The organism is Pectobacterium parmentieri (assembly GCF_001742145.1).
Taxonomy (GTDB): domain Bacteria; phylum Pseudomonadota; class Gammaproteobacteria; order Enterobacterales; family Enterobacteriaceae; genus Pectobacterium; species Pectobacterium parmentieri.
This window is the reverse complement of sequence record NZ_CP015749.1, coordinates 3,168,902-3,226,572: the sequence shown is the minus strand read 5'-3', so window position 1 is coordinate 3,226,572 and position 57,671 is coordinate 3,168,902. Positions and strand designations below refer to the sequence as shown.

The 57,671-nt window shown below is 51.1% G+C and carries 49 protein-coding genes, 1 tRNA gene and 1 pseudogene (2 of these 51 running past the window's edge); 44 read left to right on the top strand and 7 right to left on the bottom strand.

Going from position 1 to position 57,671, the window contains the following annotated elements; all coding sequences use genetic code 11:
- The 8 genes from prfB to A8F97_RS14595 all read left to right on the top strand — a co-directional run.
- Positions 1 to 77, top strand: a protein-coding gene (prfB, locus tag A8F97_RS14630; RefSeq protein WP_099092841.1) for a peptide chain release factor 2; it begins 1,022 nt to the left of the window's first position. Within the gene, positions 1 to 77 belong to an annotated coding region that runs on past the window's edge; the region does not span the whole gene.
- An 8-nt stretch (positions 78 to 85) separates the two neighbouring features.
- Positions 86 to 1,603, top strand: a complete 1,518-nt coding sequence (gene lysS / locus A8F97_RS14625) for a lysine--tRNA ligase (protein ID WP_012822593.1) — start codon at positions 86 to 88, stop codon at positions 1,601 to 1,603.
- A gap of 280 nt (positions 1,604 to 1,883) precedes the next feature.
- Positions 1,884 to 2,639, top strand: coding sequence for an AraC family transcriptional regulator (locus A8F97_RS14620; protein ID WP_033070906.1), 756 nt, complete (start codon positions 1,884 to 1,886; stop codon positions 2,637 to 2,639).
- 62 nt (positions 2,640 to 2,701) lie between these two features.
- Entirely contained in the window at positions 2,702 to 3,385 is a 684-nt protein-coding gene (locus A8F97_RS14615) for a LysE family translocator (RefSeq protein ID WP_012822595.1), read from the top strand.
- A gap of 81 nt (positions 3,386 to 3,466) precedes the next feature.
- A tRNA-Gly gene (locus A8F97_RS14610) sits at positions 3,467 to 3,540 on the top strand.
- 198 nt (positions 3,541 to 3,738) lie between these two features.
- Positions 3,739 to 4,953: a tyrosine-type recombinase/integrase gene (locus A8F97_RS14605; RefSeq protein WP_033070907.1), complete on the top strand. Its 1,215-nt coding sequence runs from the start codon at positions 3,739 to 3,741 to the stop codon at positions 4,951 to 4,953.
- A gap of 17 nt (positions 4,954 to 4,970) precedes the next feature.
- Entirely contained in the window at positions 4,971 to 5,618 is a 648-nt protein-coding gene (locus tag A8F97_RS14600; protein ID WP_033070908.1) for a hypothetical protein, read from the top strand.
- Between the two features lie 324 nt (positions 5,619 to 5,942).
- Positions 5,943 to 6,164: a helix-turn-helix transcriptional regulator gene (locus A8F97_RS14595; protein ID WP_033070909.1), complete on the top strand. Its 222-nt coding sequence runs from the start codon at positions 5,943 to 5,945 to the stop codon at positions 6,162 to 6,164.
- A gap of 79 nt (positions 6,165 to 6,243) precedes the next feature.
- Here the strand turns inward: A8F97_RS14595 and A8F97_RS24370 are convergent, their stop codons facing one another.
- Positions 6,244 to 6,432 (bottom strand): YlcI/YnfO family protein, encoded by a 189-nt coding sequence (locus tag A8F97_RS24370; RefSeq protein ID WP_033070910.1) that lies wholly within the window; start codon positions 6,430 to 6,432, stop codon positions 6,244 to 6,246.
- A gap of 192 nt (positions 6,433 to 6,624) precedes the next feature.
- On the opposite strand from A8F97_RS24370, the gene A8F97_RS23345 reads away from it, so the two are divergent.
- The 8 genes from A8F97_RS23345 to A8F97_RS14545 all read left to right on the top strand — a co-directional run bounded on the left by A8F97_RS23345 (position 6,625) and on the right by A8F97_RS14545 (position 13,026).
- Positions 6,625 to 6,825: a host cell division inhibitor Icd-like protein gene (locus A8F97_RS23345; protein WP_072012445.1), complete on the top strand. Its 201-nt coding sequence runs from the start codon at positions 6,625 to 6,627 to the stop codon at positions 6,823 to 6,825.
- Positions 6,818 to 7,006 (top strand): hypothetical protein, encoded by a 189-nt coding sequence (locus A8F97_RS14580; protein ID WP_033070912.1) that lies wholly within the window; start codon positions 6,818 to 6,820, stop codon positions 7,004 to 7,006. Before A8F97_RS23345 ends, A8F97_RS14580 begins: the two co-directional genes overlap by 8 nt.
- The gene (locus A8F97_RS14575; RefSeq protein ID WP_033070913.1) at positions 6,999 to 7,187 is read left to right on the top strand and encodes a hypothetical protein; all 189 of its coding nucleotides are present in this window, start codon (positions 6,999 to 7,001) and stop codon (positions 7,185 to 7,187) included. Before A8F97_RS14580 ends, A8F97_RS14575 begins: the two co-directional genes overlap by 8 nt.
- Positions 7,177 to 7,524, top strand: coding sequence for a hypothetical protein (locus A8F97_RS14570; RefSeq protein WP_050512609.1), 348 nt, complete (start codon positions 7,177 to 7,179; stop codon positions 7,522 to 7,524). The genes A8F97_RS14575 and A8F97_RS14570 overlap by 11 nt, the downstream gene beginning before the upstream one ends.
- Positions 7,517 to 7,810, top strand: a complete 294-nt coding sequence (locus A8F97_RS14565; RefSeq protein ID WP_033070914.1) for a hypothetical protein — start codon at positions 7,517 to 7,519, stop codon at positions 7,808 to 7,810. The genes A8F97_RS14570 and A8F97_RS14565 overlap by 8 nt, the downstream gene beginning before the upstream one ends.
- Positions 7,811 to 7,826: 16 nt before the next feature.
- Positions 7,827 to 8,138, top strand: coding sequence for a hypothetical protein (locus A8F97_RS14560; RefSeq protein WP_033070915.1), 312 nt, complete (start codon positions 7,827 to 7,829; stop codon positions 8,136 to 8,138).
- A 240-nt stretch (positions 8,139 to 8,378) separates the two neighbouring features.
- Entirely contained in the window at positions 8,379 to 11,057 is a 2,679-nt protein-coding gene (locus A8F97_RS14555; protein ID WP_033070916.1) for a toprim domain-containing protein, read from the top strand.
- Between the two features lie 868 nt (positions 11,058 to 11,925).
- Positions 11,926 to 13,026, top strand: a complete 1,101-nt coding sequence (locus tag A8F97_RS14545; protein WP_033070918.1) for a beta family protein — start codon at positions 11,926 to 11,928, stop codon at positions 13,024 to 13,026.
- On the opposite strand, the gene A8F97_RS14540 is transcribed toward A8F97_RS14545, so the two are convergent.
- Positions 12,986 to 13,564, bottom strand: coding sequence for a sce7726 family protein (locus A8F97_RS14540; RefSeq protein WP_033070919.1), 579 nt, complete (start codon positions 13,562 to 13,564; stop codon positions 12,986 to 12,988). The two genes, A8F97_RS14545 and A8F97_RS14540, sit on opposite strands and share 41 nt — an antisense overlap.
- Positions 13,565 to 14,101: 537 nt before the next feature.
- Positions 14,102 to 14,335 (bottom strand): hypothetical protein, encoded by a 234-nt coding sequence (locus A8F97_RS14535; RefSeq protein WP_033070920.1) that lies wholly within the window; start codon positions 14,333 to 14,335, stop codon positions 14,102 to 14,104.
- Between the two features lie 162 nt (positions 14,336 to 14,497).
- Between A8F97_RS14535 and A8F97_RS14530 the strand changes: the two genes are divergently transcribed.
- Both A8F97_RS14530 and A8F97_RS24460 read left to right on the top strand, forming a co-directional pair.
- Positions 14,498 to 15,310: a hypothetical protein gene (locus A8F97_RS14530; RefSeq protein ID WP_033070921.1), complete on the top strand. Its 813-nt coding sequence runs from the start codon at positions 14,498 to 14,500 to the stop codon at positions 15,308 to 15,310.
- Between the two features lie 7 nt (positions 15,311 to 15,317).
- Positions 15,318 to 15,524: a hypothetical protein gene (locus A8F97_RS24460; RefSeq protein ID WP_033070922.1), complete on the top strand. Its 207-nt coding sequence runs from the start codon at positions 15,318 to 15,320 to the stop codon at positions 15,522 to 15,524.
- On the opposite strand, the gene A8F97_RS25170 is transcribed toward A8F97_RS24460, so the two are convergent.
- Positions 15,472 to 15,723 carry an ogr/Delta-like zinc finger family protein gene (locus A8F97_RS25170; RefSeq protein ID WP_072012446.1) on the bottom strand — a complete coding sequence of 84 codons (252 nt, stop codon included), beginning with the start codon at positions 15,721 to 15,723 and terminating at the stop codon, positions 15,472 to 15,474. The two genes, A8F97_RS24460 and A8F97_RS25170, sit on opposite strands and share 53 nt — an antisense overlap.
- Positions 15,710 to 15,913, bottom strand: a complete 204-nt coding sequence (locus A8F97_RS25165; RefSeq protein ID WP_072012974.1) for an ogr/Delta-like zinc finger family protein — start codon at positions 15,911 to 15,913, stop codon at positions 15,710 to 15,712. The genes A8F97_RS25170 and A8F97_RS25165 overlap by 14 nt, the downstream gene beginning before the upstream one ends.
- A 523-nt stretch (positions 15,914 to 16,436) precedes the next feature.
- Here A8F97_RS25165 and A8F97_RS23330 point away from each other — a divergent pair.
- Together A8F97_RS23330 and A8F97_RS14520 are read left to right on the top strand one after the other, a co-directional pair.
- Positions 16,437 to 16,565: pseudogene (locus tag A8F97_RS23330) on the top strand (helix-turn-helix domain-containing protein); the annotation flags it as partial.
- Positions 16,566 to 16,740: 175 nt separating this feature from the next.
- Positions 16,741 to 17,613 (top strand): DUF6998 domain-containing protein, encoded by an 873-nt coding sequence (locus A8F97_RS14520; RefSeq protein ID WP_033070923.1) that lies wholly within the window; start codon positions 16,741 to 16,743, stop codon positions 17,611 to 17,613.
- A gap of 380 nt (positions 17,614 to 17,993) precedes the next feature.
- Here the strand turns inward: A8F97_RS14520 and A8F97_RS14515 are convergent, their stop codons facing one another.
- On the bottom strand, positions 17,994 to 18,191 hold the full coding sequence (locus tag A8F97_RS14515) for a hypothetical protein (protein WP_012822612.1): 198 nt from the start codon (positions 18,189 to 18,191) through the stop codon (positions 17,994 to 17,996).
- Positions 18,192 to 18,260: 69 nt separating this feature from the next.
- A complete protein-coding gene (locus tag A8F97_RS14510) occupies positions 18,261 to 19,331 on the bottom strand; it encodes a DUF1176 domain-containing protein (RefSeq protein WP_033070924.1) in 1,071 nt (356 codons plus the stop codon).
- 376 nt (positions 19,332 to 19,707) lie between these two features.
- On the opposite strand from A8F97_RS14510, the gene lpxP reads away from it, so the two are divergent.
- From lpxP to A8F97_RS14385, 24 genes are all read left to right on the top strand, one after another.
- Positions 19,708 to 20,631: a kdo(2)-lipid IV(A) palmitoleoyltransferase gene (gene lpxP / locus A8F97_RS14505; protein WP_025919827.1), complete on the top strand. Its 924-nt coding sequence runs from the start codon at positions 19,708 to 19,710 to the stop codon at positions 20,629 to 20,631.
- 906 nt (positions 20,632 to 21,537) lie between these two features.
- The gene (locus A8F97_RS14495; RefSeq protein ID WP_012822615.1) at positions 21,538 to 22,905 is read left to right on the top strand and encodes an NCS2 family permease; all 1,368 of its coding nucleotides are present in this window, start codon (positions 21,538 to 21,540) and stop codon (positions 22,903 to 22,905) included.
- Positions 22,906 to 23,186: 281 nt separating this feature from the next.
- Positions 23,187 to 24,833: a Na+/H+ antiporter gene (locus A8F97_RS14490; RefSeq protein ID WP_012822616.1), complete on the top strand. Its 1,647-nt coding sequence runs from the start codon at positions 23,187 to 23,189 to the stop codon at positions 24,831 to 24,833.
- Positions 24,834 to 25,221: 388 nt separating this feature from the next.
- Complete coding sequence (locus A8F97_RS14485) at positions 25,222 to 25,932, top strand: response regulator transcription factor (protein ID WP_005971674.1); 711 nt, start codon at positions 25,222 to 25,224, stop codon at positions 25,930 to 25,932.
- Positions 25,910 to 27,409, top strand: a complete 1,500-nt coding sequence (locus A8F97_RS14480) for a sensor histidine kinase (RefSeq protein ID WP_014698767.1) — start codon at positions 25,910 to 25,912, stop codon at positions 27,407 to 27,409. Before A8F97_RS14485 ends, A8F97_RS14480 begins: the two co-directional genes overlap by 23 nt.
- Positions 27,410 to 27,733: 324 nt before the next feature.
- The gene (locus A8F97_RS14475; RefSeq protein WP_012822619.1) at positions 27,734 to 27,958 is read left to right on the top strand and encodes a Flp family type IVb pilin; all 225 of its coding nucleotides are present in this window, start codon (positions 27,734 to 27,736) and stop codon (positions 27,956 to 27,958) included.
- Positions 27,959 to 27,968: 10 nt separating this feature from the next.
- Positions 27,969 to 28,520 (top strand): A24 family peptidase, encoded by a 552-nt coding sequence (locus tag A8F97_RS14470; protein WP_012822620.1) that lies wholly within the window; start codon positions 27,969 to 27,971, stop codon positions 28,518 to 28,520.
- A gap of 46 nt (positions 28,521 to 28,566) precedes the next feature.
- Positions 28,567 to 29,505 carry a Flp pilus assembly protein CpaB gene (gene cpaB / locus A8F97_RS14465; protein ID WP_025919830.1) on the top strand — a complete coding sequence of 313 codons (939 nt, stop codon included), beginning with the start codon at positions 28,567 to 28,569 and terminating at the stop codon, positions 29,503 to 29,505.
- A gap of 80 nt (positions 29,506 to 29,585) precedes the next feature.
- The gene (locus tag A8F97_RS14460; RefSeq protein ID WP_012822622.1) at positions 29,586 to 31,013 is read left to right on the top strand and encodes a type II and III secretion system protein family protein; all 1,428 of its coding nucleotides are present in this window, start codon (positions 29,586 to 29,588) and stop codon (positions 31,011 to 31,013) included.
- A gap of 21 nt (positions 31,014 to 31,034) precedes the next feature.
- Positions 31,035 to 31,721, top strand: coding sequence for a CpaD family pilus assembly protein (locus A8F97_RS14455; protein WP_033070926.1), 687 nt, complete (start codon positions 31,035 to 31,037; stop codon positions 31,719 to 31,721).
- A gap of 14 nt (positions 31,722 to 31,735) precedes the next feature.
- On the top strand, positions 31,736 to 32,935 hold the full coding sequence (locus A8F97_RS14450; protein ID WP_012822624.1) for a CpaE/TadZ family protein: 1,200 nt from the start codon (positions 31,736 to 31,738) through the stop codon (positions 32,933 to 32,935).
- A 78-nt stretch (positions 32,936 to 33,013) separates the two neighbouring features.
- On the top strand, positions 33,014 to 34,420 hold the full coding sequence (locus A8F97_RS14445) for a CpaF family protein (protein WP_033070927.1): 1,407 nt from the start codon (positions 33,014 to 33,016) through the stop codon (positions 34,418 to 34,420).
- Between the two features lie 18 nt (positions 34,421 to 34,438).
- Positions 34,439 to 35,419 carry a type II secretion system F family protein gene (locus A8F97_RS14440; RefSeq protein WP_012822626.1) on the top strand — a complete coding sequence of 327 codons (981 nt, stop codon included), beginning with the start codon at positions 34,439 to 34,441 and terminating at the stop codon, positions 35,417 to 35,419.
- A gap of 14 nt (positions 35,420 to 35,433) precedes the next feature.
- Positions 35,434 to 36,393, top strand: a complete 960-nt coding sequence (locus tag A8F97_RS14435; protein ID WP_033070928.1) for a type II secretion system F family protein — start codon at positions 35,434 to 35,436, stop codon at positions 36,391 to 36,393.
- Between the two features lie 105 nt (positions 36,394 to 36,498).
- Positions 36,499 to 37,350 (top strand): tetratricopeptide repeat protein, encoded by an 852-nt coding sequence (locus A8F97_RS14430; protein ID WP_012822628.1) that lies wholly within the window; start codon positions 36,499 to 36,501, stop codon positions 37,348 to 37,350.
- Positions 37,350 to 37,922 carry a hypothetical protein gene (locus tag A8F97_RS14425; protein ID WP_033070929.1) on the top strand — a complete coding sequence of 191 codons (573 nt, stop codon included), beginning with the start codon at positions 37,350 to 37,352 and terminating at the stop codon, positions 37,920 to 37,922. The genes A8F97_RS14430 and A8F97_RS14425 overlap by 1 nt, the downstream gene beginning before the upstream one ends.
- On the top strand, positions 37,915 to 38,553 hold the full coding sequence (locus A8F97_RS14420) for a TadE/TadG family type IV pilus assembly protein (protein ID WP_012822630.1): 639 nt from the start codon (positions 37,915 to 37,917) through the stop codon (positions 38,551 to 38,553). The genes A8F97_RS14425 and A8F97_RS14420 overlap by 8 nt, the downstream gene beginning before the upstream one ends.
- Positions 38,554 to 38,662: 109 nt before the next feature.
- Positions 38,663 to 40,282: a Tad domain-containing protein gene (locus tag A8F97_RS14415; protein ID WP_012822631.1), complete on the top strand. Its 1,620-nt coding sequence runs from the start codon at positions 38,663 to 38,665 to the stop codon at positions 40,280 to 40,282.
- Between the two features lie 58 nt (positions 40,283 to 40,340).
- On the top strand, positions 40,341 to 49,871 hold the full coding sequence (locus A8F97_RS14410; RefSeq protein ID WP_033070930.1) for a beta-propeller fold lactonase family protein: 9,531 nt from the start codon (positions 40,341 to 40,343) through the stop codon (positions 49,869 to 49,871).
- A 130-nt stretch (positions 49,872 to 50,001) separates the two neighbouring features.
- A complete protein-coding gene (locus A8F97_RS14405) occupies positions 50,002 to 51,783 on the top strand; it encodes a TolC family protein (protein WP_033070931.1) in 1,782 nt (593 codons plus the stop codon).
- Entirely contained in the window at positions 51,783 to 52,541 is a 759-nt protein-coding gene (locus A8F97_RS14400; RefSeq protein WP_012822634.1) for an efflux RND transporter periplasmic adaptor subunit, read from the top strand. The genes A8F97_RS14405 and A8F97_RS14400 overlap by 1 nt, the downstream gene beginning before the upstream one ends.
- Positions 52,538 to 53,893 carry an efflux RND transporter periplasmic adaptor subunit gene (locus A8F97_RS14395; RefSeq protein ID WP_033070932.1) on the top strand — a complete coding sequence of 452 codons (1,356 nt, stop codon included), beginning with the start codon at positions 52,538 to 52,540 and terminating at the stop codon, positions 53,891 to 53,893. Before A8F97_RS14400 ends, A8F97_RS14395 begins: the two co-directional genes overlap by 4 nt.
- A gap of 2 nt (positions 53,894 to 53,895) precedes the next feature.
- Positions 53,896 to 56,025: a site-2 protease family protein gene (locus A8F97_RS14390; RefSeq protein WP_033070933.1), complete on the top strand. Its 2,130-nt coding sequence runs from the start codon at positions 53,896 to 53,898 to the stop codon at positions 56,023 to 56,025.
- Positions 56,026 to 56,353: 328 nt separating this feature from the next.
- Positions 56,354 to 57,671: the 5' portion of a polysaccharide lyase family protein gene (locus A8F97_RS14385; RefSeq protein ID WP_033070934.1), read on the top strand. Its footprint extends 398 nt past the window's final position; 1,318 of the gene's 1,716 nt are visible here — the first part of the coding sequence; it begins with the start codon at positions 56,354 to 56,356; its stop codon lies off the right edge, out of view.

The following is a 57,671-nucleotide window of genomic DNA, read 5'->3' as shown; positions in this document are numbered from 1 at the left end:
AAACACGTAACACTCAGGCCGTACTGGATGGCGATCTAGACAAATTTATTGAAGCAAGTTTAAAAGCGGGGTTATAAGAATTCACATGGCTGAATCACAATTACAGGGTGCCGATCAGGCGCAAGATCTGAATAATGAATTAAAAACGCGTCGTGAAAAGCTGGTGACGCTGCGTGAAAACGGGATCGCATTCCCGAATGATTTCCGCCGTGACAGCACCTCCGATCGTCTGCACGCTGAGTTCGATGCCAAAGAGAACGAAGAACTGGAAGAACTGGGCATCGAAGTGACCGTTGCAGGCCGTATGATGACGCGTCGCATTATGGGTAAAGCCTCTTTCGTAACCTTGCAGGACGTCGGTGGCCGTATCCAACTGTATGTTTCCCGCGACGATCTGGCGGAAGGCATCTATAACGAGCAGTTCAAGAAGTGGGATCTGGGCGATATTCTGGGTGCACGTGGCAAGCTGTTCAAAACCAAAACGGGCGAGCTGTCGATTCACTGCACCGAACTGCGCCTGCTGACCAAAGCGCTGCGTCCGCTGCCGGATAAATTCCACGGTCTGGCCGATCAGGAAACCCGCTATCGTCAGCGCTATTTGGATCTGATCGCTAACGACGAATCCCGCAATACCTTCCGTATCCGTTCTAACGTGATGGCTGCTATCCGCCGCTTCATGGTAGATCACGGCTTTATGGAAGTGGAAACGCCGATGATGCAGGCGATCCCCGGCGGTGCGTCTGCTCGTCCGTTCATCACGCACCATAACGCGCTGGACATCGATATGTACCTGCGTATCGCACCGGAACTGTACCTGAAGCGTCTGGTTGTCGGTGGTTTTGAGCGCGTGTTTGAGATCAACCGTAACTTCCGTAACGAAGGCATTTCCCCACGTCACAACCCTGAGTTCACCATGATGGAACTTTATATGGCGTATGCCGATTATAAAGACCTGATTGTGTTGACGGAAAACCTGTTCCGCACGCTGACGCAGGACGTGCTGGGCTCGACAACAGTGGTGTACGGCGATCAGACATTCGACTTCGGTAAGCCGTTTGAAAAACTGACGATGCGCGAAGCGATCTGCAAATACCGTCCTGAAACCAACGTTGCCGATCTGGACTGCCTGGAGAAAGCGACCGCGATCGCTCAGTCTCTGGGCATCAAGATCGAGAAAAGCTGGGGATTGGGTCGCATCGTTACCGAGATCTTCGAAGAAACGGCAGAAAGCAGCCTGATCCAACCGACCTTCATCACCGAATATCCGGCGGAAGTGTCGCCGCTGGCGCGTCGTAACGATCAGAACCCGGAAATTACCGATCGCTTTGAGTTCTTCATCGGCGGCCGTGAAATTGGTAACGGCTTCTCCGAACTGAATGACGCCGAAGATCAGGCTGAGCGTTTTGCCCAGCAGGTCAATGCGAAAGATGCAGGCGATGACGAAGCGATGTTCTACGATGAAGACTACGTGACAGCGCTGGAGCACGGTCTGCCGCCGACTGCGGGTCTGGGTATTGGTATCGACCGTATGGTGATGTTGTTCACTAACAGCCACACCATTCGCGACGTCATTCTGTTCCCGGCGATGCGTCCGCAGAAGTAAGGTATAAAAAGCTGGCCTGACGTTGTCGTCAAACTTCATTAACCCGGTGCAGTTGCACCGGGTTAAATTTATCGACAATGCAAAATATTAGGGGAAGCACGGGGATGAGATTCCCGTAGGGACATCTCGCGCCGTGGTAGCCCCGTGTATCTCGATCTCACCTCGATAGTCCTCCTCACTGATCTCGTTTTATCCCCACACTTTTGTCGCCATTCTGTGATTGTTGCCCAATGCGGGAAGATGCTATTTTCAGGTATCTATTCACAACTGGAACACGACCATGATGACTTACCGCGATGCCTGGTTTGAACTGGCGCTGTTAACCAACGGCCGCAGTTTTCCACGACACACGCACGACGAGTTCGTCATCAGCGCCAATCTCAGCGGAGTGGAAACGGTCTGGCTGGATGGTGAGACTTTTGTTGCCACCAACGATATGGTGACGACCTACAATCCCAATCAGCTACAGGGCAGTGACAATGCGTTTGACCGCTGGCAGTGCGCATCGCTGTACGTTCACCCGCAGGCATTCGAACATTACTTCCATCAAACGTTTCTATTCTCACAGGGTTGGAATCCATCGGCGCAATTGGCGTCCGAGCTAAAACAGCTCGTCACCTCTGATTTGGATGACAGCACCCGTCAGGAGCGCATTATTCTGCTGCTGGCAGGATTGATGGAGGGGCAGCATCGAATGTCGCCTCAAAGTCAGGTCAAAGAGGCTGAGCGGATCACGCGGATCAAAGATGGACTACTGAACGACCTCTGTGATGTCCCCACGCTCGATCAGCTCGCGCAGCAGGAAAATCTGTCGGTCGCGCATTTGGTACGTTCGTTTAATCAGGCGGTCGGGCTGCCACCACTGGCGTGGCTAATGCAACGGCGTATGTGCAAAGCACGAGAACTACTGCGGCAGGGCACAGCGATCAGTCAGGTCGCAGGCGATGTCGGGTTTGCCGATCAGGCGCATTTCACTAAAGCTTTCAATCGTTATAACGCCATGACGCCAGGACAGTTTCGGCGTATCAATTTTTGACAATACAGCGTTTCCTTTGAGTTCTACACTCGCCTTATTGCTTAACGCGCTAAGGGAATATCATGCTGTTAGTTGTCTTCACGGGGATGCTGCTTTCCCTGTCATTGTGTCTCGATCTGGGAATGGTCAATACCGCGATTATTAACCGTGGGTTGCGGCACGGGGCGCGTTCTGCGTTTTATATCGGGCTGGGTTCCTGTTTCGGCGATCTGTTTTATGCCACGCTGTCGGTACTGGGGCTGGCGGTGGTATTTAATCTGACGCCAGTACGCTGGGTGCTATGGATTGGCGGCGGGCTAATTCTGATTTGGATGACGATCAGCATGGCGCGTGCGGCATGGCGTGACTATCAGGTTAAACGCTTTGCCGATCTCTCTACGACAGCGAATGCTATGGATTCCGCCAGACCACCTGCCCGGTACACTGAATTTTTCAGCGGCGTCGGCATGGCATTGGCGTCACCAACGGCGCTACTGTGGTTTGCCGCGATTGGCGGCACCATTATCGCGCAGTCTACCGATGGCACTGCTTTCATGATCGGTCTGTTTCTGTTGGGCTTTTTCGTTGGAGGTGTGCTGTGGACGTTCTTCCTCGCCGCGTTGGTGAAATATGGCCAGCGTCTGCTGAAAGAACGCATCTCATTCTATTGTAGCCTGATCTCTGCGCTGCTTTTTGCCTACTTTGCCTGGCACGTCATTTCAAATGGTTATGAGACGTTGTTCCTACCGCTATCCATGGCTGCATGACCGGTCAAAACAACAGCACTTTGCCGGGTTTTTTACTTGCTCGGCAACGGCATAGCGCTATAATGCCACTCGCCTCTCCGTGCGAGTGTAGTTCAATGGTAGAACGGCAGCTTCCCAAGCTGCATACGAGGGTTCGATTCCCTTCACTCGCTCCAAAAATACCTCCTCTGAAGTTCCCTAAAGTCCACCAAACCCAGTAAATACGCCGTATTAAGCCATTTTTATGGTGTTTTATGGTCTACTCAAGTACCCTGAAATCCATCTATCTTTGGGGGTATATCTGGGGGTATTGATACTTGCACCCCTGAAAAATACCCCCAAGTGCATCAATACAGGATGGAGAAATACCCCCAATGAAGCTGAATGCCAAGCAGGTAGAGGCCTGCAAGCCAAAGGAAAAAGCGTATAAGTTAGCTGATGGCGGCGGATTGTACTTGTTGATCAATCCGAACGGCTCGAAGTATTGGCGCCTCAAATACCGTGTTGCCGGCAAAGAAAAATTACTGGCTATCGGTGTATATCCTGATGTCTCGTTAGCAAAAGCCAGAGAAAAACGAAATGCTGCACGGCAGGTCGTTATCGAGGGTGGCGATCCTAGCCAGAACAAACAGCAAGAAAAGTTAGCCCGACAAGGTGAAAGCGAAGGGACATTCGAGAAGATTGCGCGTGAGTGGTATCAACGACGTTATGACCGATGGTCAGAATCTTATCGCAAGGAGATGATGGCAACCTTTGAGGTTGATGTTTTTCCCTTCATTGGACACCGGCCAATTGCGGAAATTAAGCCGCTGGAATTAATGGCTGTGTTATCTAAGCTGGAACAGCGCGGTGCCACCGAGAAAATGCGCAAGGTGCGCCAGCGCTGTGGTGAAGTGTGGAAATATGCAATTGTAACGGGTAGGGCTGAGTATAACCCTGCACCAGATCTCGCCAGCGCGATGACGCCACATAAACGAGAGCATTATCCACATCTTAACGTTATTGAGTTGCCTGAGTTTTTGCAGACTCTGACCAGTTACAGCGGCAGTATGCAAGTGAAATTGGCTATGAAGCTGTTAATTCTCACAGGAACGCGGCCAGGTGAATTACGTCAGGCTGAATGGGCAGAAATTGATTTAGATAAGGCACTATGGGAAATACCGGCTTCAAAAATGAAGATGCGGCGTTCTCACATGGTTCCTCTATCTTCTCAGGCCGTAGATATTTTAAAGCAGATGCAACCAATTAGTGGTCGTTACCAGTATGTTTTCCCTGGGCGTATCCAGTCTACAAAACCGATCAGTGAGATGACGCTTAATGTGTTGATCCGGCGTATTGGCTATGGGGGGAGGGCTACAGGCCACGGCTTCCGGCACACAATGAGCACAATTCTTCATGAGCAGGGTTTTAATACCGCTTGGATTGAGATTCAACTTGCCCATGTTGATAAAAATAGCGTTCGTGGTACGTATAACCATGCGCAGTATCTGGATGGTCGCCGGGATATGTTGCAGTGGTATTCGGATTACATGGAAAATTTAGAATATAGCAAAAATGTTGTGATTGGCGGATTCCGTAAACCAGCATAGCGTGGAAGGATATTTAAATGTCTAATTTTAAGGAAATGGACGTTTTTGAGCGGTTCACTAAACTTAAGGATGTTACCGCTCAAGAAATGGCTTTGGCGATTTTAGGTATCAATCCATTTGCTGATCCAAAAGATATACCTAAAGATATAGAAAAAGATGTTTCTCAACTGCGAACGATATTGAGACAAAATGCAGGGAGTAATATAAATAGAAACTTACAACATAATGAAAGGATAGACGCAAAAATATACTTTGCCGAGTCTTATAAATTCATTAACACTGATGATATGCCAAAACCTATTTTTGATAAATGTCATGAAGTAATCAATAGCATAGCGCGAGAGGTTGGCTGGAAAGAAAATTTATTAAAATATGGTGATGATGAACTCATTGAATATGGTCGCTCTATTAGAAAAAGTGGCCGTGGAATTTATCGGAAAGAACATGAAAAAGAAAATACAGATAAGTTATTAGCTTTGTTGATTATGTTATTGGCTGATAAGCTAGGAAATAAATATGGAACAGCGAAAGAACCATCAAAGCGTGAAATTTATAGGGATTTGGTTAGTCTTGCTGAGAAAGAGGGCGTTTCCTTAAAGGGAATAAAAGAATCATCTTTTTATAATAAAGTTAAAAAATCGTTTAATTCCCTCTTCTCTGAATAACCCTGATCTGGCCTTATGCTTAGGCCAGATATGAATCATAAATACTAGCCAATAGCCATGTGCTTGTAGTCGCTTGTAGCGGCTTATTTTATGTAGCTCCGTATTGCGCAACATTCCGCACTATTCCTCAGCCCGTTCATTTAAATTGTTTTTAACTGTTTGATTTATTAGTGGTTTGTTTTTTTATTTCCTTTGTTAACTTAACGGAAAAAAGAATGTTTCAATGGAATTCATTTTATTTTAATGGATTTTATTCTTACTAGAACCCCGATTTGTACACTTCTAAACTCCGCCATATACCAGCAAGCACGATGAGGTAACGATATGGCAGGCAGAAATATTCAGGACAACCAAGCATCCTTGATCTCTTCAAAAGAGGTGTTGCGTCGCGTCCAGCGTAGTAAATCATGGCTCTATAAACAGTTGGCACAAAAGGCATTTCCCCAACCGATTAAGATCGGAGAGCGTGCAATTTCCTTTGTTGAAAGTGAGATCGACGAATGGATCAGCCAGCGGATCGCTGAACGTGGGGAATGGAAATCATGAAAAGCATCACCTACAGTGATACCGCCTTTTCATCCATTGGTGTTAGCAAGGTCCATACACTGGCTTTTTTGGGAAAGGATCAGTCTTTAGGTTCCGTATCACGGGCTTGTTTACGCTGGCGGCGTTTGATCTCACCTTGCAATGCTGTGACGATAAACTGCCCTGCGGTCTCTCCATCAAGTATTGTTTCTTCAATACCTTTAACTACTTCATGTGGTACGCGAGCTTGCATCTTTTTTGATTTCGCATTGACGTTAGCCGTTGCCATTACTGAACCTCATTTGATTAGGTGGATGACAGTATACGGAATAAAAAAGCACAATCAATCGTTGACGTGGAGCACACCATTAAAATATAGTGGAGCACACCTTGGTTATGTCAAGGTGCAAAAAGCGCGAAGCTCGGCGGTGTTACCAGCACCAACCGAGCTTCTAACCACAATGTTATCGGAGGTAACACGATGGCTGATTCACAGTCTACCCAAACTCGCCCCAAATATCAGTATCGTTTTCTGGCACTTTATCGTGCGGATAGCGCTGCCAAGCCTTGCCGCCTGTCTGTTGAAGCCTATACCGAGCAGGAAGCCCGTCAGATCCTTGTCCCTCACTTCATCCTCTCTTTTGCTGGCCGCTTGCCAGTTGAGGCGGTACGCCATGTTTGATAACACACCGCTGGAACTGGATGAAATTATCGATCAGTGCCGCGCACTGGCCTATGCCGCTTTAAACATTACTGACTGGGAAGTGCGTGAAATCCTGCTGTTCGTTCTGCAAGAACGCATCGATCACCTGTACCGCACCAGACAGGCAGAACCAGAGGAAGCGGAGGCGCACCATGTTTAAGATCCGATATGTTCGTATGAAACCCGACCACACTTGGGAGTCATGGGATTCAGAACAGGTTTATGAAGATAGTGAGCGTGCAAGAGATATTGCCAATGAGGTTTCGGCAGTGATGAATCGTGATCATCCTGATACAGATCACGGCTTCAAGATAATGGAGGTGCCGCACAATGAATCATGATATGAAGCCGCTGTTATCAGGCTCACAGGGGACGTCTGTTAACGTGCTGTATTTCGATGCACAAGTGGGTGAGGATGACTTGTACGAGTGCGCCACGTCCCGCCTAAATGCCCTGTTAAACCTGAATAGTGAATTGGCTCGCCTGAATACTGACACTAGCGCAGGCATGGATCAATCGGCTCTTTCTGAAGTGAATAGTATCCTGCTATCAGATGCGATCACGATGCTGAATCACCTTCATAACATTGTGATTAAAGGTAAGCGTCGTGGACGTTCCATAAGCCCACAACTTAACGATGAGGCTATCTCAGGAAGTCAGGAGGTAGGACATGCGTAATCTGTTTCTGGGGCGTCCGCTACGGGGTGAGCGCTATCAAAGCGTCAGCGAAACCGGATGGACGATTGAGGTGATTAGCGTCAGGTCAATCAATTATGAATCAGGCCAGGTAATGCAGGAGCCGGAAGTGTTTTTCCTGTATGAGTCCAGTCAGAAATATGGAGAAATGGCACTCAGTGAGTTTCGCCGTTCCTATGAGTTATTACCGGAATACCAACTCAGGCGTAAGGCATTAACACAGGCAAAACATCCTGATGATGAAAATCATTACTCTCGTTATTTATAAATTAAGGAAAAACGTAATGGATATAAAAATGGGGGTGTTTGCCGTTGTTCGAAACTGGAAATCTAAGGGAAAACAAAATTCGATGAAGAGAATGGTTTTCTTTTTGTTATTCCTATTTCGACTTTTTACAAGAAAGACGTATATGAAACTATGCGTTCCAAACGGAGTTAATATCATTATTGTCGATGATAAATCATCACTTAGCGATGTCATCTGTAGATGTGAGCTATGGGGTGTATCGGGTGACTTTTATATATATTTAAGGAATGAGTATCACTCTGATGTGATTAAAGGTGATGTAAGGCGTATTTTTTCTAAATATGGATAAAGAGTATTAGAGTTTAGCGGGTTGATAATCTTCATTACTCCTTTTCGGTCATGATGGTATTAGGCATTTCTTTATGCGCTATTTGCGTTGGTGTCTTTGTATCTGATAGCTGAGAAGGAGTTCATTCATAGTGCAACGCATGGTTAATGTGATGAAGGAAATAGCAATCAGACAACGCTTTATCGCCCTGTTAACCACAATAAAAAAGCGCCGTTCAGCGCGACGCTTTTGGAGCTATTCATGAATAACGAACTACACCAAGAAATTATAAAACGATTGATAACTGAATTCCAGTTTAAAGAACAGGAAGGGTATTTACGCTATGGAATTTGCCCCCACTGCCATAAGAAAGAACTGTTTACCAGTATCGAAAAACCTTACGTGCTGAAATGCGGACGGGAAAATAAGTGCGGGGCTGAAATTATCGTTAATGCCCATTACGCTGATTTATTTAATCACTGGTCTGAGCGCTACCCACGCACGGAAGCGTCGCCCTGTGCGGCCGCAGATGCCTACTTACGTGAATCGCGTAATCTGGATATCACACGTCTTGCAGGATGCTACACACAGGAAAGTTTTCACCAGAAGGGAATGGGGACAGCCACGGTGCGCTTTTCGCTCCCCAGCGGTGGATATTGGGAGCGCCTTATCGATCAGCCGGAACGATTCGAGCGCAAAGCCAATTTTCATGGCGGTTATGCCGGCCAATGGTGGAGTCATCCGGCTCAGGACTTGAGTAAGCAGAAAGCGATCTGGCTGGTTGAGGGGATTTTTGATGCATTAAGCCTGATGCAAAACGGGATCGCGGCGGTGTCTATCATGTCGTGCAACAACTACCCAGAACAGGCGCTGGCGCAACTGGCACAAAGTCTGGGAGAACGCCCCAGGCCGGTGCTGGTGTGGGCGCTGGACAACGATCCGGCAGGGAAAAAATACACCATCCGTCACGCCCGCCGGAGTCAGGAGGCTGGCTGGACGGTCAATGCAGCCTGTGTGCCTGTGGGCAGACAAAAACGCGACTGGAACGATCTGCACATTCAGGGAAAGTTGACCCCACGCGATCTAAAGGAATATCGCTATCAGGGGGATTTGCTGCTGGCTGATAACGCCGCAGATAAAGCGCTACGGATTGCTGAGCATACGGAACGGCGGGAGTTTCATTTTGAATTTGATTCGCGTCTGTATTGGTTCAAGCTCGATCTGGACAGGCACATGAAAGCGGTTGAACGTATTCAGGAGGGGGATATCCGATTAAGTGAGCAGGAAGTAAAAGTGAAAGCACTGAAAGAAGCCGGTGCCGTGGTAGAAATTGCCAACTGTTATCCCGTTCCTCTCTATTTCCAGCGCAGCGAGCCAACGGATGAATCCTGGTATTACTTACAGATCAATTTCCCTGGCTCCACGCCGCCGGCGAAAGGTATGTTTATGCCAGGCCATCTCACCAGTGCGCCAGAGTTTAAAAAGCGTCTGTTACAGGTGGGGAAAGGTGCCATTTATACCGGCAATACGAACCAGCTCAACCGATTGATCCGTCAGGATTTACCGGTGATTAAAGAGGTGCAGACGCAGAAATTTATCGGCTACAACAAGGTCTGGCAGGGCTGGATATTTAATGATCTGGCGGTTTCTGGCGGTAAGGTTTACCACCTCAATAGTGAGGATTATTTCGAGATCGGCAAACTGAGTGCCAAAAGTCTCAGCCATAGCCCTGTTCTGGAAATTAACGCTGACCTCAGCCAATTTAAGACGGACTGGGTACAGGATATCTGGACGGCATTTGGCGCTAAGGGTTACATCGCGCTGGCGTTCTGGCTGGGTTCGTTGTTTGCTGAACAAATCCGGCAACAGTGCCGCAGCTTTCCGTTTCTGGAAATTGTTGGTGAGCCAGGAACGGGGAAAAGTACCTTGATCGATTTTCTCTGGAAGCTGTGTGGCCGAGATGATTACGAAGGGTTCGACCCGACCAAAGCCTCGGACGCAGCCAGAGCACGAAACTTTGCACAGGTTGGCAATCTGCCCGTGGTGCTGATTGAGGGCGACAGAACGCAGAACACCTTACGTCAGCGGGCGTTTGATTTTGATGACCTGAAACCGCTGTATAACGGTAAAGGTATGCGGGCGACGGGGGTTAAATCCAACAATAATGAAACCTATGAGCCGCCATTCCGGGGAAGTATTGTGATCGCGCAGAATGCGGACGTGGGCGGTTCACCGGCATTGCTTGAACGTATCGTGCATATTCACACGGATAAGAGCGCACAGACGCCACAAACGCGGCAGGCGGCTGAACGGCTTGAGCGAGCGACGACAGAGCAGGTATCTGGGTTTATCCTCCAGGTGACACAGTCAGAAACGGCTGTACTCGATACGTTCAATCGCATCTATGAGCAGGCTAAAACCGAGCTGGAGAACCATCCAGAGATAAACCATAACCGTATTGCCAAAAATCATGCACAGCTGATCGCGATGGTGGAAACCTTACCGCTGGTCTTGCCTGTTCAGGCCGATGCTGTTCTTCAAACACGGCAGGCTTTGGTTGCGCTGGCCGCAGAGCGTCGCCAGGCGTTGCGTACTGACCCGCCGCAGGTACAGGAGTTCTGGGAGACGTTTGAGTATCTGGATTCGCTCGATCGCTATGGGCTGAACCACGCCGGAAAAGATAACAGGGAAGGGATGGTGGCGGTGAATTTCCAGCACTTTATCCAGATGGCATCTGAATATCGGGTTAACCAGTCATTTGTGATTAGCGACCTGAAAAAACAGCTTAAAGGCGGCACCAGCTTCCAGTTTACGGGCAACAAACCCGTGCGTAGTCTCCCCAATGAGTTGTACAACAAGGGCAAAGGTCAGCATGATGTGATGCGCCCTGAAATCGTTCGCTGCTGGGTATTCAAACGTAACGAGCTTCAGCACAGTTAATTCCGGCGATGCTGGTCAACGGATGGCCGGTATCGTTGATAGCTTTACCGTCCTTCAAACTCTCCCATGCACACCCTTATAACTGGTTGAAAAGTAGCCTTTACGCGCCATTTTCAAAATTTTAGGGGGTACACCGGAAAAGCGTTACAACTGTTACAAGATTCAAAAATACCATTTAATATATTGAATAATATAACTATTTAAGAAATTGAAAACTGTTACAAAAGCGTTACGTAAGCGTCACAATGTAACGGTTATGAAGTGTTACAGAATGGATTTTTAACTCATTGATTTTATTAGATGTAACACTTTGCGTAACGGTTTGTAACGCCTAAAGTGTTACATTATTTTCTGTTATTTATCAGTATATTGGGTGGTGTTTTTATAGGGTGTAACGGTTGTAACAGTTTTCCGATGGGCAACTGGAAAATGCTTCTCGGCCGGAAGGCTGGCACGCAAGCGTTGAAGATTTCGCTCGCTCGATGGGCTGGAATATCAGCGGCGGTGGGAAACAGGCAACGGATCACGCTCGTGGATTACTCATATGCTGCCAGCGCTGATGGTTGTCTGTATCGCGGCGCCGCCGAAGAAGTAAAAAAGATTAGGAATATTAGGATAAAGCGGCGGAGCTGCTGAAACGGATTGCAGTGTTTAGTATGAAGTTGTATCAACATAATCGACCATATTGTAGCACCGCTAATCTTTAAACAAGCCAGAAAAAATATTTAATCTCTTCGTCAAACCTTTCAAGTCACGTTACATACGATTTGGTGTTGACAAAGAAAATTGAAAATAAGATAAATTAATTGGTTACGTAAATAACCACACACAATTAATTAGGATGCATATTATTTATAGGAATGATTAAATGACCGTAATATCTTACGTGCCTATTTTAAAGACTAAGCGCGCAGAATTTTCAGCAATAAATTTATTGGTTCAATCAGTTAAATCAAAAATCATCCCGTTATTTGAAATAGAACCAGTCCCGTTAGACCCAGATACAGATATACAAAACAAAACATATAATGATCATTTATATGATTTCGGGAAGAAACTAGCGACCCCATGTTCTGATATATCAATGATTTATATCGATGGCCTCCTTGTCGAAGAACAATTCATTAGCTCAGGAGATACTTACCCCATAGCGAACGCTGTCAATCAAGCCAGGGCTGCTGGTTTACATGTAGTTCCTGTAAGCTCTCCCACTCGTAATGCAAATTATTTACGCGAAATAGATAGACTTGTCCAAGGTGAAGTATGCCTGCGTCTGACTGTAACAGATCTTGCGAACCCACAATTAATTTCAGCTTATATTTCCCATCTTAATATTCCATATAAAAATATTGATATCGTAATCGATCTACGTGATTCAATTTCAGAGGAGTTATTAGAAACTGGACAAAGTAAAACACTAGCAATAGGGCTGGTTAATAATCTCCATAATTTAAATAGTTACCGCAGCATAATTTTAGCGGGAGGCTCATTCCCTGTAGATCTAAGTCAAATATCTATTGGTATTTATTCACAGCTACGTTCAGAGTGGGTACTATGGCAACAGCTACATCAAAGTGGTGAACTCTCAAGATCAGTTATTTATAGTGATTATGGTGTACAACATCCCGACTATACGAGGTTAGCGACCAGATTTCCTAGTGTGTCAGCAAGTGTGCGTTACACTGGTGATGACGACTTTTGGGTATTTAGAGGGAAAAAAGCCAACACGTATGGCTATGATCAATATGGTGCGCATAGCCAAGCAATTGTTTCACATAAAGAATACTCGGGGCCAGCATTCTCCGCAGGAGATAAGGAAATTTACGAATACGCCCAAGTCTATGCCCAATATTTAAAAAACCCAACTCCTAATCACAAATTTGGCAGTCCAGAGGTTTGGAGAAAAATCGGGCAAAATCACCATATAACTAAGGTTGTTGATCAGCTCGCCAATTTATACGGGATTTAAGTTTCGTTCGAACTTCATCACGTAGCTGATTGGTCTCTAAACATTCTGATAATTTCAACCATAAAAATCTACGTGGCTTGCTTTTCAAGCCACGTTCTAGGCCATACGAAGCCAAAATTGAAAGCATTTCGTCTTTCCAAAGCAACATCGAAAGAGAAACTTTATCAATTGATGGATTCATTCTATTCATTCGTTCTGTATGCAAATGAACAGCATTCCGAACACCTTCAGTTGCAATTTTTATTCCCCACCACTCAGGAACAATTTTTACAGCTTCTTGTGCATGACACTCAGAAACAACTAGAGTGACCTTATCCATAACCGAAGAGTAAAACTCAACCTGGGCAGGCAAGCGTAGAAGATTGTCACTTTTGCTTTTTAACTCATATCCATGCATTAGGCCATTGATTACGGTAATGTCTGCACGGCTAGCTCCCAAGTTCATTACGAACTCATCAATTATAAGAGTGTCAGGATCCTTGTGGTGCTCCTTAAGGATTTTTTTGTGGACAGCTCGTCTAACGTCGATATCTCTCATGGTTATTGATCGTTTTTCATCCTTTACGGCAACAATTTTTTGAAGCCGTAGACTTTAAATCCATACGATCCTTATAGCACGAATTTTTTTCTTCTCCTGTAACTGGAGCGTTTTTTTATGTCACGAAGCACAGCTATGTGATAGGCAACAAATGTTGCATAAAAATGCACGATTTTGCACAAATTTTAGGTCTACCTTATTGCGAGTCTGTATCAGTACTGGAGCGGCCTGAGAGGGGGTTGTATGTTGCACAAAAACAAGCATCTTTAGCGTGCGGGCGTGGCGGGGGAACCCTCGCGCGCTGTGGGGGATACAGGGGTATGGACAGATATAATTGGGGATACCTATAGAACAGCATTCAAATGCTGCTGAGGAGGCGTGTCGCGTGTTCATGATAGGTTTTATGGATTTGGGGCGGTCATACCTGAGAAGCCTATTCTGGTGAGGTTTATGGGCAGTGTAGGCAGTGCAATACATTTTTGTTCGTCGCGCTAACTGCACGACATACAAAAGTGTATTACACCGGATGGGAAAAGATTACTTCAGGAACGGGAAGCGCTCATCAAAATTCATGTGGTAAACGGACTCAGCCGTAGCTGTGCCGGTGTTATCAGACTCTGGCGTTTGAGCCAGATAGGTTGTTACTGCATCCAGTATCAGCGCAGTGTAGCCACGCTTTGACCGTTTACACTGTCGCTCAATTTCTGCGTCGATCTGGTGAGGTACACGCAATGTCCTTATCCGTGTTTTACCGTTACTGCTGCCTTTCATGTCTTGATCCCCAGCGTTGTGTAATACACCCAATTCTTCATCTGGTTGCAGGCCAGCAAAAGTATACTTCGGTGTAATACGCCGGCGACAAACATAATCGCGGGATTTCCCAAGCTCAGATGGTGAATATAGGTGTATTACACTACTGAGAAGGACGTAAAAATGACTACCCCTATTCATGACGCTGTTTCAGATAAAAGCCCTGCACGGCAACGGCTGGATGAGATTGCTAATATGTTTTCTGCACTGGAGGCCGATATTGAGCAGGAACGGCGAACCCTGGCCAATCTTGTGGAAAGTCATCGTCAGGCAGAAGCTGAGCTAAAAGAGAATGATGGAAAATGGGAAAGTATTCTCATGGAAAATAACGGCGTAGAGAATACTGAGTCAGAGCGGGCTTTGTTTCTTACTACTACCGCTAAGGCTAAAATAGCCCGTTTATCTGTCTTGATGAAAGATCAAAAACGAAAGGTAACCGAAATGAATATTCGGCTGGGCGGCATGACCGTTGAATATAACAATGCATTTTCCAATGTCACTGCCCCCATCGTTAAGCGTGAGGTTGAACAACTTATCACCGAGCTGCATGATTTAATGGCACCGCGGATTAGCCGAGTCGTTGGACTGTGTAGAATGTATGGTGTCAGTGTTCGTGAAACACTGGCAGCGGTTTATTTCACTACTACATACAGAAACGAAAAGGGGGAACAAATTGATGTGGGGCGTTTTGAAAAAATTATGTCAACGGATGATGTCGAGTCATCAATAATCAATTCTGTTAAAACTATCATTCGCAGTGACAGTATTAAGCTAACCGATAGTGAGTTACCGGATGATCATCCCGGCGCGTATCCACGAAATGTTTTCAGAGCGATGAAAAATACCCCTTCTCCGGCACAATTATCGCGTGCCAAGTCTGATGCGGAATACAAAGAAAAACTGTTCACTGGGGAAATCCCATTTAGTAATTTGTGAGGCCAGCATGAAAAAGATGAAATTAACATTCAAAGGCAAGGATATGTACGCCTCTCAGGAAGAGATTATCTCCTTGATGTCAGCCTGCGAAAAAGCACTGTCTGGAAATCATGAGGGGAGACGTGAGCAGTATCTGAACCAACAAGATACTACTCAACATTTTAATCGCCATTTACCCGATGAGGGACGTCAGAGTTATTTGGCTGACTGTTAGGAAAGATACTGTCACAGGTAGCGCTACGGTGTGCTACCTGTTCGTTGTCTGATGTGCTTACTCTCAGTTCTTCAATTGTGGTGAAGCAATGGCCGCATAGCAAGTTTTTGCACTGATGGTAGCGGCGATAACTGTTTTCTCCAATTTTTTCCACCCCTCTGTCTCCTGCGACTTTACCGCAGTATTTACAAGTGATCATAGCGACCTTGCCTCATCTCTATACAACGCGTTTTTATTGTTGCGGGGATGCTGGCGTTTTCTTCAGCCTGGTTAAGGGCGACCTCATACCATTGTAATGATGTGCATTTAAATCCGCATTCTTGACCGGTACAAACGCGGTAGATGCTGCGCACATTGGCATCTAAAGCAAGGCTTGTACGTGCCCGCATCCATGCCCCACATTTAGGGCATTCGGGGAGTTTTTTACGTGGTTCCATAGTGTGTCCCACTAAAAATATTGCTTATGCGTACATTATAACGGGAATACGATTGGGGGTACATTTGGGGGTATGAAAAACTTAGAATAAAATATTATCTATATAAATCATATCTTATTTTAATGAGTTATATTCCCTTCACTGCTCCAATCACACTTCTCTCAACGTCCACCCAAGTCCAACAAATCCAGTAACCACAATGCTTTCCACGAATTCTCAGCCGTTCAGGGAAAACCCGCGTCTATCTAAATCTACGCCTCACTGTGTATAGTTATGTGTATAGGATGTGATGACATCTGAAATTGATCTTACCCGCGTAATGTGGACACCGTCCTAAGTGAGGTTCTGGTTTTCAATGTGTTATATCCGATGATAACCTGCAGCTTTCCCAGCCGAACTTCTGAGTATGCCTGAGCCTCTTTTATGGCCCCAATCGCCTGCCGAACATAAGGTATTGTCTCTTTCGGTAGCGCCTCGATATGGCACGTTTTCCAAGGCTCTTGGGTATCTCCGTAGTATGGAGACAGCAAAATGGCGCAGACCCAATCCTGACGGCAACTGGGGTATCGTATCAGCGGTTCGTTGGGATAAGCTGAGAAAGTAGCTCAGGTGTAAGTTTCAGATTCTAAATTACTGAATAAATAAACAGCTACCGCGTTCTGTGAATGACCGCACGTTTTATCTGGCACTGAAAGTTATAAGCATTCTTAAAACATCAAAATACGGGTGCGTTACATAGGCGTTATAGTGGCGTTTCATTTCAGAAAAGGAGAGCATGTTTGGAAAATAATCTTTTAATATCAGATGGTTTCCTCACCTCTCTGAGCGATCTTGAATTACTATCGCTTCATTCCGAAATTTTAACAGAATTGCGTTCAAGAGGTGTTATACGCACCAAGAATAATCCTGTAGGTGACTATGCCGAATGGCTGGTTTCTAAAGCGCTAGGTATGACTCTTCTCAGTAATTCTTCGGCGGGTGCTGATGCCATTGATTCTGACGGCATGAAAGTGCAGATTAAAGCGAGGAGAGTTACGCCGGATAATCCTTCCCGGCAGCTTAGTGCTTTGCGTAATTATGAGGCAGCTTACTTTGATTATTTAATCGCGGTTATTTTCAATGAAACTTACAACGTTCTTGATGGTTACAAAATCCCGCATGAAGTAATACGAGATTACGCGCGGCATAGTGATCACGTTAACGCACACATAATTAATCTCAAGGGCGCGATTCTTACTGATCCTCGAGTTATTTCCATCAAAGAAAACTTGGCTGTCAGCAATTCAGTTTCAATAAATGAAGAATCTTTCGAAGCCCCTCAGTTCGAGGCTGTAAAGGATGTTTTGAACCAGCAAAACAAGATGAGTAACAGCACTATGCTTGCCGAACGTCTAAAAGCTATCGGAATGGAGTGTTTCGTAAACTACTACCATCATTTTGCCAATTCAAATTTATCAAGCGCTGACATCATTGAGCAAATGCACTCACACGAGGGATATACAGAGAAAAGCTGTCGGACCCGTCTCAGTAAAGCGCGAAAAGTGATCAGGGATGGTTTAAGTATTGAAGCGCTGACGTTGATCGCTGACTCAGGGCGAATACAAGATTCTGTCAAAAAAAGCGCACTTAAACTTATCAGCGATCTTAATTAGCACGTGTTTTAGTTTCTCCTACAATGCGTCAAGTTTTTGTTAATAAATACATTGGGTTACGATATCTTTGGGCGAGGTGATTTCCCTTCACTCGCTCCAATCACACTTCTGTCAACGTCCACCCAAGTCCAACAAATCCAGTAATGACAAGGCTTCCCACGAATTCTCAGTCGTTCAGGGAAAACCCGCGTCTATCTAAATCTACGCCTCACTGTGTATAGTTATGTGTATAGGACGTGATGACATCTGAAATTCTATCCTTAGCCGCAGGAAAGTACGTCATTCAAGCTTGCTTCTATTGAATGGGAGAATATTATTGCGAGGATAAGCGTTGGCAGACTTGGGCAGAATACAGCTTACTTATATGATTAAAGGCCGATTTATTTTCGGCCTGATTCTTTTGAGAAAAATTTGATATCAACATAAACAATAAGAACTATGGACAGAATGGTCAATTTCCCCCAGTGTTCAGGAATAAATTCGTAGAACAAAATCCCCAAACCAATCATTAATACCATCGTGATATATGTGCTAATAAGCTCTTTAACTGCATAAGATATTATTTTCTTCAAGCTCATTCTTTACTATTCCGTTTGTTAATTTAATTATATGTTGGATTTGAGGCCGACGAGTGGCCCCAATCTCTTTCATTTTCCCGGTTTAATCACGGTCGCAGTCCAGTAGGGTAAATCCCAGGTGCCGCCGAGGCGGATCATGCGGCATGAACCTGTGGTTGATGCACGGCTTTGCTGGAATGCATTGCCATCCCATACCCAGGCACTATCGCTCATGCAGTCCGCGAGCCCGCGCCCTTTTTGCACCGCGATAATCTCACCGTTTTCGTAGCCTACTCCGATTGTGGTCACAAGCTGGGGCTGAGTTTGCATGGCGCTATCAATCACCCAGTAAGCGTAGCCTTCGTTGTAAGCGGCGCGCCAACAGAGGACGCTGAGTAGTGACATGCTGTCATTGAGTGGCGTGAGCATCATCGGTTCTGCCTTTTGATAATCCTGCGGTGGGAAATTATCGCAGTCATCTCCCTTGAGCGTTTTATGCAACTTTTTCTGTATAGCCGCCTGTTCCGCACTCGTTAGATCTCGTGATGGTTCCTGTTTAGTTACCGCCGCGTAGATAACGGGGGCTTTTACGGCAGATAACGCGCTGCTTTTGTCGCCTTTTTTGGTGATAGCGTCCGTTGTACCAATACGGCCTTGCCTCTCATCCATTTTTAACAGTACGGCGTAGGCTCCTGTCCCAGACAGTTCAGAAACCACGCCATCGTGCAGAAACGCGACTTTCCCGCTGCCTTTTAGCGCCTGTAATACGACAGGAATTTGTTTCTCATTGAGTTGCCAGAGACTGTCTCCGGTTGAAGTGAGTTGGCCTTTATCTACATCGTCAACGGTTAGCGTAAGTTTGGTGCCTTTCGGAATCTCTTTTTCCACCTCTGCGAGCCTGACTTCGGCTGTTATTGGCGTATTTTTCCCGGCATGGCGTGTGATGAGCAGTGAGACGTCCTGGGTTTCCCTATTTTCTCCTGTGTCTTTCTCCTCTGCTGAGTAGCCCGCTGCCCGACACGTTAGCGTGTTATCGCAGACGACTTCCCAGTTTTTATGAAAGAAAGTGCTATCGTCGAACGATGTGGCAAACGTCAAGGTTGGGATAGCCGCAATGAGAATACTCAATATATTGACGCGATAAGGGAGAGAAAAAGCCATTTTCCATCAAGTCCTTGGTTATATCACGGCTTACCCACTGTCTATTTGTGACACAAGAACGCCGCTGCTTTTTTGACATAGGCTAGGATGTTAGCGTTAGACCGCGTGATATGGCGAATATTTCTTGTTCGGCTACTCCTTTATTAAGGACGAATCGGGTATGATACCGTGACCGTCAGCCGTTCATCGGTTGCTCAACATCTCCTCTGCGTTATCAGCATGTTTATCCTGCTTTTTAACCTCACGCGTGATAACGGTTAGACATCAGTTTCCCATACAGTTGAAACGATCCCTATAAATAAGTGTCATGATAGATGTAGCGCGATGAGAACGACTCTTTATGCGGTACGCTGTTAATCACTTAAAGATGAGTATCATGAAGATTAAGCAAACATTTACCAGGGCATTACTTCACCCGCGTTATTGGGCGACTTGGTTCGGTCTTGGCGTGCTGTTTTTATTAGTCCAACTTCCTTACCCGCTGTTGATGAAACTTGGAAGCAGCGCAGGTCGTTTATCCCGCGTCTTTCTTAAACGGCGGGTGTCGATTGCTCGACGCAATCTTGAGTTGTGTTTCCCCGCGATCTCCGACAACGAACGAGAAGCGATGATCGATAGCAACTTTGCGTCGCTTGGCATGGCATTGATCGAAACTGGCATGGCCTGGTTCTGGTCCGATCGTCGTGTGCGCCAATGGTTTGATGTCTCAGGGCTGGAACATTTGCAGCACGCTACGGCTAAAGGGCAGGGCGTGATGGTAATTGGTATTCACTTTATGTCGCTGGAACTGGGCGGTAGGGCGATGGGGCTGTGTCGACCGATGATGGCGATGTACCGCCCGCACAATAATAAAGCGATGGAAATGGTGCAAACGTGGGGCCGTTCACGTTCGAACAAGGCGATGATCGACCGTAAAGATCTACGCGGTATGGTGCAGGCATTAAAACGTGGTGAAGCCGTATGGTTCGCGCCCGATCAAGATTACGGTCCGAAAGGCAGCGTCTTTGCGCCGTTCTTTGCCGTGAAAAATGCAGCGACTACCAGCGGCACCTACACCATCAGTCGTCTGGCAAAACCCGCGATGATGACGACGGTGCTAATTCGTAAGCCCGATGCTTTGGGTTATCAACTGGTGATCCAACCTGAATTACAGGATTATCCTTATCACGATGAACAGGCTGCGGCCTGCTACATGAATAAGGTGATTGAGAAAGAAATCATGCGCGCGCCTGAACAGTATCTCTGGCTGCATCGCCGCTTTAAAACGCGCCCGGCAGGTGAAGTGTCACTCTACGCCTGATGGTTGGGTGGTGTAAAAATGTGTGAAATGGGGTGGCGCTTTAGCGCCATCCTGTCAGAAAGGAAGACCGTTGTTATCTTAGTACAGAAACAAAAATGGCCGCCGGATGGCAGCCATTTTAGAGTGGTTAACGTACTGAGTACGATTAACGGAAGATAGCGTGGGGGTTAACACCGCGATAGGTTTTGCCCAACGCTTTTAATATTTGATTGATTCTGCGGACAACGCGCATCTTTTTTATCCCCACGATTCTTAAATAATTATTGGTTGAAAGTACCAAAGTTGATGTGGATGTTTTCAAACATAGCGATGATTTTGTTCAGCAGTTTCATGGTCAATTCCTCGTTGGTAGTTAATTTGTTTTCTGTGATGCTGTTCACGTTTTTAAGAATACTCGCACTGATACGGCTGGTCAACTTTTTTGTGACGCTAATCACAAAAAAATGAACATTCAGTTTGTGAGGAGTAAACCGCTGTTTTGATTTCTGTCTAAAAATCTTTTCTGTTTTTTCTTCATACTGGCGCGCTTTCAGCGAATTGTCTGATTGAACGATACGTGTACCGACTGCGCATTTCCTTAACGGAAAGATGAAATGAGATAGGTAAATTGTCTCGATTAGCAGTTGAAATAAGCGCAGGGGAAGCGGGATAATCGTGCGCTTCGCATTACCTGACGCTGTTTATCCGGTGATGTTTTACTTCCGCTTGTTTTTATACCGCTCGTCTTGATCGAGCAACGTTTTCCGGCTTTGCATCCAGCGAGTTAATCGTTTGCGTGCGGAGCCATAAGGTTCATGACGCGTTATGTTCATTGCTAATTCGTGTGCTAATGCGTTCGCAGGGTAAGGCTGTGAGAACCGTTCAGAATTGATCGTAAATAATAATGGCATTTCAGGGGATACCACTATGTCAAACACCACCCGTCAGGCAGAGAATGCGGCGCGTCCGCAGGGCGCGCTTGACGCTTTTTTCAAAATTACACAGCGTGGCAGTAACACGCGTCAGGAAGTGCTAGCAGGTCTGACGACGTTCCTGGCAATGGTTTATTCGGTGATAGTCGTACCGAGTATGCTGGGCAAAGCCGGGTTCCCGCCAACTGCCGTGTTCGTTGCAACCTGTTTGGTTGCCGGGCTGGGGTCGCTGCTAATGGGATTGTGGGCTAATCTGCCGATGGCAATTGGTTGTGCGATTTCTCTGACGGCGTTCACCGCGTTTAGTCTGGTGCTGGGGCAACAAATAAGTATTCCCGTGGCGCTGGGGGCGATCTTCCTGATGGGGGTACTGTTTACCATCATTTCTGTTACCGGCATCCGTTCCTGGATCTTGCGTAATCTGCCGCTGGGCGTGGCGCATGGAACAGGGATTGGTATCGGTCTGTTCCTGCTGATTATTGCCGCCAACGGTGTTGGGCTGGTAGTAAAAAACCCGATTGACGGCCTGCCGGTCGCGCTAGGTAATTTCACCTCTTTCCCCGTTGTGATGTCCCTGTTGGGATTAGCGGCGACCATTGGTTTAGAAAAACGTCGCGTACCGGGCGGTATTTTGCTGGTTATCGTCGTGATCTCTATTCTGGGGCTGATTTTTGATCCGAATGTAAAATATGCCGGTTTCTTCGCATTGCCGAGCCTGACGGCGGCTGACGGTTCGTCGCTGATCTTCAGTCTGGATATCATGGGTGCGTTGCAGCCTCTGGTTCTGCCGAGCGTACTGGCGTTGGTAATGACAGCGGTGTTCGATGCTACGGGAACGATTCGTGCGGTAGCCGGGCAGGCGAACCTGCTGGATAAAGATGGACAAATCATCAACGGCGGTAAAGCATTGACCGCAGACTCCGTGAGCAGCATTTTCTCCAGCCTGGTTGGGACGTCACCGGCGGCGGTCTACATCGAGTCTGCAGCAGGTACAGCGGCTGGCGGTAAAACAGGCTTAACGGCGACTGTCGTGGGCGTGCTGTTCCTGTTGTTGCTGTTTGTGTCTCCGTTAGCGTATTTGGTTCCTGGTTATGCTACTGCCCCTGCGCTGATGTACGTCGGCCTGCTGATGCTGGGTAACGTCTCCAAACTGGATTTTGATGACTTTGTGGATGCCATGTCCGGTCTGGTCTGTGCCGTATTTATCGTACTGACCTGTAACATCGTGACTGGCATCATGCTGGGCTTTGGCGCTCTGGTCTTAGGCCGCATCTGTTCCGGCGAATGGCGCAAACTGAACATCGGTACCGTAGTTATCGCTGTGGCACTGGTGGTGTTCTACGCCGGTGGTTGGGCACTGTAAGTTGTTTCTTCTGTAGACCTTCGGGCATCGCCCGAAGGTTTGTTCCTCGCGTTTTCCTTTCTCCTCTCCCTGCCTCGTGATATTTCTCCCAAATGGGTGTTTATGTGCCTTTTTATTGGCTTTGGGTTTGCGTTTTTTGTGTGATAATCAACCTTGTTATTAATCTCGGTTTTTCGACTAAAAATCCATTTTCATACCGAGCTAAATGCGTTAAATATGGAAGAGTAGTTTGCTCGCTAACAGGCAGAATTTTTTGATTTAGGAGTACGTCTAAGGAAAGCATGGAAATATTTTTTACGATTCTTATTTTGACCCTGGTTGTCTCCCTGTCCGGGGTGGTTACCCGCATTTTACCTTTTCAAATTCCTCTGCCTTTAATGCAAATTGCATTGGGTGCCATTCTTGCCTGGCCCCAGTTCGGTTTGCATGTTGATTTCAATCCTGAGCTGTTTATGGTGCTTTTCATTCCGCCTCTGCTGTTTGCCGATGGCTGGAAAACGCCCACGCGTGAGTTCCTAAAACACGGTCGGGAAATTATTGGGTTGGCGCTGGTACTGGTACTCATTACTGTGGTGGGTATTGGCTATTTTATCTACTGGATGGTCCCAGGGATGCCGCTGATTGCCGCTTTCGCGCTGGCTGCTGTGCTGTCGCCGACCGATGCCGTCGCGCTGTCTGGCATTGTGGGTGAAGGTCGTATTCCGAAAAAACTGATGGGCATTTTGCAGGGCGAAGCGTTGATGAACGATGCGTCCGGCCTGGTGTCATTGAAGTTTGCGGTCGCGATTGCGATGGGCACCATGGTGTTTACAGTGTCCGGTGCGACGCTGGAATTTATTCAGGTGGCGCTAGGTGGGCTGTTGGCGGGCGTTGGGGTGACCTGGATATTCGGTAAATCGTTGCGTGTTATTAGCCGCTGGAGCGGCGATGATGCGGCAACGCAGATTGTGTTGCTGCTGCTGTTGCCTTTTGCCTCGTATCTGATTGCAGAACACATCGGCGTGTCGGGTATCTTAGCGGCGGTGGCAGCGGGGATGACCATCGGCCAGTCGGGTGTGATCCGTAGCGCCCCGCTAACGATGCGGATGCGTGCTAACGGCGTGTGGTCGATGCTGGAGTTTGTGTTCAACGGCATGGTATTCATCATGCTGGGCCTGCAATTGCCGGACATTCTGGAAACCTCGGTTACGCAGGCGGAACTGGATCCAACGGTTGAAACCTGGATGCTGTTTACCGATATCGCGATCATCTATGGTGCTCTGCTATTGCTGCGTTTCTGCTGGCTGTGGATGATGAAAACATACAGCCTACACATCCAGAAAAAGCGCCCAATGATCTTCGCCGAATTTTCCACGCGCGAGCTATGGATCGCTTCCTTTGCTGGTGTGCGGGGAGCGATTACGTTGGCGGGTGTGCTGTCTATTCCGCTGTTGCTGACTGATGGCACCGCATTTCCGTCACGCTATCAGTTGGTGTTTATCGCCACGGGCGTTATTTTATTTTCTCTGCTTTGTGGCGTATTGGCGCTACCGTTTCTGCTGCGCGGCGTGGTGGTGGCGGACAAAGCGGCACATGCCAAAGAAATCCGCATGGCGCGTATGGCCGTGGCGGAAGTGGCGATTAAAAGTATGCACAAAATGGAGGAACGTCTGGCGGCCGATAGAGAGGAAAACATTGACGAGCAGGTGCTGAAAGAAGTCAGCGCGCGCGTCATCGGTAATCTACGCCGACGGCTCATTAATAAAGACGATCCTGAAAACGGTATGTTGATTGAGGATCTGGAGCGGCGTTTCCGACTGACTGCGTTGAATTCCGAGCGTGCGGAGTTGTATCACTTGCGTGCTATTCAGCAGATCAGCAATGAGACGTTGCAAAAAATGCTGCGCGATCTCGATCTAATGGAAGCGCTCCTGATCGAAAATGAGTAATACGTAGTGAGGCGATCACCTCTACTACGTTGATTTCTTTCCCTTCTCCTTCCTTCCTCACCATCCTCATTGCGTAAGCGATGGGGATGTTTTTTATACGCCTGTTCTACGAGCACCGTCAGGCGATTGTAAACTGCTTGTCATTAAATGATAATGATTGTTATTATCTGTAGGACTTTTCTTAGAAGTAGAAAAGCCATAAATAGATAGTTAAGAAGTATAAAAGTCATAAACAAAAAGTTTAGAAACAAAAATCTTTGAAGTAAAAAGCGGCCCGCGCGGTATCAGAACCGTGTGGGGTGAATGGCTGTTTGAAAGACCAGATAAAAAATAAACGCGTATTAACCCTAGATTAACGAGGGAATAAACCGTGTTTATAGGGGAACATATGCGTGTATTAGTGGTTGATGATGATTCTGTGCTGTGCCATTGGCTGGGGTCTAAATTACATTCCCACGGCCATTCTTGTCGGATGGTTCACGACGGTGCACACGCATTAAAAGCGATCAAGGATGAAGTTTATGATGTCGTTCTGCTGGACAGAATGCTACCCATCATGGATGGATTTACGGTATTACGTGAATTACAAGGGTCTCGTCATCCGCCTATTATGCTGCTCTCGGCTCTGGATCGTGATGTTGATCGCGTCATGGGGTTAGAACTCGGCGCGGAAGATTATCTCGGTAAACCTTTCAACTTTAATGAGCTTAGGTTACGTCTGGACATTATGGCGCGGCGTGGTAAACGTCATGCTGATAATCCTTCGATTCTGACTTTTGAAGATCTGCAACTTGACCGCATGCAGCGTGTGGCGTGGCGCGGTAGCAAACGTATCGATCTGACCGATAAAGAGATCAAGTTACTGATTATATTGATGGAAAACCCGGGGCAGGCGATTACGCGCACGATGTTGCTGGAACGAGTATGGGGCTATAACTTTGATCCGCAGACCAATCTGATCGACGTTCATATGTCAAAGCTGCGAGCGAAAATTGATAAAGGATTCCCTCGTCCATTAATTAAAACGCTGAGAGCAATGGGTTATGCATTAGGCGCGGTAGATAAGGGCAAAACCGATGTTGGCAGCCACGCTGAATAAAATAAAAATAAAGAGGCTGGGGCAGCGCTGGCAGATAAAAATAACACACTGGCAATTACTTGGGGCAAGCCAATATCCTGGTTTTCTATGCACCTCTAATTTTCGCCAGGCAATAACCATTGTTTTTCTGTTCTTATTGATGATGCTGATGTGTATTGTTGGCTTCAGTTCATTAAGTGAAACATTGATTAGAACGCATGTTCGCGAAGTTATTCTGGGTAATATTTACGATTACTCGATGCAGTCGCATTTAACGAATGCTGATAGCCTGATTACGCAATTGCGGCAGGATAACCGGGCGAAAGGTGACGAGTTACCGCTGTTTCTGGTGATGGATAAATACGGTGATATTCTGTATCACAATCATTCGTTAAAGACGCATCCATTAACCCCCCATCCTGCAAGTATGCATCCTCTGGAAATGCGACAGCATACTGATTGCCAAATGGATGTCAGTTGTCTCAAGGCCGAAATTTCCAGTCCAGACGATCCCAATCTGATTGGTTTGTCCGTCATGTTGGATGACGGAGGCGTATTGTTTACCGCGTACAACATTCGGCCCATGTTGGAACGGGTGAGAACAATTCCGCTGGTTGCGGGAGCTGGGCTATTTATTGTTTTGCTCTTCTGCCTGTTTGTTAGTCGCCATTTCAGCTTACGCAGTTTACGCAGTGTGGAGAAAATCCGCACAGCCTTGCATCGTTACAGCAGCGGTGAGCAGCAGGTGCGTATGCCGCTGTCGCCTTACGACGATGATTTTGACAGCTTGAGCGCTGATATTAACCAAAATCTGGAACGTATTGATCGCCTGATGGAGCAAGTGCGTAACACATCGAGTCATGTCGCACACGAGCTGCGAACGCCGTTGACGCATTTGCAAAACCGCCTGTTCAACCTGACGGAGCGTACAGGGCTGGATAACGACATTCGTGATGAATTGAATTTGGCCGTGGACGAGGTGCATAAGATCCTCGGGCTGTTCCGGACCGTGATGCGCATCGGTGAAATTGAAAGTGGGCGCTGCGTGCACCAATTTGAACATATTGAAGCGCGCCAACTGCTGGAAGAAATTGCTGAATATTATCAACCGCTGGCGGAAGCACGCGATTGCCAACTGAAGATTGAAATCAAGGCCGGGATCCAACTCTTTGGCGACCGTGCGCTGCTGTTTCAGGCGCTGGCGAATTTGGTGGAAAACGCGCTGAAATATGCGGCCGAGGGTAAATACATCACGCTGAGTGTGACACTCTATCGCGGCTGGATCGCCCTGAGCGTCGCCGACCATGGTCCGGGTATTCCGCCTGCACTTCATGCTAAAGCATTACAGCGTTTTCAACGGCTGGATACCTGGTTTCAGTCCGGTTATGGTCTGGGGCTATCTTTGGTTCAGGCGATTACCGACCTGCATGGTGGAAAGCTTTATCTGGATTCCTCCGAGCCCGGCTTGAACGTCTACCTCTGCCTTAACCGCAGTTAGTCCGTCTATTGGTTAATAGCGCAGCGGGCTAGCATCTTGCAGGGTAAATGGTCACATACTGCTCGCTACGGTGTTTCTCTCCTCGATTTTTTATGAATATCCCTGCAAAAAACATGAATATTTATTGATTTTATCTGTAAGGAAAGGTTTGTTACTTATTGATTTATATTAATAATTATTTTCATGAAAAGATTAACGAATATTAATGTTCTACTGCTTGCGGTGCTTGATAATAAGTCTCATTATTAATCTTATTATCATCATGGCTCCCCCCGAATTCCTTGTAGGCCATGATTTCTTTGGCGGCGGATAGAGAATCTTTCCATGAAAAACATGAAAACCAAATTACGTACTTTCCTGCGTGACGAAAGCGGTGTAACGGCAATCGAATACGGCATTCTTGCGGCGGCAATGGCTGCTGCCATCGGTGCTATTTTCGGCGGTGACGGTATCTTTGTAAAAGCGCTGAATGAAAAATTTAGCCAGATCGCCGATCAGATTACCGGCACGGGTACGACGGGCGGTGGTTCATCCGGCGCTGCGAAATAATTAACGCAAAATGGCGGATTACACGCACTGGCTGCAGACGGCACTGCTGATAGGGTGCTTGCTGTGGTGCATCAGTACCGATCTGTTAGTACGAAAAATTACCAATCAGGCGGTATTGATTTTATTGCTGGGCTGGCTGTTCTTCAGCGCTTTATATGTCCTGCAATCCGGTGCGTTAGATATGGTGGCATTACGGAAAATGCTATGGGCATTGCCTGGTGCGGCGGCCGTTCTGGTTGTGGGATTTTTGCTTTTTCTCACTGGCAGATTAGGTGCCGGGGATGTGAAGTTGATGAGTGTGCTGTGCCTGTGGGTTGGGCAAGGGCACCAGATCGTTTTCATCATGGTAACCGCGTTGGCTGGCGGTGTTTTGGCGCTGAGTCTGCCGCTGCTTAATACCGTACCCACAGCGGTTGCGCTGGGTGTGCAAACCACTAACCGGATATTCAAGAGTCGGTTGCCGATGCCACCCGCGTTGCCCGCCGATCTTTCTCAAGGCATACCTTACGGTGTCGCGATTGCATTTGGCGCGATATATGTCCTGATTTTTCCTTTGTTTTAATTCCGTCGCAGCTTTAAGACACACACGCTAGGGTAGGCCCGTTGAAATGAAAGTGAACTCTACATACGTACTGTCAGGCGCGCTCGTTCTGGCAGGTATTGTTGCGCTGGTGGTACGCAGCCATCTCTCTTCCGCCCCCCCACCGCCGCCTCCGGTTGTTGTTCAGGCACCGGAAAAAACGGCCATTCTGGTGGCGGCGAAAGATCTGCATCCGGGTGATTTCATCGATTCCGCATCACTACGCTGGCAGGTCACTGAGGAACCTGTTTCCCGCACGTTCAACTTTGTTCGCGGTAAAGACAGCCAATCATTGCTATTCGGTGCGACGTTGCGTGAAACCGTGACGGAAGGCTCCGCACTGACGAATAACGTGTTAGTGAGGCAGAATGAACCGGGCTTTCTCGCGGCCGTGTTGGGCAAAGGCAAGCGTGCTATTTCGGTTCCCACCAGCGCTGTTGCCAGTAATGCTGGGTTAGTCGCAGCAGGCGATCGTGTTGATGTGATCCTTAGCATGAAACGAGACGATCAACCAGAGTTACCCGCAAGCCGTAACCAGCCGGTTGTGATGCCTCTGTTGGCATCACAGACGATAGTCCGCGATTTACGCGTATTGGCGCTGAATGACAGAACCGGTACGCCGGTATATCCACGTTTGGATGCGATGGAAGATGGCGCGACGCTTGATGCCGCAGCCAAGAGTCGTGAGTCAGCCGTGCGTTCTCGTCCTGCTACCTATCAAACCGTTACGCTGGAAGTTACGCCGCAGCAGGCCGAGGCGTTGGCCGTGGCAAAAGAACTGGGCATATTGCACCTGGCGTTGCGCAGTGCAACACCCGATGACGGTATCGATCCGCTGACCGGGCGTCCGCTGGTGACCACCGTGCCACAGGCGACGGATATTTATGGTGCATTATCCGCCGGAAGTCACAAGGTAAAAGTTTATCGCGGTGAACAAAAAGACGTGGTGGCGTTCCCTGCCCGATAGGACGAACACGTAATCTGACAGCCTGCGGAGAGCCGTGTGCTGATCGTAGAAAAATGAAGCCCATTACGGAAATTAAGTAAATGACGATGTTTTCGCTGTTTTTGAAATCGGACGCTCGGGGAACGTGCAAACGGTTGCTGATTGCCAGCCTGTTTAATGCAGTATTGCCTGTCATGCTGATGTCGCCTGCGGCCACGCAGGCTGCTGGGGTATCTGTAGCACCTGTCACCGATGAGGTACACCTGACGGTGCATCAGGGGCGGTTACTCCACCTTGATGCGTTGCCGGACAGCGTGCTGGTGGCCGATCCGAATATTGCCAGTTTTGAACTGCCTTCGCCGGGTAATCTGTTTGTTTACGCCAAAAATGTCGGGACTACCACGCTCTATGCGATGGATGAAAATGGCAAAGTGATTAACGCCATCCGCCTGGTATCTGAACACGATCTGAAAGCGCTAAGCGAGCGTATCAAGCGTGAATTCCCCGGTGCGGATATCCAACTGGAAGCCTCGATCCCCAGCGGCGTGATTGTGCGCGGTAGTGTGGATACACCGCAGGATGCCAAGCGCGTCATCGACAGTATACAGACGTACATCAACGCGTCTTCAAACGGTGCACAAGGTGGCGGCGGGGGCGGTGACCAATTGCCAGGTTCCAGCGAAACATCTGGCAAAGTGGTCAATCAGCTTAAAATCAAAACGCCTTCGCAAATCAATATCCAGGTGCGCGTGGTGGAAGTGTCTCGCAAGTTGACCAGCGAACTGGGGTTCAACTGGGCGGCATCGCTGAGTACTGGTAGCGGAAATATGACTGCGGGCAGCGGGTCACGTCTTAATCTGTTCAATGCCACGACTGGGAGATTCGCGAACCCAACGGATTCTGGCTTCCTGAACTTCGGCCGCTCCAGATTGGGCGGATTGTTAACTGCCATGAATCAGCAGGGTATGGCAACCGTATTAGCCGAACCCAACCTGACGGCGATGTCAGGGGAAACGGCTGCATTTGCCGCAGGCGGTGAGGTTCCTATCGTCCTGATCACCAATAACAGCGTCAGTATCGATTACAAATCCTACGGCGTGATCCTGCGTATGACGCCGACGCTGCTGTCTGCCAACCGTATCAGCCTGCACATTGCGCCAGAAGTCAGTGAACTTACAGATGTGGGTTCCGTACAGTTGGAAGGCGGCTCGCGTATTCCAGCATTAACGGTACGTCGTGCGGATACTACGGTAGAACTGGCCAGCGGGCAAAGCTTTGCCCTGGCAGGGATGTTGCGCAGCGCCGGTAGCCAAACGATAAACGGCGTGCCGGGGCTGAGTGGTATCCCGATGTTTGGTCGTCTGTTTGAAAGCGAATCCACCAACCACGAAGAAACGGAACTGGTGATCATCGCGACCGCCTACGTCGTCGAACCTGTTAACGCGGGCGACCTCCAGACGCCGGGGCAAGGCATAAGAATGCTGGATTCGTCCATGCCGCGTTCTGCGTCTATCGGCTATCTCTATTGAGTCCGTGAGGGGCAATAAAATATGAAAATGATTAATAAAAATCACCCTCCTCTTCGCCGACTGCACATCAGCGCGGCGGTGCTTACTGCAGTCTTTCTGCTATCAGGATGTGGGTGGAATAAACCGATTAATGATGTGCGTATGCAGCGCTTCGATCAGCCTGCTCTGCAACCAGTTGCCGTTCAGCCTTCATCGGTGTCCGTGCCGTTACTGGTTGCACCGAACGGGCGGGGCTTTCTGCCGGAATCTCTGAAACAGCTCAATATCATGTTGAAAGATCAGGGGCGTTTGTCCGCGCAGACGCTGACGTTGATCCCGCACAGCGCGAGCGGTGAACAGATGGCTGGGCGACTGGCGACCGTGCTGAAAAATGCCGGTGCCGATGCACAGAACGTCAAGCAGATGCGTCGTTCTACGGCGAGCGGTCAGACTGGCGATCTGGAAGTGATCTCCGAAGCGCTGGTGGTCAAAACCACCCGCTGCACGATCAACGATCCAAACCAACTGATGGTGAAGCCGTTTGATGGCATCGGCTATCTGGGCTGTGCCACACAAAATAATCTGGCGATGATGGTCGCTGAGCCTCGCGATCTTATTCAGGCGAAAGCGCTGGACAATGCGGATGGCGTGGCGGCGGTCAATAGCATCGAACGCTATCACAAAGGTGAAGTGAAAGAGCTCATCGACATTAACTTTGATGAAGATTAAGGGCGTGACATTCCATGAGTGAAATTACCCCTAACGATAGTGACGAACTGGCGCTGCCGCTGGTCGCGTTCGCCAATGATGTGCGCGATGTGGCTGATATCAGCGATCTCTTCACGCGTCTGAAACAACCGGATGTCCCGGTGATGCCCGGTGGTATTACTGCCGCTCGCCAGTGGTGTGAACTGAATGTACCGCCACACGTTTTGCTCGTCGATCTGGAAGGGACGCACTGGCCACTTCCGGCACTGGAAGAGTTGCTGAGCGTCTGTGGTCCCACCAGCCAGGTGATTGCCACGGGCAAAGAGCAGGATGTTGGCCTGTACCGTGCACTGCTTCAGGCGGGCGTGGTGGATTATCTGGTGAAGCCGTTCACGCTGGATCTGCTGGCGGCAACGCTGGCGAAGTGTGAAGGCCAGCAGGCCGGGCCGGAATATGCTCGTACTGGCAGAACGATTGCTGTCGTCAGCGCCAGCGGCGGAAGCGGCGGAAGTACTGTGGCGATGGGACTGAGCCGTTTGCTGTCTGGTGAACGCCATCTACCCGTAGCGCTGGTGGATTTTGACCGCCGTAACGGTGACCAACTGCTGTTGCAGGGGCAAACCGATGATGCGGGACTGGCTGCGGTGTTGGGGACTCAGGAACTGGATACCCGGCTGCTTCAGCGCGCCATGCTGCGTGTTGATACACGTCTGCACCTGTTGGCACAGAAGCCAGAACTGGGTGAACTGAGCCCGGTTGACGTAGATAACGTACTGAATCTCGGTGGTGCGTTGTGCCGTATGTTCAATCAGGTCATTTGGGATCTGCCCAGCAGCTACCCGACCGGTGCCCTGGATGTGCTGACTTATGCGGATCTGCGCATCATCGTGACGGAATTGACGCTTCAGGATGCGCGTAATGTGCGGCGCGTGCTGAATGAGATCGGCGATGAAAGTGAAGGGCAGCGTCTGCTGCTGGTGCATAACCAGAGCCGTTTTGCCACAACTGCACCGCTAAGTCGCGATCAGTTCGAACAATTTATCGGCCGGAAGATTGATGTCGTGCTGCCTAATGCCGGCCATGCGCTGGCGCAGAGCCTCGCTCTCGGCGCATTAAATATCGCGGCAGCACCTGCTTTCCAACAGGGGTTACGCCAATTGGTCGATTTGGCCTGCGGTGTGCGCACCAGACAGGCGGAAAAACGCTGGTTCTCGCGTTGGTTAAAGCGAGCCTGATAATGTTCAGCGTTCGGCGTTTCTCAAAGGGTGAACCGACTATTTTAGGGTTACGAACTGTTTTTGGGGTTAAGGATTATGTTGATTCGCAAGAATAACCTGCAAAAAAGTGAAGCAGGAAAAAGCACACCTCAGCCTGCGCCTGCCGCTAACGTGGCAGAACTGAAAACGCGCCCGGCTGCGGAGAACCGCACGCAACCCGCGGCGAATACGTCTTCAGGGTCTGCCGCCCCCACCGCCCGCCAGACGGACAACCGGACTAGCCAACGCCGTATTATCCGCGCACAGCTTTACGATCAGATCGACGCCGGTAAAGCGGCGATGATGGGGCGTGACAAGCTGCTGGTACAGATCGAAACGGTAATCCGCCGCATCTGTGATGAGCAGCGCTTGCAGCTTTCTCGACAGGAAGAGGAAGCCATCGCCACCGAAATGTTGGATGAGATGACGGGGATCGGGCCGATCCAGCCGCTGCTGTCGGATGACACGGTCAACGATATTCTGGTTAACGGGGCTGGTCAGGTGTTTGTCGAACGTTTTGGCAAGCTGGAACTGTCGCCGATTACCTTCATTGATGAAGAGCACGTATTTAACACCGCGCAGCGTATTGCGGCGGCGGTCGGGCGGCGTATCGATGAAGCCAGCCCGATGGTGGATGCGCGTTTGCCGGACGGTAGCCGCGTTAACGTCATCACCTATCCGCTGGCGATCGATGGCACCACGATTTCGATCCGTAAGTTCATGCGTCGCAACCTGTCGCTGGAAATGCTGGCGGAGCGTCGCTGCATGTCCTATGCGATGGCGGATGTTCTGAACAAAGCCATGAAGGCACGCGTTAATGTGATCGTTTCTGGCGGTACGGGGGCGGGTAAAACCACCTTGCTGAACGCGCTATCGCAGAAGATAGGCAGTACCGATCGCATCATCACCATTGAAGATGCCGCTGAACTGCAATTGCAGCAGGAGCATGTCGTGAGGCTGGAAACCCGCCCTGTTAGCGCAGAAGGAACTGGCCGCATCGATCAGCGCGATCTAATGCGTAACGCACTGCGTATGCGCCCTGACCGTATCATTTTGGGTGAGGTGCGCGGTGGTGAGAGCTTTGACATGTTGCAGGCGATGAACACGGGTCACGACGGTTCGCTGTGTACGGTGCATGCCAATACCTCGCGTGATGCGATACAGCGTCTGGAAAACATGGTGATGATGGCGAACATGCAATTGCCGCTGATGGCGATCCGCCGTCAGATCGCCAGCGCCGTTCACCTGATCGTGCAGATCGAGCGTATGCGTGACGGTATGCGTCGCGTCGTGTCCATCACTGAAGTATGCGGCATGGAAAATGAAGTGATCCAGCTTCAGGATCTGTTCAGCTTCAATATTCAGGGGATGGACGGGCAGGGCCTGTTGACGGGGGAGTATGTTCAGCACATGCAGCGTCCGCAGTTCTACAGCGATAAAGCGCACTTGTTTGATGCGCAGTGATGGGCTGAGGAGACGCCGATGAGTGATTTACGCCTGAACCTGATTACGCTGCTGGTGTTTTGCAGCGTGCTGATGATGCTTTTGGCGGTCAACGCCTGGAGAAAATCACGCCAGCAACGCATGCAGCGTGAACAACGCTGGCAGCAGATTTTGAACGAGGTTAGCCCATCGGTAGCCGCAGCAGAGTCTGATTCAATCCTGCGTGACGAGATCAGAACGCCGCTGATGGGAATTCCTGTTATCGGGCGTTGGTTAGCTATCCTCTGGGCACAGATGGCGTTCATCGGCTGGAAAAAGAACCTGCTTCAGCGTTCCCTCTCACTGGCGGCGGCCAGCCTGATACTCGGCATGATCCTGGGACAACGTACCCTGCTGCCGCTTACGATGGGACTGATATTTACACTGCTGTTGTTTGTCAGTATCGGCATGCTGATGTTCCGCTCGACGTTGCAAAAACACCTGAAAGCGCTGCGTGAGAGCCTGCCGGAAGCGATTGATGCAATTACGCGCAGTTGCCGGGCGGGCGTGCCCGTCGCGAATACTTTCTCGATTGTCGCCGAGCACCTGACCGGGCCGCTGGCGAATGAATTCAAGACGATCGATCACTGGCTGCGGCTCGGTATCCCGCTGCGTCAGGTGATTCAGGCCTCGGCGACGCGAGTGCCGATGGCCGAGTACCGTTTCTTCGTGGTGATTCTGATCATCAATCAGGAAGCGGGTGGACGACTAGGAGAAACGCTTGAGCGTTTGTCCGCGACGCTGCGCGACCGCCGGGAACTGCAACTTAAAGTGCAGTCCAAAACCTCTGAAGCGCGTGCATCAGCCAAGATTGTCGCCGCACTGTTCCCCGGTTGTCTGGCCTATCTGTACATGAAATCGCCGGAGGATTTCAGTTTTTTGTTCTCCGATCCGGTGGGAACGTCGGTACTGATTTATGCCTTGTGCAGCGTTTCGGTCGGCATGCTAGTGACACACGTTATGGTTAAACGGATAGGGTAAAGGGTGAGCCACTCATGACTGTTTTTGACGATCCCTTACTGCTGCTGGCGCTCGTGCTGATGGTGGCTGGCATTTATCTGGCCCGTGCGCACCATAAAACGCAGCAATACAAGCAGTTGGAAATTCGCATGCGCGGGCACTTGCCCACGGCCTCTATAGAGGCGGCCTCTCAGGAAAACATCCTGAGAGGCCAGGGAACTGCATTATCCCCCCTGTTGGAAAAGCTGTTGCAGCCCCTTGCTATACAGGGCGAGCGCCTGTCGGGATCGGATCGCGATCGTCGCAATCTGCGTCGCCTGCTGGATCTGGCTGGTCTCCGCCGTAACGAAGCGGTGGGCTGGCTGGTGATGGGGAAATTTGCCGCTGGGGCGCTGCTTGCTATCGCTTTGGTGTGGGGATGGCTACCGCCTGCTGACCGTGCTGGCCTGACGGGGGTCGCGGCGGGGCTCATTGGCTTCTTTGTTGGCTCGATGGTGCCGGAGTGGTGGCTAAAGTGGCGTGCGGCAAGCCGAGGCGAAAAGCTGGCGCGTGCGGTGCCGGATGCACTGGACCTGATGGTGGTCTGTGCCGAAGCCGGTTTGCCTATCGGGCGTGTATTGCAGGTGGTGTCAAAGGAGTTGGGACTATCGTCGCCGGAAATGGCGGATGAACTGCACTACACCGCGGCCGAATTGCAGATCCTGTCGGATCGTACACTGGCGATGAGGCATCTGGCGGAGCGTACCCGGGTTAGTGAGATCGAAAGTATGGTCGCGACGCTGATCCAGGCGGAACGCTACGGTACGCCGCTGTCTCAGGCGCTGCGTACCATTGCGGATGAAAGCCGCAAGACGCTGATTTTAGGGCTGGAAGAGAAGGCGGGGAAATTACCTGCGCAACTGAGCGTGCCGTTGATGGCGCTGATCCTGCCACCGATTATTGCCATTATGGCGTCGCCTGCATTGGTACGAGTGATTCGCCTGTTGGCGCAATAACGTTTTATTTTTAAAACATATTATTTTCAAAACATAGACTTAAAAGCATCGATTCCCGGTATGAATCGGAAATCACTAGGGTTACAACCGATGGAGTTATCGAAAATGGTCGATCTGGTAGCAAAACTCAAGCGCGGCGCGCCCATGCTGGCACTGCTGATCGTCAGTACCGTGCTGGTGGGATGCAGTAGCTCGACGGCGATTAAGGGCAGCAAGGATGAGGGCCTGCGTTTGGCACGCCTGCTGCGCGATCAAGGGCGTGTTGAAGCAGCGACGGAAGTGTATGCGCGTCTCGACAGCCGTGATGCACTGAAAGGGGCAGAGATGCTGGAGTATGCCAGCGTGGCTGCGTTAGCACGTTCGCCGCAGCAAACGCTGGAATTGTACGGACGGGCACGTCAGGCGCTAGGCGGTGATACCAACAAAATGACGCCGGAAGAAGCGCTGGCGGTGTGTCTGGGTATGGGGCGTGCGCAGTTGGCATTGGGACGTAATACGATGGCGCAAAACGACTTTTCCTGTGCGCTGAAAGCACAGCCGAATGACGCGGGTGCACTCAATGGTATGGGCGTGGTGATGGATGCATCAGGCAAGCATGCAGAGGCGCGTCAATTGTTTGAAAAAGCGCTACAGGTGAACCCGGCGGATATCGCGGCGCTTAACAATCTGGCGCTCTCATGGTTGGCAAGTGGCAATGCGGACAAAGCGATTTCCCTGCTGCGTTCGGTGGATGGCAGTAACGCAACCGGCAGGCTGAATCTGGCGCTGGCCTACCTTTCTGGCGGCAGAAACGATGAGGCACGCGCGGTGCTGGCGACTATTGCCCAGCCGCAGCGTATTGATGGACTGATCGATGAGTTGAATCAGCGTTTACTGCAGATACAGCAGGATAAATCTCGTGGCGAAGCGCTGCTGCTATCCAGTCGTCAACGCCTGCAATTGAGTTCGCCTGAGTAATGGCGTGGCTTCACCGTCGTTCCCCGTGGCGTGATGCAGGCATCGTGCAAGGCATGGTACGAGGCATTGTACCGCGCCATGACCGCAACTGGCGTAGCACATGCGGTGTGATCGCGACGGAAGTGGCGTTTCTGGTGCCAGTGGTGCTGGTTGGCGTGATGATGCTGTTCGAACTGGCGCGTATCGGGCTGGTGATCGCCGTCGGAAGCGCTGCGCTGGATAAATCCGTACAGACTTTCCGTCTTGATAACCTCGTATCGGACAGTGCGGAACAGATGGGAACACGGCTGAAGGCGCGCATGGTTGAAGCCGGTTACGGCTACCTCAAGGAAGACGATTTAACCGTCAGCGTGTTGCACTTCGACAATCTGACTCAGCTTGGCGGGTTAACAAACGGAAATAGCAGCCAGGACGATCCCGATAGTGAGCCAACCACGACGTTGCCTGTGTGGTCGGTGACGGTGCAGATCAAAAAGGCGTTTATTACGCCGCTGCCGGAGGTGTTAACGCTGGGGGACACCTTCCGCTATCAGTACAAACATGTGTTCGGGACGGAACTGCGTAATGACTGAGCGCTTATTGAAACGCCGTCGTTGGTTGAACATCAGTCGCTTCCTGAGTCGACTCCGCGGCTTCTGGTTTTCTCGCCGTGCTTCTACTGCGGTAGAAACGGCGCTGGCATTTCCGATTGTGCTGGCGATAGGTTCGCTGTGTGCGGATATCTACACCGTTGGGCTGGAGCGGACGCGAATGGAACAGCGTGTGGGTGCCATTGCCTCGATATTAGCGATGCAGCAGGCGCTGGATGAGCAGGGTCTACAAGGCTTGCTCGATACGGTGTTACCAAAGGAAGGCACAGGCAATTACCAGTTGTTAATCAGTAATGTGCGTCAGACCGGCGAACTGTATTGGCAATTGAGCCGAGGGACGGCGGCGGCACTCTGCGCCGAAAGCGAAACGCTGCCAGGCGAAGAATATACGCCTGAATTGCCGGAAAGAGATCGAGAAGAAGGCAATAAGAATACCTCTATGATGGTGGTCGAAATTTGCCGTGAGGGAAAAGATGTTGGGTTGTTGGGGGGCTTGTCGCTGGGCGGCATGTTGCATGCTTCATCCATCAACCGAGTGGCTATTGGCGTGGTGACGCTGGATGAGAAACTCAGAAAAGAAGCCGGGCTGGAAGAAGACGAACGGAACCCGTAATCCCAGGCCGGAATAATAAATCTATCACTATGAACAATGTCGTTTTTATTTTCCCGTTTTATGGGCGGGGTGAGTACGCGCTGAATCCAGGTACACAGGATAGAAATTGATGAAAAAAACCTTACAGAACAGAAGTGTAAAAAAAGACGATACCGGAATCACTCTGTTCTGGCGTGAACGCCTTTCTGCTTTTATTCATCAGGAAAAGGGCGCGGGCACCGCATTCTATGCGCTGGGGGCGATGGCGCTGTTGGTGACGGCGGCTTTCATTGTCGATACCTCAACGGCAACGGGCGATGCGACGCAGATCAAGCGGGCGACGGATGCCGCAGCGTTGGCTGTTGGGCATCAGGCCACTATTAATGGCGAAGAATACAGTCAGGAAGACATCAATACGCTGGCGTATGAATACGTCAAAAGCAATCTGGGGATGAATAAAGCCCTGAGTGAAAAACTGGTGGCGGGCGACGTGTCCGTCACGGAAGGGCGCAATAGCGCGACGCGTAAAACCTATACCGTGACCGTGGCTTTTGCAACCAAGCCCAGCTTGCTGAGTTTGGGGGCGAGAGCGCAGGAAGTGTACTCGACCTCGGAAGTCATCAACCGCCCGACGGAAGTGGCCCTTGTGATGCCGGTGACGGGGGATATGAGCGCGGGGGATATTCGTTCGCTGAAAAGTGTCAGTCACTCGTTTGTTGAGCGTCTTCTCGGTAGCGCGGACACTAAACGCGACAACCTGTGGTTGTCGCTAGTGCCGTACAGCCAATCGGTCAATGTGTACGATGCGGAAGATGCGAACCGGATTCGGCGCTGGGCAGCACCGGGTGCACTGAACCCGCCGGAGTTGCGTTCGCTGTTTGCCAGCGGCGTGGTGAGCAGTTTGGCCGATCGCCGTTTCCCCGATCGGCGTGCCAATCTGCTGTGCATGTACCGTGGGCTAGGCCGAGAAGAAAACTTCTTCTGGGATGAACCGCCCGTCGGCCAATTCCGTGTTTACTACCGCCATGATTTGCCACAAAACGGCAGCCCCGGTGCGCCACCTATCTCCTGGCGCGGCCCGAATCCCGATTTTGACGATAACGATGCGGTGGATACCCGCTGGATCGTGGCGGATAAAGGGTGCCCGAATGCGGCACTGATGCCGCTGACCAATGAAGCAAGCAAACTGAATCAACGTATCGATCAATTTTCTGCCCGTTTTAACGTGAACTACGCCATCGGCATGTCGTGGGCGGGGGCGGCGCTGTCGCCAAACATGCGCGGTTCAGACGGTTGGGGCGATACGACGCTGCCGCTGGATTTCAATCTGGATGGCAACGGCGACGGGCAAAAGGTGATTGTGATGATGGCTAACACCATCGGTGACTGGTTTGACACCGACAGCTACAACTTCAATCGCAACGAATTTCGTGGCGGCACTGGTAACGATCTCGCACGGACTTTTGCTGCACAGCGCTTCCGCGATCTGTGCTCCAGCTTCCGCGCGCGCAACATCAAATTCTATTTTGTCGGCATTCGCCCCGGCGACCCGGAAGACTTCGGTCGCAACCTGTTCGATAGGGAAGCCACGCCGGGTCTGCTGGTTTGCACCGAGGGCGAAAAACGTATGAGTTTTATCGATGGTGCAGGCTTCGGCGCAGAGGGCGTTGAGAATCAATTGATTCGACGTTTGGATCGCATCGCCAGCCAGATCGAGACCGAGGGCGGCTATGTTCGGCTGGTTGAATAACCGCTGAAGGTAGCCAGGAATAACGCGATTTGCCCCTTTTATTACAGGACATGACACGATGACTTTTTCCCGCTCAAAATCTGGTTCAGCCTTAACGCGTCCTCCGCGTCAGGCGTGGGTATTGGAACCGCGCATGATGTTTGATGCCGCCGCTGTGGCTACGGTCGCCGATGTGATTACGCACGTTGCGGCAACGGACACTGCGCCCGGCGTCGATGCCACGCCAGCTAAGGAAACGGTCACCATCACCGATTCCAGCAACAGCTTTACACCGATTGATCTGTTTAGCGACGTTAGCGTGTCAGCGGATAACGGCGGGCAGGAACTGAAAGATCTCGTGATTACGGTCAACCGCACGGGCGCAAATCAGGCAATCGTCATCGACGGTACTGAAATCACGCTGGAAGCCGTTAATGGCGCGAAAACAACAGCGGGTGACGGACAATACGGTTATACCGTCGCGGTGAGTGGTGCGACGACAACCATCACGGTGAGTATTGCTTCATCTGAAGCGTTTGAGCCTAATGACGTTGCTAAGCTGATCGACGGCATTGCCTATAAGCCACTCAATAACACTGTGGCCGGCGGCGATGTGGTTGTGACGCTGAAAAGCCTGAGCGATGAGGGCGGCACGAGCGCTGACACTGCCGATCTCAATATTCACGCTACCATTACTATCGATAGCAAAATTAACGTTGCACCAGTGGTGTCTGGCGAAACCTTATTGGAAGCCGAGTCATTAACGACTGGGACGGACGTTGCCTATTCCGCTGATGGTAAACAAGCTTACGTTGCTGGTTCGGATAACACGCTGACCATCTTTACCGTGGGTGAATCTGGACATCTGACGCAAAAACAGAGCCTGACGGTTGAAAACCTGGGGCATGTTAATCATATGGTGGTTAGCGCAGACGGTAAGTCGCTCTATACCATATCGAGCAATGGCAACCTGATGCAATTTAGCCTGCAGAACGGCACGCCCAGCCATACTGCGACGATTTCTGTCGGAGCCGGGTCGAACGGTGGGTTAGCGATAGCCGATGACGGCTCGCAGATTTATGTGGATGCCAGTGGCGGCTACGGTCGTGAAGTGTTTGTCTATCAGCGCAATACTGAAACGGGCGAGTTAACCCGTACTGATTCGCTTCGTCATCGTAATGGTGTGATCGCGACAGCGGGCGAGTATGTCTACATTGCGCACAGCGGGGCGATAATTAACGACAATCATGAGTTGCAAGTCTACCAGCGTGATAGCGTAGGTAAATTGACTCTGCTGGGAAGTATTTCACTTGGAATAAAGGGACAAGATCCTGTCGATTACGCGATGGCGGCATCGGTCGATGGGAAGTCTGTTTATATCGCGAATCCAAAAACCAACGATATTACGCTCTACCATGTTGGGGTTGATAATGCGCTGACGCTGGTTAATACATTCAGCACCCCTCCTATAGGCAGTTTGGTACTCAATGCCGAGGGAACGCGTTTATATGCGGCGGCGACAGACGGCATGGTTTCTATTTACGCCGTTTCATCAACGGGTGCTTTGACATTGGTGGGCCAGGCGGCAGGAAGTACCACTGGCGGAGATCTCGCGTTATCGCAGGATGGTCGCTCTTTACTCGTTGCGGGTGAGGGGGTCAGCCGTTATTCAACGTTATTGACGCAAATCCGTGGCTCGGATGCGGCGATCGCCTCCGGGATAACCTTGTCGGATGCCAATTTTGATGCTCTGAATGCGGGAAATGGAAACTACGGAGGTATGCAACTGATCGTCTCTCGTGATGGTAGTGCATCAGACAAGGATATCTTTAGTTTCAGCAACACTAGCGATCTGCGGCTGGACAGCGGGCAAATCTTTCAGGGCGATCGCGCGATTGCCACGTTCAGCCAGAGCGGAGGTATTCTGACGATCGCGTTTCTGCCTGGAACAAGCCGGGCGGAGGCAAATGCGGTTTTACATCAGGTCACCTACCAGAATACCGATACAGTGGCGGGAGGTTCCGTGGTGACGCTGTCCCTGCGGGCGAACGACGGTAAAGTCGATAGCCTACCCGTGACGCTGGCGGTGCTGGTGACAACCAATACCGCACCGATACTGGCAGTGGAAGCGGTACCGCTCTCAAACTACGACACGACGGCGACAGTGGTCAATGTGTTCACCAACACGCAGATTACAGCGGGTGAAGCGGGACAAAAAATACTCGATATCACGCTAAAGGTTGGTGGGTTAGAGCAGGCTGCTAACGAATTTTTGGTGATTGATGGTACACGCATTGACCTCAGTAAGTCTGGCGAAGGCACAACGGCAAGCGGCTATACCTACACCTATGCGTTAAACGATGGCAGTGGGACGCTGGAGATTCATCATGCAACGGGCATGACGATAGCGGCGGCTCAGGCATTAATCAACGATGTGGCCTATACCAACGAGACGACACAGGCGACGTCAGGTAACCGTACCGTGACGCTTGTCAGTGTACGCGATGACGGCGGCGCAGCAGGACAGGGCGAGGATACAGCTACCCTCAATGTTGCCGCGACACTGACGTTAGCCATTAACAACGCACCGACCATCCAGACCGATATCCCGGTCGATCCTAATTTGTACTACTCCGACGGCTTACTTACCGGTTATGACAGTCATGTCAGCAGTATTGTGCTGTCCGATGATGGTCGCACTCTATTGGTGATTGGCACAACAGCCGCCAATTATGGTGGCGATGCGCGGGTAAGCCTCTACCAGCGCGACCCTGATACAGGGAAATTAACGTTATTACAGCGCCTCGTGGCGGGAACGGATGATGGTGATGCGAGCAATGGGACGGAGGTCAGCGGGCTTATCGGACGCGCGGCGGTTTTCTCCGATGATGGTTCCACTGTTTATCTGAGTGCTAATTCGGAAGTTCTGGTGTTCAGCAAAGATGCCAACACGGGCATGTTAAGCCTGACAGCCCGCGTTGACGGGCTGGCAGGCAATGTGCTGAAGATGACCCGTTCGGATGATGGGAAAAGTTTGTATGCGCTCACGGCGGGCACGTTGTACCACTACACCATTGGTGATAGCGGCACACTGAGCAATCCTGCAACGTTTACTCAGGTTGATGGTACAACACCCATTGGCTTATCTGTTGATGCCAACGGCACCGTTTATGTATTGGGTAACAGCGGCAAGATAACGATTTACACCACGATAGCAAACGGTGCGTTGAGCTATGCTGGTCAACTAGTGCGCGGTAGTGATGGGGTTACGCTGACCTATACCGACAGTGGCGGTACTCAAAAATTTGCTGGAACGTTAGCTACCAGTAATGAACTCAATCACGCCAATTCTGCTTTCACTGTGACGGATGAAGGGTATATCTACGTGGTTACCAGCAACGTAGGTAATCAACTCACGGTGCTGCATTACGATAGTTCGACGAACGCCATCGAACGGGTTGAGGCTCGGTCATTTAGTAATCCCTGGGGCGTGACTGCCTCTGCGGACGGTAAGACACTGTATGTCGGCAGTAATAACGGTGCCGTGACGGTTTATGCGATTGGTTCGGATGGTAAGCTCACGCAAACTGGGACGCTGGCGGCAGGGCGTCCTGTCACGACGCTGACGTTATCGGAAGATGGCAAATCGTTGTATACCGGTGCCCGCTACTTTAATACGGGGGTGATGGTATCCAGTGCATTGGTCTATGCCCCTTATAGCGCGGTATCTGCCAGCACACCTTTTGCTCAGGGGATTGCATTTTCTGATATCGACATGGATGGCCTGAGTGATTATCAAGGGATTACCCTCACGATTACACGTTCAGGCGGGGTCTCTGCCGACGATGTATTTGGGCTGGCGGAAAGCCAAGATTTGACGCTGGAAGAGGGTTCTCTCCTGCTGAATGGTAACAAAATTGCTGACGTGAAGATCGCAGAAGGAACGATCACCGTTAGTGTAACAGCATCTATCTCTAAGACGGTTGCCAATAGGATTTTGCAGCAGGTGACGTACCGTAATAGTGCAGAAACTGTACCGACGCGCATCGATATGGTCATTAAAATCGGTGATGGCAATAAATCTGCCACGTTAAGTATGGGGCTGATCCTTAACAACGCACCGGAAGCAACGGATACAGAACTGACGCTAGGAAACGCGCAGGTGGGTACACATTATGAGGTGACGTTACCCGATGCGCTGTTTAGTGACAAAGAAAATGATCCCTTCGTGTTATCCGTTGAGGGACTGCCGGAAGGGCTAAGTTTTGATGCCGCCAACTTCACCATCAGCGGTATGCTGGAAAACGGTCAGGCAGGGCAATATGAGCTGACAGTAAAAGCTGCCGATACCAATGGTGGCAGCGCGGAGCGTCATGTCACGCTGACGGTGGATGGCGATCCTACGCAAATGCCAACGCTTGGCGGCGAATCCAGTTCCCTTAAAAATGATTACGCGATTGATGGCTACGATCCCAATAGTTTTGGTGATGTGCTGGTTGGGGTAAAAGACAGCCAACTGTCTGCGGATGGCAAAACCCTCTATGTCGTGAGTTCACCAGATAGTGGTTCTGCGGTGCTGAGTGTGTTTATCCGTAACGAAGAAGGCAAATTTACCCTATCGCAGACCTTCTTTAATTACCACTCCGTTTACAACAATGAGACGGAGCAAAACGATAAGATTGTGGATAATGCCGGATTGGCCGGCGCGTCAGATGTGCTCCTGTCTGCTGATGGGCAGTACCTGTATGTGGTGGGCAGTGAAGACAACGCGGTGACCTTTTTCCGCGTTGGTAGTGACGGTCAACTAACGCAAGCAGGTGTCCTTGATGCGGCAGCGCTGGGGGGGCGTTCGCTGGATGTGCGTTCCCATATTGTTTCGCAGGGCGATTATCTCTTTATAACGGCGTCACAGCCCAATGGCGAGAATGACGAGCGCAGCGTGCTGGTGTTTAAGCGTGAAGCGGACGGCAAGCTGACATCGGTTTCTCAGGCGGATGATTTGATCGGTGCGAGCCGCCTGGTGCTTGATCCTACCGGGCGTTACCTGTTCGTATCCGGTTCCGGCGGTACTGTTGGCGTTACCGCGTTCAGTATTAGCGACCAAGGCGTGTTGGCTCAGGCTAGCCAGCTTACGGGAACGGGTGAGTATTACATCAATGGGCTTGCGCTATCGCCTGATGGCAAAACGCTGTATGCGATTAATGCTGATGGAATTCAGTACACGCTCAATACGATAACGGTGGGAGCCAATGGTGCGCTCTCGCTTACGGATACAACGTCAATCACCGATGACGGGGGCGATACCGGTGAAGCGCTGGCAACCGGTCTTGTGGTTTCTGCTGATGGAACGGCGCTGTTTGTGATCGGTAAGAACATCACCGTCTTCTCCCGTGCCGAAGACGGTAGCCTGACGTGGAAGGACACGATTAGCGGCAGTTGGGATAGCCCGATCGATCTTTTCTTCTCGGATCTGCGAAACGTGGAGCTGAGCGCCGATGGCAAGCAGTTGTATCTGATTGGCGGCGATAAGATCCATGTGTTGGATATTGGTACGGCTGGTGCCACCTATACCGAAGGTAATGATGCAACGGTGCTGCTGCCCTCTGGCCGTTTGTCCGATCCGCAGCTCGATGCGTTAAATAATGGTGAGGGTAACTATAACCGCGCGAGCATTACTGTGGGCCGACAAGACGGTGGGTTACAAGAAGACATCTTTGGCCTTAAGCCGGGTAACGGTTTAACGCTGGATGGGGACAATATCGTCAAAAATGGCACCGCGATCGCCACCTTTACGCAGGTTAATGGCGTCTTGACCGTTAAATTCATTGGTGCGGCAACCAAAGCCGATGCGCAGAATGTTCTGCGCCAGATCACCTATCTCAACAGCAGCAAAGATCCTGAACAGGCGGGATCGTCGCCGACATTCACCTTCAGTATTAATGATGGCGATAACAACACGGCAAGTAGTGATATCACTGTCGATCTCATTGGCATAAATAATCCTGCAGAATTAAATACCACGGTACTGAACCCACAGATTCCGGGCAACGGCGAGTTCGTCAAACTGTTTAAAGATACCAATATCAACACCATCGAAAGCGGGCAAGATATTTGGCAGGTAGTGCTGACGTTCGATAAGTCTGGGCCGAATGAAGCGATCAATGTGGAAGGCAATACGATTGTGCTTGTTCCTTCTAACGGAGCACCGCGCACAGCCAATGACATGCAGTATAGCGTGTCCGTGAATAGTGAAGGTAAAGCTACGGTAATACTCTATGCATCGCGGGGGAGCAGTGAGACGGCGACGCTGATTGATAGTATCAGTTACAACTATCTGGGGAGTGATACCAGCGGGGAGCGACACATTACTCTGATGGTTAAGGAACATCAGTACAGCGGCACCGCACCGGAAACCACGTTGAAGCAGGCGATTACGCTGACGCTGGTACCTGCGGCAGAAGCCAATACCGCGCCGACTATCACGATGCCGGATACGATGCCTACGTATACCGAACGCGCCGATCCTATTGTGTTGGCACCTGACGTAACGGTATCCGATACGCAGATGGACAAACTCAACGGCGGCAAAGGTAACTATGACGGTGCGACGTTGAAGGTGACGCTGGGCGACGGCAAAACTGCGCTCGATAAGATTGGCTTCAATGCGGGTAATGGCCTGACGTTATCGGGTGATTCGCTCCAGAAAGACGGTGTCACCATTGGTCAGGTGACTAACCAAGATGGTGTGTTGACGATCCGTTTCAACGCGGATTCGAGCACAATTCCGACCACGGAAGACGTGCAGAACGCGCTGCGCCAGATTACTTACGCCAGCGACAGTCATGTGCCTGCTGCGCAGGTGGCGGTGACGGTAACATTATCCGACCGCTATCTGGTGTCTCAGGATGTCGCTTTACTTATCGGCATCACACAGATTAATGATGTTCCCGCCGTAAATACCGATCCTGTTCTGTCATTCGGCGATTTGGATCGGCTCCAGACGCTGGAATTGTCCGCATTTGGTCTGACAGGTTCAACGAATAGCGCGGTGTCTGCTGACGGTAGTCGCGTATATATTGCCGACCGGCAAGGCCACATTGCGCTGTTTAGCCGCAATGCTGATGGTACGTTGACGCACGTGCGCACGAGCGCTATTGCCAGCGGCGTCATTCAACTCCAAATGACGTCTGATGGTGCAAATTTATACGCTCTGCAAAGAAATAGCAGCGAAGGCATTATTGTTACCTTCACACTCGATAGTGAAGGCAATCTGACAGAGCAAAGCTCTCTGAAACAGATCTGGGATGCGGCGCAGATTACGCTGTCGGATGATGGGAAAAGCCTGTATCTGATGGATCGGGAGACGGTTATCGTTTATGGACGAGATACGACTACCGGTACACTTACCCGTATTCAAGCGCTCGATAACGATATGTCAAGACCGCCTTATCTCTGGGCACCGACGGAAGTCATCACGCAGGGGGATAAAGTTTATGTGGTTACCAACCCCAGCAACGGTTCATCCCTCATTGTTTATCAACGTAATAGTGAAACAGGTCAGTTGACCCCGCTGACGAATCTCCATTCAGGGGAGACGGACAGCACCGGTAAGGTCGTGAATCTGGACTATGTGCAACATTTATCTGTCAGTGCCGATGGGCAGACGATCTTTATCGCGAATAGCCGAACCAGTTCCTCCACATGGGAAGGGGAAACCACGGTAAATAACCATCCGTTGAAGATAGATGCCTTCCGCCTCAATGCTGCCGGGACGTTAACGCATTTGGGCACCATCAGTGGCACCGCGACGGTGGAAGACATTTCACTGTCAGCGGATGATAAAACGCTGTATGTCGCCTTATCCGATGGTTCTCTGGCTTATTATTCGGCAGACACGTTGGAACGTATTGATGCCCAGAATAATCTGGCGAATGCCCAGAAAATTGCGGTATCACCACGAGGTGAGCTCATCATCCTTGCCAATTCTCTGGTGGTTCTGCACCAGACTCCGCTAAGTGCTTTCTATACCAATGGAGGATCTGCGGTAGCGGCAGTACCGACATTGACACTCAGCGATGCGGAATTAGATGCCGCAGATGGCGGGGCAGGGGATTACCGTGGGGCGTCGGTTGTGTTTCAGCGTAGCGAATCGCCTTCATCAAACGATCGTTTTGAGCTGATTGCTGGCAACGGTTTTACCGTCGCAGGTAACGTTATCAGTAAAGATGGACAACCTGTGGCAACGTTGAGTCAGGCTGATGGTCGGGCCTCTGTAACGTTTACCGCCAGCCTTTCCCGTGATGAGGCGACTGCTCTTGTGCGCCAGATAGGTTGGCGCAGCACGGTCGTGGTTAATGAGAGCTCTGTGGCACTCCGCGTGGTACTGAATGATGGAGTACAGGATTCCACGCCTTATGAAACGACGGTGACGATTTCTGACAGTGTGAATCAAGCGCCTGTGGGAAATAGTGCTGCATTTACCCCGCCTGTCGCACAGGTTGGTACTCGCTGGACTTATACCTTACCGGATTCACTGTTTACCGATCCTGAAAATGATGTGCTGACGTTTACCGTTGACAGTACGCGATTGCCAGACGGTGTGCGCTTTGATAGCGCAACCCGTACTCTCAGCGGCACCCCGTCAACGGCGGGGTCGTTCAACCTGACGATTACCGCTACGGACAGCGCGGGCAACGCGACGGCGCTGAATGTGGCGCTGACGATCAATGCAGCCTCAACGCCAGTTGATCCTGGCACGCCGACGGAGCCTGATAACACCACCACCGCGACTCCAGTAATTCTGGTGCATCAGGGCGTGAGCCTGCCCGCTGATGCGAGCGAAAGAGAACGTGAACAGCCGCTGGGGGCGATTGTCGCCGATCTGTCCCGCTCTGAAACACAACCGTCACCGACTAACACCATCATCGACGCGGTGCGCCAAGGCGATGCTGATACGGCACGCCAGTCGGATGCACCTTGGGTGCTCGATCCTGTGATGTCACAATTGATGCCGACGCTGGAGCAGGTCAACTTCTCTTCTCGTGCTAACACTGCCGTGCGCGACGGCGCGACAGTCTCCCCGGCGGATTCCAACCTGTTCCTGAGTGTACGCGGTCAGGCAACTGCATTGGAATCGGCGTTCAGTAGCGTGCAGGGCGCATTACAACCCGATGCCTCTGGTGCGCTCACTTTTAGCTTGCCGCAACGGATGTTCAGCGTGCGTGAAGGTAATGCCACGCTGACGTTGCAACTGGCGAACGGGCGTCCACTACCTGCGTGGGTACAGTTTGATGCTCGCAGCGGCGTGGTGAGCATTACCGATGCCAGCGCAGTGCAGGTAAATCAAATTCAACTGGTGCTGAAAGCCCAAGCCGCAGATGGCACCAGCCGGACGGTGCCGATCACGCTGCAAACTGGGCAGGGCGAGGGGGCTACGATGGCGACGGGCCGTGGTGCGATGCAACTACCATCCCACGCCACTGACAACAGGGATGTGGAGCGAGTAGCGCCAGCAGGGAAAACCGCCTTTACCGAGCAATTGCGTCAGCATCAGCCGGAACAAGATGCGCTGCTGGCAGCACTCGGTGAATTGAGCAGCCTGCGTGCGTAGCACATTGCAGGCTGAATATTGAGACGAGATTTTATTTACTTAACCATTAACCCAGGCGCTTGCAGGCGGTAATCAATCCACCGCCTGCAAGATGAAGGGAACAGACAAATAGAATATGGGGAGAACCCGGGTGAATCAGCACATAGCGAATGTCTGGGATAGCCAGCAACACGACAGTCAGCAGCAGAATGTTCAACACGAGGCTACACCACGCACCGCAGGTTCCCGGGCATTACGGATCGCGGTAACCCTCGCCTGTCTGGGGTTGGCCGGCTGTGCCGTCAAACCAGAGCCTGTCACGGTCGAGCAGCAGGCCGCACAGGCATTGAGTGACAGAGTGCAGATGTTTGCTAATCAGGAACCCGTGCGCGGTACGATTACGCTGGATGAGGCGATTGCCCGTGCGCTGAAATATAACCTGCAACAGCGGGTCGCGTTGATGGAACAGGCGATGGAAGATGACCTGTTAGGCGTGCAGAATCTGGACATGTTGTTACCTAAACTGACCGCCCGCGCCGGGTTGCAAACGCGCGATAATGTAGCGGGCTCTAGCAGTCAGTCGGTCACAACAGGTCGGCAATCGCTGGAATCCTCTACCAGCCAGGATCAGACCATGCGTACTGCCGATCTGACGATGAGCTGGAATGTGCTGGACTTCGGTATCAGCTATTTCAATGCCAAAGTGCAGGCGAACAAATCGCTGGCCGCGGAAGAACGCCGTCGTCGCGTAGTGGCGGATATTACCCGTCAGGTGCGTACCGCGTATTGGGAAGCGGCAACGGCGCAGCGCTTGCAGCCGGAAGTGACGACTGCGCTGACGCAGGCGCGTCAGGCGTTGGAATACGCGCGTCAGACCGAACAACAGCGTTTGCTGGCACCGGTTGAGGCGCTGCGTTTCCAGAAAAATATGCTGGAGATGGTGCGTCAGTTGGAAATCGTCGACAGCGATCTGGTGGTGGCGAAATCCCGTCTGGCGGCGTTGATGAACCTGCCCCCGTCCAGCAAATACGATGTCGTCGTGCCCAATGAAAGCAGTCTGGTTGCGCCAAAAATGGCCTACTCGCTCGACGATCTGGAAAATTTCTCGATGGTGAAACGCCCGGAAGTACGCGAAGAGAGCTATCTGGCACGCAACAGCGTACTGGAAACGCGTAAATCGCTGTTGCGTCTGCTGCCGGGTGTGTCACTGTTTGCTGGTATTAACGGCGACAGCAACAGCTATCTGGTCAATAGCCAGTGGGCGAGCGCGGGCGTTCAGGTCAGCGGTAACCTGCTGAACGTGTTGTCATGGTCATCGGTGAAACGTGCCGGGCAGGCGAATGAAGATCTGGCAGAAGTCCGTCGTCAGGCGCTGCGTATGGCGGTGTTGACGCAGGTGAATGTTGCCTGGCAGGAATATCAGCAGAGTACGCAGATGTTTGGTCGTTATCAGGAACTGGCGCGGATTCAGCGCGGTATCCTCAATCAGACTACGCTCAGCGTACAACATCGCGCTGAGACGCAGATGGAACAGGTGCGCGTTAGCACGGAAACCATTCTGACCACGCGCGCACGCGATCGCAGTTTTGCCGATGTGCAAAATGCGCTGGGCGCAGTCTATCAGGCGGCAGGGCTGGACGTGCTACCGGATAATGTGAACGATGTCAGTCTGGCGGCGCTGAGCAGTTCGATTGCCCGCACCACCGGAAATCTTGAGAAAGGCGGCGTTGCAGTGCCGCGTCTGTCCCTGCCAACACCGGCGGTGCCTGCTACCACGACGGCTTCCACCAAGGCCGTTTCTACTGCGCCAGTGACGAAACCTATCGTGCCTGCTGCCGTTACGCCAGTGGCTAACGCGGGGAAACCTTACCGCGTGGTAAATACCGATATGTGGGATAACCTGCAATCCTTACAGGCGGGAGGCTCGCGTTAATGGCTGTCGGCATGATGCGTCCGCTGTTGCTGGTCAGTGCGTTAAGTCTGCCCCTATGGGGGCAGGCCGCGACACAGGGAGACATTCGCGTGCAGCTTAGCGCACAGCGCTATACCGTGTTATCCAGCGAAATTGCCGGAAAAGTGACGGATATTGCCGTGAAAGAAGGCGAACACTTCAAGCAGGGCGATACGCTGCTCACGTTTGACTGCACCGTGCTGCGCGAGAAGCTGAATTATTCAAACGCCGCAGAGAATGCCGCGCGTAAGAAACTGGCGATTGCCGATCGGTTGGATAAGCTCAATTCGATCAGCCTGTCGGATGTCGATCAGGCACGATCGTCGGTGTCGATGGCGCAGGCGGAAAGCGGCGTCAATCGTGCGATGCTGCAACGCTGTGCCATTAAAGCGCCGTTCTCTGGTCGCGTCACGGAAACCAAGGTCAAGCGCTGGGAATCGGTGCCGGAAGGCAAAGAACTGCTGGCGATCTATGATGACAGCGCGTTCGAGCTGGAAATGATCGTTCCGTCGCGTTGGTTAGTGTGGTTAAAGCAGGGCAGTGCTTTTCAGGTCACGCTGGATGAAACTGGCCTGAGTTATCCGGCTGAAATCAGCCGCCTCTCGTCGGTCATCGACCCGGTTAGCCAGTCGGTGAAGGTCTTTGGCCGGATAACCCAATCCACCGCTGGATTACTGCCGGGTATGAGCGGCGTAGCGCAAATTGTACCGCCTGAAGCAGCAGGCAGCGTGTCACCATGACCGAACGGAACACGACCGCAGCACAAACTGAACAGGATACCCGGCTGGTGCTGCTGGCCGAACTGTTACAGTTGCAAAGCCGCGCCAGAGCGCGAGAAACGCTGGATGAACTGGCGTTTTTTATCGTCAATGAAACGCACAATCTGGTGAAATATCGTCAGGCGCTGCTGTGGGATTGCGATAAACGGCGTTTGCAGGCCGCGTCTGGGCTGGCCTCGCTCGATCACAATGCGCCGTTTTGCACCGAATTTAGCCGCCTGTGTCGGCAGTGGCGGGAAGAAGGACGTCAAACGCAGGCGCTCAGTTTTCGGGATTTGCCCACAGACGATCGCCAACTGTGGCAGGAGCATCTGCCGGAATTTTTACTCTGGTTACCGCTGCGCGTGGCACAAGGTGATGCGCCGCTGGTGCTGGTGTTAGCACGGGACAGCGCATGGTTGCCTGCCGAAATCATCCTGTTGGAAAAGCTGGCAGACGCCTATGCACATGCATGGTTAAGCCTGTGTAAAGTGCGCCGTCGTCAGGTCAAAACCAGTCCGAAAAAACGCCGTCTGATTGTTGCCGCGCTGGTGGCGCTAGTGCTGATCTTATTGCTCCCCGTTCGTCAGTCGGTGCTGGCTCCGGCGGAGATCGTCGCCCATCGTCCGGTGATGGTTCGCGCTCCTGTCGCGGGCGTGGTGGATGACATTCTGGTTCGGCCCAATCAAACCGTTAGCGCTAACCAACCGCTGGTGAGGCTGGACGTGCGCGAACTGGAAAATCGGCTGGAATCGGCTCGGCAGGCTTTTGCGACTGCCGATGCCCAATACCGTCAGGCACAGCAACAGGCGTTGTTTGATGCCAACAGTAAAGCCAGTCTGGCCGTGCTGCAAAGCCGCCGCGAACAGGCGCAGAGCGACATGGATTTTCTGCAACGTCAGCAGGAACGTATGCAGCTTGTTTCCCCGCGTGACGGCGTGGCGATTCTGGATGATGCCAGTGACTGGATTGGGCGCTCGGTAGCGGTCGGCGAACGTATCATGATGATCGCCGATCCACACGATGTGGAACTGGAGATCCAATTGCCTGCGGCGGATGCGATTGCGCTGGAAAACGGCGCGGATGTCCGCCTGTTCCTCAATGTGGCACCGAATTCAGCACAAGAAGCGCGACTTGAACAGATCGGCTATCGCGCCGCCCCGACGCCGGATAATGTGATGGCCTATCGGCTGCGCGCGCGTTTTACGCAGGATGATCCGCAGCTTCGGGTGGGCCTGAAAGGCACGGCTAAGCTATACGGAAAACGCACGGTGCTGTTTGTTTATCTGCTACGTAAACCGCTGGCATCCCTGCGCGTTTGGTTAGGTGTCTAACGATGGCCGAGGGGGCTACGCCAGCCGCCGGACTCAGTCCGCTGCGCGATGAACTGATCCTGCACGCGGGGCCGGCTAACCGTGACGGTTCGCCCAGTTGGACACTGGAAGATCCGCTGCGTGGCCTCTATTTTCGTATCGGCTGGGCAGAAATGGCGATGTTATCGCGCTGGTCGGTGGGGAACGCCGCGCAGATTGTCGCCGAGATTAACCAGACTTCTGCACTGACGCTCGATGACAGCGATGTGCAGTACTTCAACCGTTTCTTGCAGGCTAACAGCCTGACGCGAGTTTCCGGCGATGACGCGCTGGCGCAGTTTACCCGTCAGGTAGAGCAATCGCGTGTTTCGATTTGGCGCAAGCTGCTAAAGAATTATCTGTTCTTCCGCATTCCTTTATGGCACCCGGATCGCTTTCTGGCGGCAACCCTGCCGTGGATTGAACCCTTTTTCAGTCGTACTTTTCTCAAACTGACGCTGCTGGTGGCCGCGTTGGGGTTATTCCTCGCCGGACGCCAGTGGGAGACGTTCAAGCACACGTTTCTACATTTCTTCACGCTGGAAGGGGCGGCGCTGGCAGGGCTGACGCTGTGCGTTACCAAGATTTTGCATGAGTTCGGTCACGCCTACACCTGTAAGCGCTTTGGTGCGCGGGTTGCCACCATGGGGGTTGCGTTTCTGGTGATGATGCCGGTGCTGTACACCGATACGTCCGGTTCGTGGAAGCTTACCCGCCGCCGACAGCGGATGGCGATTGGTGCTGCGGGTATGATGACCGAACTGGCGTTGGCGGCGTGGGCGACGTTGGCATGGAGCTTCTTGCCGGACGGTATGTTGCGCAGCGCCGCATTTATGCTGGCGACGACGACGTGGATCATGACACTGGCGATTAATCTCAGCCCGCTGATGCGCTTCGACGGCTATTTCCTGCTTTCTGATGGATTACAGGTACCGAATCTGCAAAACCGAGGTTTTGCTATCGGTCGCTGGAAGATGCGGGAATGGCTTTTCGGCTTAGGCGATGCGCCACCGGAGCACTTTCCCCGTTGGCTGCAACGCACGCTGGTGGGGTATGCCTTTGCGGTGTGGATATACCGTTTCTTTCTGTTTACCGGTATCGCGATTCTGGTTTACCACATGGCGTTCAAGCTATTGGGGATGCTGCTTTTTGCGATTGAAATCGGCTATTTCGTGGTGATGCCCGTGGTGAATGAAGTACGCGAATGGAGTAAACGCCGTAAGGATTACCGTATGAACCGTAATATGACGACAACGCTGGCGGTGAGCGCAGTGGTTCTGATCTTGCTGATGATCCCCTGGCAGCGTAGCGTGTATGCACCTGCGCTGCTGCGGGCGGAACAGCAAAGCAGCCTGTACATGCCCGTGCCTGCGATGATTCAGCGCATTGAGGTGCAGGTTGGTCAGCCTGTGCATGCCGGGCAAACGCTGTTTACGCTGTCGTCTGATGCATTGGCGCATGAACGGCAACAGCTTGAACGCCAGATTGCGACATTGAACTGGCAAAGCACTTTTCAGGTTTTCAACAAGGAAGCCGCAGGCGATCACCAACGCGTGAAGCAGGAGCATGAAGCCGCACTGCAAAAGTTGCAGGTATTACAGCGCCAGTCTGAGCAGTTGACGGTGCGTGCGCCGATAGACGGCGTAGTGGCTGATATGGCGACACCGCTGGAAGCAGGCGAGTGGCTGGGGCAGGGCGAGTGGCTGGCGGTGGTGACCAAACCAACCGGTGGACTGGTGGAAGCCTTCGTGTCGGAGAAAGACTGGCAGCGCCTCAGCACTGGTGCAAAAGGCACGTTTTATTTACAGGATGTCAGCCGTTCATCGTTGCCGCTCACGATTGTGGAAATCGCCAGTACCGCGACCCGCGATCTGAATGCGGCACCGGAACTCGCCTCCGTATATGGCGGTGATATTGCCACGCTGAGCGATGCACAGCGCAAGCTGCACCCTGAACAGGCCGTGTATCGTGTATTGCTCAGCCTGCCTGCCGATTATCGCATTCAGCCGCAGGTACTGCGTGGCACGGTGGTGATGGACGGTGAAGCACAAAGCCTATTGATTCGCGGCTGGAAAGTGGTATCCGCTGTGCTAATCCGCGAGCTGTCATTCTGATTAGTTTTGATTTCTGCGATGTCGATCCTGACTTTCTTCCCGCTATTGCCAGATTGTTGTTTTTTCTGGCAGTGGCGTGAAGGAGGGCGCTTAACTCCTCGATTATGTTGTTCCTGATATCTCTATCCTATCTATTTAAAATGGCAGAAATTTTTAGATATATCAGGCTACATCTAATGTTGGATATTAGGGGAAACACGGTGATGAGGTTCCCGTAGGGACACCTCACACCGTGGTAGCCCCGTGTATCTCGATATTGAAGCGGTAATAGCCTGAACCATCGCGATAAACGTTTCTGTCTAACCAGTGGAACACAAGAGGGCTGACTGTGAAGCGATCTGTCTTGTTGTTGGTGGGAGCCATGCTGGCACCCTATGGCTATAGTGCGCAGGATAATGCCGTGTCGTTATCCGTTTCGGGCTTGAATACCGTGCTGGATAATGGCTTGCTGAAAGTCACATTCGGTGAGGATGGCAGCGCGGTGAGCATGGTGACGGGGGGTAAAAATATCGTCACCAACTTGTCCGGTGCGGCACGTGACCCGAGCAAAACCCGTAGTGCTTACCTCGACTATTACGTTAAAGGCGTCAAAGATTTCGTCCCCGAGCGCGTGGAGGTGTTGCGTAACGATCGTGACATGGCGCATGTGGCCTATATTGACGATCGCGGTGGGCTGCTAAAGCTCGAATATCACCTGATTATGCGGCGTGGCGTTAGCGGGCTTTATAGCTATGTGGTGGCGGAAAATAGTGGAAGTCAGGATGTTAACGTCAGTGAACTGCGTAACGTTTATCGCTTCGATCCTGCGCGGTTAGACCACCTCTACAGCGGCGTTCGTCAGGGCAAACCGCTGCTTTATCGCGAGCTTGAGGCCTCACCAAAGGTGCAGGATGAAACCTGGCGGTTGCCTGATGGCAGCATTTATTCCAAATATGATTTCGCTGGCTACATGCGTGCCGTGCCTTTCTGGGGCGTTTTCGGTAACGGCGTAGGGGCATGGCTGATTCACGGCAATCGGGAGTATTTCTCCGGCGATGCGCTCAAGCAGGATTTGCTGGTGCATCAGGATGCGATCATTCTGAACTATATGACGGGTTCGCACTTTGGTACGCCGGATATGAAAGCCCCGCCGGGCTGGAAAAAATTCTACGGACCGTGGCTGCTCTACATTAACCAGGGCGATACCAAGCAGATGCTAGCGGATGCACAGCGTCAGGCGCTGACGGAAACGGTGAGTTGGCCGTACCAATGGGTGAACGACTCCCGCTATGCGTTTGAACGCACGCAGGTTAGCGGACGCGTTGCTAGCCAGCAGCCAGTCACAGTCGTGCTTTCATCATCATTGGATGAGCCGTTTGATATGCAGACCCGCGGTTATTCGTATCAGGCAACGACAGACTCACAGGGAAATTTTGCTATTCCTCATGTCCGTCCGGGCAATTACCATCTAACCGTGTACGCCAACAGCGGTACGCAGCCAGGGGTATTGGCAGAGCAAACGCTGTCCGTTTCCGGTGATAAGAAAGTGCTACCAGTGATAACACTGCCAAAAGCTGAACCGATTGTCTGGGCGATTGGACAGGCAAACCGGCAGGCGAGCGAATTTCGCTTTGGTAACGAGGCGCGCAATACCCGCTGGCAGCATG

Bases quoted from the DNA above. Each gene is read 5' to 3' on its own strand.
- A8F97_RS14605 (WP_033070907.1), top strand. From the start codon at position 3,739: ATGAAGCTGAATGCCAAGCAGGTAGAGGCCTGCAAGCCAAAGGAAAAA.
- A8F97_RS14515 (WP_012822612.1), bottom strand. From the start codon at position 18,191: ATGAGCTTGAAGAAAATAATATCTTATGCAGTTAAAGAGCTTATTAGC.
- A8F97_RS14480 (WP_014698767.1), top strand. From the start codon at position 25,910: ATGTTGGCAGCCACGCTGAATAAAATAAAAATAAAGAGGCTGGGGCAG.
- A8F97_RS24460 (WP_033070922.1), top strand. From the start codon at position 15,318: ATGAAAAAGATGAAATTAACATTCAAAGGCAAGGATATGTACGCCTCT.
- A8F97_RS14470 (WP_012822620.1), top strand. From the start codon at position 27,969: ATGGCGGATTACACGCACTGGCTGCAGACGGCACTGCTGATAGGGTGC.
- A8F97_RS14435 (WP_033070928.1), top strand. From the start codon at position 35,434: ATGACTGTTTTTGACGATCCCTTACTGCTGCTGGCGCTCGTGCTGATG.
- A8F97_RS14555 (WP_033070916.1), top strand. From the start codon at position 8,379: ATGAATAACGAACTACACCAAGAAATTATAAAACGATTGATAACTGAA.
- A8F97_RS14450 (WP_012822624.1), top strand. From the start codon at position 31,736: ATGAGTGAAATTACCCCTAACGATAGTGACGAACTGGCGCTGCCGCTG.
- A8F97_RS14595 (WP_033070909.1), top strand. From the start codon at position 5,943: ATGGCAGGCAGAAATATTCAGGACAACCAAGCATCCTTGATCTCTTCA.
- A8F97_RS14440 (WP_012822626.1), top strand. From the start codon at position 34,439: ATGAGTGATTTACGCCTGAACCTGATTACGCTGCTGGTGTTTTGCAGC.
- A8F97_RS14580 (WP_033070912.1), top strand. From the start codon at position 6,818: ATGTTTGATAACACACCGCTGGAACTGGATGAAATTATCGATCAGTGC.
- A8F97_RS14575 (WP_033070913.1), top strand. From the start codon at position 6,999: ATGTTTAAGATCCGATATGTTCGTATGAAACCCGACCACACTTGGGAG.
- A8F97_RS14565 (WP_033070914.1), top strand. From the start codon at position 7,517: ATGCGTAATCTGTTTCTGGGGCGTCCGCTACGGGGTGAGCGCTATCAA.
- A8F97_RS23345 (WP_072012445.1), top strand. From the start codon at position 6,625: ATGGCTGATTCACAGTCTACCCAAACTCGCCCCAAATATCAGTATCGT.
- A8F97_RS14490 (WP_012822616.1), top strand. From the start codon at position 23,187: ATGGAAATATTTTTTACGATTCTTATTTTGACCCTGGTTGTCTCCCTG.
- A8F97_RS14460 (WP_012822622.1), top strand. From the start codon at position 29,586: ATGACGATGTTTTCGCTGTTTTTGAAATCGGACGCTCGGGGAACGTGC.
- lysS (WP_012822593.1), top strand. From the start codon at position 86: ATGGCTGAATCACAATTACAGGGTGCCGATCAGGCGCAAGATCTGAAT.
- A8F97_RS14530 (WP_033070921.1), top strand. From the start codon at position 14,498: ATGACTACCCCTATTCATGACGCTGTTTCAGATAAAAGCCCTGCACGG.
- A8F97_RS14415 (WP_012822631.1), top strand. From the start codon at position 38,663: ATGAAAAAAACCTTACAGAACAGAAGTGTAAAAAAAGACGATACCGGA.
- A8F97_RS14410 (WP_033070930.1), top strand. From the start codon at position 40,341: ATGACTTTTTCCCGCTCAAAATCTGGTTCAGCCTTAACGCGTCCTCCG.
- A8F97_RS14475 (WP_012822619.1), top strand. From the start codon at position 27,734: ATGAAAAACATGAAAACCAAATTACGTACTTTCCTGCGTGACGAAAGC.
- A8F97_RS14395 (WP_033070932.1), top strand. From the start codon at position 52,538: ATGACCGAACGGAACACGACCGCAGCACAAACTGAACAGGATACCCGG.
- A8F97_RS14570 (WP_050512609.1), top strand. From the start codon at position 7,177: ATGAATCATGATATGAAGCCGCTGTTATCAGGCTCACAGGGGACGTCT.
- A8F97_RS14400 (WP_012822634.1), top strand. From the start codon at position 51,783: ATGGCTGTCGGCATGATGCGTCCGCTGTTGCTGGTCAGTGCGTTAAGT.
- A8F97_RS14420 (WP_012822630.1), top strand. From the start codon at position 37,915: ATGACTGAGCGCTTATTGAAACGCCGTCGTTGGTTGAACATCAGTCGC.
- A8F97_RS25170 (WP_072012446.1), bottom strand. From the start codon at position 15,723: ATGATCACTTGTAAATACTGCGGTAAAGTCGCAGGAGACAGAGGGGTG.
- A8F97_RS14390 (WP_033070933.1), top strand. From the start codon at position 53,896: ATGGCCGAGGGGGCTACGCCAGCCGCCGGACTCAGTCCGCTGCGCGAT.
- A8F97_RS14430 (WP_012822628.1), top strand. From the start codon at position 36,499: ATGGTCGATCTGGTAGCAAAACTCAAGCGCGGCGCGCCCATGCTGGCA.
- A8F97_RS14455 (WP_033070926.1), top strand. From the start codon at position 31,035: ATGAAAATGATTAATAAAAATCACCCTCCTCTTCGCCGACTGCACATC.
- A8F97_RS25165 (WP_072012974.1), bottom strand. From the start codon at position 15,913: ATGCGGGCACGTACAAGCCTTGCTTTAGATGCCAATGTGCGCAGCATC.
- A8F97_RS14615 (WP_012822595.1), top strand. From the start codon at position 2,702: ATGCTGTTAGTTGTCTTCACGGGGATGCTGCTTTCCCTGTCATTGTGT.
- lpxP (WP_025919827.1), top strand. From the start codon at position 19,708: ATGAAGATTAAGCAAACATTTACCAGGGCATTACTTCACCCGCGTTAT.
- A8F97_RS14545 (WP_033070918.1), top strand. From the start codon at position 11,926: ATGACCGTAATATCTTACGTGCCTATTTTAAAGACTAAGCGCGCAGAA.
- A8F97_RS14600 (WP_033070908.1), top strand. From the start codon at position 4,971: ATGTCTAATTTTAAGGAAATGGACGTTTTTGAGCGGTTCACTAAACTT.
- A8F97_RS14560 (WP_033070915.1), top strand. From the start codon at position 7,827: ATGGATATAAAAATGGGGGTGTTTGCCGTTGTTCGAAACTGGAAATCT.
- A8F97_RS24370 (WP_033070910.1), bottom strand. From the start codon at position 6,432: ATGGCAACGGCTAACGTCAATGCGAAATCAAAAAAGATGCAAGCTCGC.
- A8F97_RS14485 (WP_005971674.1), top strand. From the start codon at position 25,222: ATGCGTGTATTAGTGGTTGATGATGATTCTGTGCTGTGCCATTGGCTG.
- A8F97_RS14620 (WP_033070906.1), top strand. From the start codon at position 1,884: ATGATGACTTACCGCGATGCCTGGTTTGAACTGGCGCTGTTAACCAAC.
- A8F97_RS14445 (WP_033070927.1), top strand. From the start codon at position 33,014: ATGTTGATTCGCAAGAATAACCTGCAAAAAAGTGAAGCAGGAAAAAGC.
- A8F97_RS14540 (WP_033070919.1), bottom strand. From the start codon at position 13,564: ATGAGAGATATCGACGTTAGACGAGCTGTCCACAAAAAAATCCTTAAG.
- cpaB (WP_025919830.1), top strand. From the start codon at position 28,567: ATGAAAGTGAACTCTACATACGTACTGTCAGGCGCGCTCGTTCTGGCA.
- A8F97_RS14495 (WP_012822615.1), top strand. From the start codon at position 21,538: ATGTCAAACACCACCCGTCAGGCAGAGAATGCGGCGCGTCCGCAGGGC.
- A8F97_RS14425 (WP_033070929.1), top strand. From the start codon at position 37,350: ATGGCGTGGCTTCACCGTCGTTCCCCGTGGCGTGATGCAGGCATCGTG.
- A8F97_RS14510 (WP_033070924.1), bottom strand. From the start codon at position 19,331: ATGGCTTTTTCTCTCCCTTATCGCGTCAATATATTGAGTATTCTCATT.
- A8F97_RS14535 (WP_033070920.1), bottom strand. From the start codon at position 14,335: ATGAAAGGCAGCAGTAACGGTAAAACACGGATAAGGACATTGCGTGTA.